Origin of the sequence: Streptosporangium sp. NPDC050855, from assembly GCF_044456585.1 — a bacterium.
GTDB classification, from domain to species: Bacteria; Actinomycetota; Actinomycetes; order Streptosporangiales; family Streptosporangiaceae; genus Streptosporangium; species Streptosporangium longisporum.
On the sequence record NZ_JBITFY010000004.1, the window covers coordinates 113,575 to 171,245 of the forward strand.

Sequence of the window (57,671 nt, forward strand, 5' to 3'; positions counted from 1 at the left end):
GGGAGACCCTGGACGCGGTCGCCCGCCACCGGGGACGGTCCTTCGTGCTCGCGCTGACCAACGCCCCGGACTCACCCGTCACCGAGGGCGCCGACCTGGTGGTGCCGATGCTCGCGGGCGAGGAGCGCGGGGGCGTGTCCTGCCGGACGTTCCAGCACACCCTGGCCCTGCTGCTGGCGCTCGCCGACCGCCTCTCCCCCGCGGACCTCGGCCCCTCCGGCGATCCGGCCGTTCCCGCTGACCCCGTCGCTCCCGGTGATCCGGCCGCTCCCGGCGGTCTCGTCGCCTCCGGCCGGGACGTGCCCGGCCTGCTGCTGCGTACCGCCGAGGCCACCGCGGACCTGCTCGACCGGCGTGACGAGTGGCTGGCACCCGCGGCGGCCCTGCTCGACGGCCCGCACGGCGTCTACACGATCGCCCCGGCCGAACGCCTGTCCTCGGCCGAGCAGTCGGCCCTGATGTTCCGGGAGGGCCCGCGCAGGCCGGCCGACGCGTGCGAGACCGGCGACTGGGCCCACGTGGACGTCTACCTCACCAAGACCCTCGACTACCGCGCCGTCCTGTACCCCGGTTCCCGCTACGACGAGCAGGCCATGGACTGGATCCGGCAGCGCGGCTCCACCGTCCTGGCCGTCGGCGGCGAGGTGCCCGGCGTCGCGGACCGTGTCCGCTACCGGCACGACGACGAGCCCGACGTCGCGCTGCTGACCGAGACGCTGGTGGCCGAGCTCGTCGCGGCCCGCTGGTGGCTGGCCCAGGGCTGACGCCCGCCTCGGCGCCGGCGCTCGGCTCGGCGGCAACGCGCGGCTCGGCGCCGGCGGGCGGTATGGCGCGCGGCTCGGTGCCGGTGGGCGGCCGGTGGGCGGCCGGTGGGCGGCCCGGTGCGCGGCGCCGGTGGCCCGCGCGCCCGTCACAGGCGGTCCAGGCCGTTGAGGACGCGTTCCAGCAGGTCGGGACCGGGCCCGGCCGCGTCGAGCCGGGGACGATGGACCCGTACCAGGCCCTCGGCCTCCATGTCGGAGACCAGGACGCGGGTGACGCCCAGCGGGACGCCCAGCAGCGCGGAGATCTCCGCCACCGAGCGGATGCGCCGGCACAGGTCGCCGATCAGGCGGTACTCCCGCGCGTAGGACAGGCCGAGCCGGACCCCGGCCGAGGTCGAGACCAGCGCCTCCATGGCGAGCGTGGCACTGGGAACGGTGCGCCCGCCGGTCACCGCGTACAGCCGGACCAGCGAGCTCTCCTCCTCGACCGGCTCCCCGTACGCGGGACCGAGGCCGGAGGGGGAACGCTGCCCGGTCCCGTGGACGTCGCCCCACACGGTCACTCCTCCCGGTTCGTGAGCTCGTCGCGGGCCCTGCGCACGCCCCGCTGGAAGCCCGACATCCGCTCGCGCATCCGCTCGGCCGCGACCGGGGCCGCGTCCCGCTCCCGCGGCTGCGCCGGCCGGGCCCCGGGCCCAGGATGTGCGGGCTGTGCGGGCTGTGCGGGCTGTGGCACCGAACCCGGCACCAGGTTGGCCCCGGGAGTGCGCCGGGGCAGGCCGGCCGCGGTCGTACCGTCCCGCACGGGAGCGTTCGCCACCCGGGCCGCCCGCCAGCCGCCGTCACCCGGTGAGGACCAGGGCCGGGGCTCGGCGCGGGGCCCGTCCGGAGCGGCACCCGGACGCGGCGACGGCCCTGTGCCCGGACGGGACGGCGTCCCGGCACCCGGCTCGGACGGCGGGCCGGCCGCGTGATCCCCGGCGGGCGGAGCGACCCGGAACCAGCCCGACTCGACCGCCGCGAAGATCGGAAGGAAGTCGTCCTCCGCCGGTGGGACCCGCACCCTGGGCAACGGCCCGGTGTCCACCGAGTCCGGTCCATCGGCGGGGTCGTACAGGCCCGGGAGAGCACCGAACGGGTCGGCGAGGGGCGCGAACGGGTCCGGCGGCTCCCCGGGTCCGCCGGACGGGCGGAACCGCTCCACCGGCGGGCTCCACACGCTCGGCCCGGCAGACTCGGCGGCCCCGCCCCACGGGGGCATCGGCGGCGTCCGTACGCCGGGGCCGGCGGAGGTCACCGGCGCGGGGAGCGGCGAGCCCGGACCGTACGGGAACGACGGCCCGCCCACCCCCGCCGGGTCCCCGGGGAACGGCCCGGCCGCGTCCACCGGCCGGCCCGGGAACACTCCGGCCACATCCGCGGGATACCCCGGAAAGGGCCCGGCGTCGCCCGGGCCGTCCCCCGCCGGGAGGGCGGTCACCCCCGCAGGCAGGGCCACCGGGGGCCGCGCGGGGTCGTCCGGCAGGGCCGTGGCGGGTGGCTGGACGAGCAGCGACTCCGGGAGCATGACCATCGCGGTCAGGCCGGAGCCCTGGGGACGCAGCTGGACGCGGATGCCGTGCCTGGAGGCGAGGCGGCCGACCACGAACAGGCCCATGTGCCGGGCCACCGAGGCGTCGGCGGTCTGCGGACCGGCCAGGCGGTGGTTGAACCGCGCGATCTCCTCCGGGGTCATGCCGATGCCCTGGTCGGTCACGGAGACCATCACGCCGCCGTCCCCGCCGATCCTGGTGCTGGAGACCGTGACGCGGGTGCCGGCCTGCGAGAACGAGACGGCGTTCTCGACCAGCTCGGCCAGGAGGTGGACCACGTCGCTCACCGCGGGGCCCGCCACGGCCACCTCCGTCCGGACCAGGTTCGTCACCCTGTCGTAGCCCTCGACCTCCGACAGCGCGGCCCTGATCACGTCCATGAGCTCGACCGGCCTCCGCCAGCGCCGCGCCACCTCCTGCCCGGCGAGGACGAGCAGGTTCTCGCTGTTGCGGCGCATCCGGGTGGCGAGGTGGTCGAGCCTGAACAGGTCGGCCAGCCGCTGGTCGTCGCGCTCGCCGCGTTCCAGCCGCTCGACCAGGCTGAGCTGCCGCTCCACCAGTGTCTGGCTCCGCCGGGAGAGGTTGACGAACATCGCGTTCACGGTGTGGCGCAGCCTGGCCTCGTCCCCCGCCAGCCGCACGGCCTGCCGGTGGACCTCGTCGAACGCCCGGGCGACCTCGCCGATCTCGTCACGGCCCGGCACGCCGATCGGCGACACGTCCGCGGCGACCTCGCCGTCGCGCGACTCGCGGACCTTCTGCACGTACGCGGGCAGCCGCTCCCCCGCGACCTCCAGCGCCTCCCTGCGCAGCCGCCGCAGCGGCCCGACCAGGGAGCGCACCACGCCGACGGTGATGGCCAGCACGAGGGCCAGCAGGGCCGCGACGGACCCGGCCACCAGCAGCGCGTGGCTCCGCTCGGCCTCACCGAGGTACCGGCTGCGCGCCACGATCTCCTGGGCGTGCCGTTTCTCCACCTCGCGCATGGTGTCGACGACGGCGCCGGCCGCGTCGTACCACCCCTTGGCGTCGTCCTTCTCCGCGGGGTCCAGCCCTCTCAGGGTGGCCCCCGAGGCCGCGCGGAGCCGGACCAGCCCGCGCAGGCGCTCGGCCCGGTCGGCGACGGGGCCGTCGACGGTCTCGTCGAAGAGGCGACGCTCGCGTGCGGTGGCCTCGGCGGCGAAGGCCGCGCGCTCGTTGCGCTCGGCGGAGACGGCGCCGAGGAACCGTTCCAGCCGATCCTGCTCGAACCGGCCGGCCACGAGCACCACGGTCAGCAGCGCCCGCTGGAACGACAGGGCCTCCTTGGCGCGGGCGAGCGCGTTCAGGGTCAGCGCCTGCCCGAACAGGACGTCGTCGGCGCTGCCCTTGCCGAGCTCGCCGTACACCGAGAGCAGGTCGGTGATGACCGCGGTGTAGGCGGTGATGACCGCGTCGGACCGCATGGGAGCCCGCAGAGTCTGGTCGCGCAGCGTGCGCAGGCCGTCCAGGCGGGTGATCACGGTCTCGATCTCGGCGCGGGTACGGCCGCTGACCTCCTCCGCGAGCAGGACGCCGCTGTCGCGGACGCGTTCGGCCGCGCCGTCGACCAGATCCATCTGCGCCCGTACGTCCTCCAGGCCGCTCGCCGGGCGGTCGAGGGCGACGAACCACGCGGTGCTGCCGCGTTCCTCGGCCAGTTCATGGGTGAGGGTGCCGATATGGCCGCAGAACCGGGCCAGGTCGTTGACGCGCCGGTAGTCGTCGGCGGCGCGCATCGAGGAGATCACCCAGGCGGCACCGAGCAGCGCGGCGGCGATCGTGGGCACGAGGATGAGCGCGACGAGCCGCCGTCGCACCCGCCAGTTCCGCATGCGCAGGCTCTCGCCCACCGCATGGATCGTGTATCCGCTCACCGAACGCTGCCTCTCGGTGGATGAACCTCCTGGCCGAATTCCCTGATTCCGGCAATTCGAGCACATATCAACCTGTGAGGCCAAGCGAACACGAGCCAACAAACACGCATTTTTCTTGAAATGCATACTTCAGCCGATAGGCCCACCCACACCGGAAGTACTAATTCCGGTTGACCCAATTCTCCGATGAGGTGTTTTCGGACCGGGAACCTCTTTCCCTCCTTTCCCGATCGTCACAGGAACACCATCGGCGCACTCCTCTTCGGCGATCACAATGGCGCGGTTCCCGCCATTCCCCCGCGGTGACCGGCGGCGTCCGCCCTGGTCGGGCGCCACCCACCGCACCCGGCCCACGAGGTCACGCCCCCGAGGAGACCGGGACCGCCCCCGGCGGCACCGCCGGGAGGAACGGACCCGCGTCACGCGGGGAAAGGATCGCCGCCCGCGCGGGCCGGACCGGGAACAAGGGCGTCATCGGCGGTACGTCCCCGGCGGGCGGCGCAGGAAAGCCCCGGCGTCACCTCGACGCTTACACCCGTCGCCGGTCACCCACCGCCCGAAAAGAGCGGGCGGGACGAGCCGATTCCTCACCGGAGATCCGCGACGACGAGTTCCCGGCTCGCGATCCCGGCCTCCACGCCGAGGGCGTTCACGGGAACGGCGGGAAAGCACCGGCCGAGGTCACGGAACGCGCTCCGCGCCCCGTCCCGTCACCGGACCCGCCCTCGGACCCGCCACCGGACCACGCCATCGGCACCCGGCCGACGGCCCCCTCCCCGGAAGGCCCGTCCCCGTCCCGGCCCCGGCGTCACGTCCGGTTCCGGGACCTCCTACACCGACGTGCCGTACGCCGTGCGGACCCGCAGGACGTGCTCGACCAGGGTGATCAGGGTGCCCTTGACGGACTCGCGGGAGCGCGCGTCGGTCCGCACGACCGGGACGTGCGGGGCCAGCGTCAGCGCCTCGCGCACCTCGTCCTCGTCGTGGGGGAACTCCCCGTTCCAGCCGTTGATGCCCACGACGAAGGGGAGCCTGGCCTCCTCGAAGTAGTCGATCGCCGGGAAGCCGTCGGCCAGCCGCCGGGTGTCGATCAGGACCACCGCGCCGATCGCGCCGCGCACCAGGTCGTCCCACATGAACCAGAACCGGTGCTGGCCGGGCGTGCCGAACAGGTACAGGATCAGGTCGCGGTCCAGCGACAGTCGGCCGAAGTCCATCGCCACCGTGGTGGTGGTCTTGTGCGGCGTCAGCCCCAGATCGTCGACCCCGGCGCTGGCGTCGGTCATCACGGCCTCGGTGGTCAGCGGCACGATCTCCGACACCGACCCGACGAACGTGGTCTTGCCGACACCGAACCCGCCCGCGACAACGATCTTTGTTGACGTCAGGCCACCCTGGTTAGAGCCTGCGAAGTCCACTGAGCACCCTTTCGAGCATGTTGAGATCCGGCCGCCCCTCGTCGAGGTGCGGCTGGTGGATCCGGACGAAGCCCTCGTCGACCATATCCGCCACCAGTACGCGGGCCACGCCGAGCGGGACCCTCAGCAGCGCCGAGATCTCGGCGACCGACCGGTACGAGCGGCAGAGTCTGATGATCGCATCCTGCTCCGGCGTGAGCAGCGCCAGATCCTCCTCCATGATGAAGGAGGAGGAGACCAGTGTCTCGATCGCCAGATCGAAACGGGGTTCGGACCTGCCACCGGTGACGGCGTACGGGCGGAAGAGGGGCTCCTCGTCCCCGGTGGTGTCACCTCCGAGCACGGTCCCCTCCCGACGGCAGGCCGGACGCGGTCACTACCGGCCCCGGAAGGACTGCAGCTCGGCGCGGAGCGCGGGGGTGAGCACCTGGCCCACCCGCTCGACGAGCAGCGTCATCTGGTACGCCACCAGGCCCATGTCGCAGTCGGACGAGGCCAGCACGGCGAGGCAGGAACCGTCGCTGATGGCCGTCACCAGCAGCAGGCCGCGCTCCATCTCCACCACGGTCTGGGTGACGGCGCCTCCCTCGAACACCCGGGAGGCTCCCACGGTCAGGCTGAGCAGCCCGGCCGCGACCGCGGCGAGCTGGTCGGCCCGGTCCGCGGGGAACCCCTCCGAGCTCGCGATCCTCAGGCCGTCGGCGGAGACGCACACCGCGTGCGCGACGCCGGGCGTGCCACGGACGAACTCGGTGATCAACCAGTCGAACCTGCGCGCCTCATGACTCAGGGGCGTCACGAATCCTCCTCCTTCTCGTCCGGTCGCCCGGTGACGGTCTCGACCACTTCGGCACGGCCCCGCCGTACACCCTGCTGGAAGCTCGACAGGCGGCTGCGCACCCTCTCGGGTGAGAGCGACGGCACGGGGGAGGACGGCGCGACGGCGGCTCCCGGCACCAGGTTCGCCCGGGGGGTGCGCTTGGGCAGGCCCGCCGCGGTGATCCCGCCGAGCGAGGGGTCGCTCGCCGCCTGGGCGGCCCGCCACCCCGCGTCGGCGGGGGTGCTCCAGCCGCCCGGCCCGTCGTCGTCCGCCCGGGCCGCCTCCCGGACCGGCCCGGAATCCGGCGTACCGGCCGAAGGGGTGCCGCCCTCCCCGGCGGCCCCTTCCCCCGCGTGCCGGTCCTCGTCCGGCGCCGTCCCGTTCACCCCGGGCCCGCTCTCCGTCGTCCCGTTCGCCGTCGGACCGGGGAGCGCGTCCCTTCCGCCCTCCGGGCCCGGCCCCTCCGACGGCCGGCCCGGTCCCTCCCCGGCCGCCCGCTCATCCGGCTCGTCGGCCCGTCGGAACCAGGCCGACTCGATCGAGGCGAAGATGGGCAGGTACTCCTCCTGCTCGTTCTCGAACGGGGAGAGCCTCGCCGTAGGCATCGCCTCCGCGCTCCCGTCGTAGGGGAGCAGGTCCGGGCCGGACGGGACGGGAACGGGACCGTTCCCGCCGTCGATCTGGCGCTCGGGAAGGGGCGGACCGCTCACCGGGCCCGCGGGAGCCGCCCAGCCCTGCGGGGTGTGCTCCGCCGGCAGCGGGACCGAGCCGAACGAGGAGGCGTCCGGCAGTGACGCCTGCCCGAACGGATCCCCTCCGAGCGGGTGACGCCCGAACGGGGAATCCCCGGACGAATCGTGCCCGAACGAGGGATGCCCGGACGAGGAGAGCCCCGAAGGCACCTGCCCGGCCGGTGGCCGCCCGTACGGGTCCTGCTCGAACGAGGGGTGCCCTGGGAAGGGCTGCGCCGACGTCCGGGTCGGGAGGTCGTACGAGGCGTCCGGCTCCGCGCCCCAGGAGGGGGTCCGCACCGGCCGGACCTCCTGGATCACGATCTCCGAGGGGAACAGCACCATGGCGACGAGGCCGCCCCCCTCCTGCGGGCGCAGCTGGACCCGGATGCCGTGCCGCAGCGCCAGTCGGCCGACCACGAACAGTCCCATCCGGCGCGACACCGACACGTCCACCACGGGCGGGTCGGCCAGGCGGCGGTTCGTCTCGAAGAGCTCGTCGTGCGACATGCCGATGCCCTGGTCACTGACCGCGAGCAGCGCGCCGCCCCCCTCGATCATGCTGCTGGAGACCGTGATCCCGCCCTGCCGGGGCGAGAACTGGATGGCGTTCTCCACCAGCTCGGCGACCAGGTGCACGACGTCGTTGACCGCGCTGCCCGCGATCGAGATCGTCCGGTGCACCCTGACCTGGACGCGCTCGTACCCCTCGACCTCCGACAGGGAGGCGCGGACGACGTCGATGAGCTCGGCAGGCCGGGTGCGCCTGCGGGCCGGCTCGTGACCGGCGAGGACCAGGAGGTTCTCGGAGTTGCGCCGCATCCGGGTGGCGAGGTGGTCGAGCCTGAACAGGTCGGCCAGGCGTCCGCCGTCCTCCTCGGTCTTCTCCAGGCCGTCGATGAGCGAGATCTGCCGTTCGACCAGGGTCTGCGTGCGGCGCGACAGGTTGACGAACATCGCGTTGATGTTGGAGCGGAGCTCGGACTCCTCCGCGGCCAGCCGGATCGCCTGCCGGTGGACCTCGTCGAACGCCTTGGCGACCTCGCCGATCTCGTCGGTGGTCCCGACGGAGATGGGGGCGATCTCGGGCGCGCGCGCCTCACCGGAGAGCCTCAGGTGACGTACGGCCTCGGGAAGCCTGAAGCCGGCGACCTCCAGCGCCTCGGCCCGCAGCCGGCGCAGCGGCGTCACCATCGACCGGGCGATGACGACCGTCAGGCCGAGGACCAGCAGGAGCAGCAGCAGGATCAGGGCGGACGCGATGATCGTGTTGCGCTGCTCGGTCTCCTCCAGCATGCGGGCCCGCAGGACCACGGAGGCGGCGACCTCGGTCTCGACCTTCCGCATCCGCTCCAGGATCGTGGAGTTGTCCGAGAACCACTGCCTGACCTCGTCGAAGTCCGAGAGCAGCCGCCCGGTGTGGTCGGGATCCCCGGCCAGGACGATCGCCCTGGCCTTGGTCAGCTCGGCCCGGTACACCCGTTCGTCGACCAGCGCGGCGGCCAGGAGCCGGGCGTTGGCCGGGCTCGCCTCGACGCTGAAGTCCGTCCTGTACTCCTCCATCCGGGAACGGGAGGCGATGAACTTCTCGACCTCCTGCGCGTTGACCAGCGCGGGCGCGTAGTACCCGGCCAGCAGGCGGGCGCGCTGCCGGGAGACCTCCTCCTTGGCGTACGCCAGCGCGCTGAGCGCGCGGGTGTCACCGATGATCTCCTCGTCGTCGCTGACCAGCGTGAGCTCCTCGTGGAGCCGGAGCAGCGGGGAGATCATGAAACTGTATCGTTCCAAACGCGTCGTGCCCGGCAGCCGGCGCAGTTCCTCCAGGCCCTTGAGCTGGTAGGTCACGTCCTTTGCCGCATCGACGACCCGGGACCCGTAGGAGTCGTCGATCGTCGCGACGGCGGGCAGCACCTTCGCGACCAGCGCGTCCACGGCCGCGCGCTGCGCGTCGGCGCTCTCCTTCAGGCTCGCGGTGGAGGGCTGGAAGGAGGCCCACGCTCCCTTGTCACGTTCCGATCCGAGGGCCTGGGCGAGATCGCGCAGGGCTCCCGAGTGCTCGGCCGCGACGGCGGTGCGCCGGTATCCGGCCACACCGTCGACGGAGGCCGCCACGCGTGTGCCGGCGAGCACGACGCCCACCGCGGTCGGCACCAGGATCAGGGCCGTGAGACGCGAGCGCACCCGCCAGTTCCTCAGGCCGAAGCGGGCGGCAGGCCGCCTGCCGCCGTCGGACGCCGGGGGCCGGGGGCTCTCGGATGTGGCCGTCGTCACCGCTCTCGCTACTCCTCAATCACGACACAAGTGGACAATATGAGACCACAAGGTCACGCATAAGAATCAGCAAAACCGACATACCGACTTTAATCGTTACGAAGGCGACGAGAAGTGGGCCGTCCCGCTCATCGCAGGGCGGCCAGCACCTGATCTCGCACCTGCGCCCGCTGGACCTCGTCGGTCAGCGGGCGACCGGCTCTGTCGACCACGTAGAAGACGTCAACCGCCTCTGCGCCGAGAGTCTCTACACGGGCAGCCCGTACGTCAAGGCCACATTCACCAAATGCTCTACCTATCCTCCACAAAAGCCCCGGACGGTCATGCGCGCGCACCTCGATGACGGTCGCCGTGTTCGACGCGTCGTCCACCAGGTTCACCCGGGGCGGCGCCACCGGCACCCGGGTCGGGCGCATCGACCTGGTCCTCCTGGCCAGGCGCTGCTCGATGTCGAGCCTGCCGGCCAGGACCAGCCTCAGATCGGCCTCCAACGTCGCCGGATCGGGCGGGGAACCGTACTCGGGGATCACCGAGAACTCGATCACCGCGGTCGTCCCGGCCGACGCGGCCGACGCGGCGCGGACCACCATCCGGTGCGCGGCCAGCACCCCGGCGGCACGCCAGAGCAGCCCGGAACGGTCCGGCGCGACCACGGTGACCGCTCCCCCGTTGACCCGCACGGCGCCGCCACCGTGACGCGCCAGGGACGCCTGCTCCACCGAGAGCGAGGGCGCCGGCCGCAACGGGGTGCCCGCGAGCGCCGAACGGACCCGGCGCACCAGGTCGGCGACCAGGGATGCCTTCCAGGAGTTCCAGGCGGCGGGACCGGTGGCGTGGCCGTCGGCCACGGCCAGGGCCGCCAGCAGTTCGAGGACCTCGCGCGAGCCGACCGCCCCGGCCACCCGGGAGATGGTCACCGGATCGTCCAGGTCACGGCGGGTCGCGGTCTCGGGCAGCAGGAGGTGGTGGCGGACCACGGTCTCCAGGACCTCGACGTCCGCCGAGGACAGGCCCATCCGGGTCCCGATGTCACGGGCGACCACGGCACCGGTGGTGGAGTGGTCCCCGGGATAGCCCTTGCCGATGTCGTGCAGCAGCGCCGAGATGAGCAGCAGGTCCGGCCGGGACACCTCGCGGGTGAACGACGCCGCCCCGGCCGCGGTCTCGATCAGATGCCGGTCGACGGTGTAGCGGTGCACCGGGTTGCGCTGCGGGCGGTGCCGGACCCGCTCCCAGTCGGGCAGCAGGCGGACCAGCATCCCCGCCTGGTCCAGTTCCTCCCAGACCGGCACGGCCGCGCGCCCCGCGCCCAGCAGCGCCACCAGCGCGTCGCGCGCCTCGTCCGGCCAGGGGATGGGCAGCGGCGGTGACTGCGTGGCCAGGGCCGTGACCGTGGCGGGCGCCAGCGGGAGCCCGGCCTCGGCCGCCGCGGCGGCGGCGCGCAGCACCAGGACCGGGTCCTTGCGCGGGCTGACCCCGCGGGCGAGCACGACCTCCCCGCCGTGCTCGACGACCCCGTCGGCCAGCGGACGACGCCCGCGCGGCGTGGGCCCGGCCAGCAACCGGTCGACGGTACGCCAGGTGGCGTCGAAGGAGTGCCCGATCGTCCTGGCCGCCTCGGCGAGCCTGCGCATCAACGCCTCGGCGTCGAGCAGTCCGAGCATCCCGGCCACCGCGTCCTGCTCCTGGAGCACCAGCCGGTCGGCGCCGCGCGCGGTCACCAGGTGCAGGCCGTGCCGGACGTCGAGCAGGATCTCGTACGCCTCGCGGACCCTCGGCCCCGGGGCCGAGGCGACCCAGGCGGCCGCGACCGCCTGCATCGCCTGCACGTCGCGCAGGCCGCCGCGGGAGTCCTTCAGGTCGGGCTCCAGCAGGAACGCCAGCTCCCCGCTGGCCTCGGCCCGCTTGTCCGAGGCGTCGCGCAGCTCGCCCAGGCGGCGCCGGGAGTCGGCCCGCCACTCGGCGAGCACGATCTCGCGGGCCGACCGCGTCAGCTCCGGGTCCCCGGCCACGTGCCGGGCCTGGATCAGCCCGAGGACGGCCTTGAGATCCTCCCGGGCGACCTTGGCCGCCTCGTCCACCGTCCGTACCGAATGGTCCAGGCCCACCCCGGAGTCCCAGATGGGGTACCAGATCCGGTCGGCGATGCGCGCCACGTCGTCCCGCCCGTCGTGCAGCAGGACCAGGTCCAGGTCGCTGCCGGGGGCGAGCTCGGACCGCCCCAGGCTCCCGACCGCGACGAGCGCGACCCCGCCGAGGGCGCCGCGCTCGTCGTTTCTCGTCGTTCCCCCGCCTGCCCCGTACGGTGTGCCGCAGGCGGTCCGGACCAGGTCCGTCAGCCAGCGGTCGATGTCCGCGGCCCGCTCCCTGCGGGCCGCGGCGTACGAGCGAGTGTCGCCTCTCACCGGCTAGAGCGCCTCGGGTCCGCGTTCCCCGGTGCGGACCCGGACCACCGAGTCCACCGGGACGGACCAGACCTTGCCGTCACCGATCTTGCCGGTCTGCGCGGCCTTGACGATGACGTCGATCACGTCGTCGGCGTCCTCCTCCTCGGCGAGCACCTCCAGGCGGACCTTGGGCACCAGGTCGACCTGGTACTCCGCGCCCCGGTAGACCTCGGTGTGCCCGCGCTGGCGGCCGTAGCCGCTGGCCTCGCTGACCGTCATTCCCTTGACCCCGAACTGTTCCAGGGCCGCCTTCACGTCATCGAGCTTGAACGGCTTGATGATCGCGGTGATGAGTCTCATGCGTCCACCTTCTTAGACGCCGGGGTGGGGACCGGTCCGTTGACGGCGGCCACACCCGAGGAGTGGATGGTACCGAGGTCGTAACCGGTCTCGGCGTGGGAGGTGATGTCGACGCCGGTGATCTCTTCCTCGACGCCGATCCTGAAGCCCATCACCTTATCGATGATCTTCGCGATGATCCAGGTGACGATGAAGGAGTACGCGCCGACCGCGACCGGGCCGAGGATCTGCAGGCCCAGCTGCTTCAGGCCACCACCGTAGAACAGGCCCTTGCTCTGCTGGTCGAGGAAGGGGTAGGCCGCGAGGAAGCCCAGGGAGACCGCGCCGACCACACCGCCGACCAGGTGCACGCCGACCACGTCGAGGGAGTCGTCGTAGCCGAAGCGGTACTTCAGGCCCACCGCGAAGGCGCAGGCCGCACCGGCCAGCAGGCCGATGACCAGGGCCGCCCACGGGTCGACGAAACCACAGGCCGGGGTGATGGCGACCAGGCCGGCGACGGCGCCGGAGGCGACGCCGAGGCTGGTGGCGTGCCCGTCGCGGATCTTCTCGACCAGGATCCAGGCACCGGCGGCGACCGCGGCGGCGATCTGGGTGTTCATGAAGGCCAGACCGGCGGTACCGTCGACCGCGAGCTCGGAACCGGCGTTGAAGCCGAACCAGCCGAACCACAGCAGGGCCGCGCCCAGCAGGACCAGGGTCAGGTTGTGCGGCCGCATCGGCTCCTTGCGCCAGCCGGCGCGCTTGCCGATCACGAGCGCGAGGGCCAGTGCCGCGGCTCCCGCGTTGATGTGGACCACGGTGCCACCGGCGAAGTCCTCGATGCCGAGGTTGAACAGCCAGCCGTTGCCCCAGACCCAGTGGGCGACGGGGAAGTAGACGATCGTCGCCCAGACCACGGTGAACAGCACCCAGGCGCCGAACTTGGCGCGGTCGGCGATGGCACCGCTGATCAGCGCGACGGTGATGATCGCGAAGGTGAGCTGGAAGGCCGAGAACACCAGGCTCGGCATGCCGGTGCCGTCATCCTTGGTGGCGGTGTCCACGAGGCTCTGCAGCCCGAGTGCGTCGAAGCCGCCGACGAACTTGTTGACGATCTCGCTGCCGTTGTCCGTGAAGGTCAGCGAGTGCCCGTACAGCACCCAGACGGTGGTCACGGTGATGATGCTGGCGAACGACATCATCATCATGTTCAGGACGCTCTTGGCCCTGGTCATGCCCCCGTAGAAGAACGCAAGACCCGGCGTCATCAGCAACACCAGCGCGGTGGCTGTGAGCATCCAGGCAGTGGTGCCGCTATCGATCTTCATTCGACGCGACCCTCCCTTACAAATGGCGTTTGGCCGGTTTCACAAGTCGCAGTGATCGCTTCCTGGGCTCCATCGACCGGCCGCGCACTGACGTTGCGCCACAGCGTGTTCTTCCACCGTTTCAGGGTGCGACCTTGCGTGTTTCGCATCTGTGAATCTCAGCCCCATGGTGTTTCGGGAGCGTTTCGGACGATACGCGGCTTGACTTTGAGATGACCCGAAGAGCGCCTTGCGAGTGTTCCCTCCAGGTTCCGGCGACCGTGCGCGACCGGTTCCCCGGCAGCGGCCATTCCTTCCCTACCCAGGGGAGCGGCCCGGCGTACCCCTGGTGAGCAGTGGGGATCTCCGAACGGAACGATCACCCGGGAACGGCCGGATGGCTCGTCCCGTCGGTTTCCTTCGGGCATGTTCGGAAACGTCACACGGGGTTTCGGTCCTTGCTGATCCGCGCTCGGTGGTTTCGGTCTGCCGATCACCGTGGTTCGTGGTCGGTGTTCGTGGTCGGTGTTCGTGGTCGGTGTTCGTGGTCGGTGTTCGTGGTCGGTGTTCGTGGTCGGTGTTCGTGGTCGGTGTTCGTGGTCGGTGTTCGTGGCCGCTGCGGTGGGCGGGTGTTCCGGCCGGCCGTTCGGGTGGGGCTCTGGTGGTCTCGGCCTTCGGCCGTTCGGGCGCGGTGGTCGCGGGCTTTTATACGCCGGCCGGAACACCCGCCCACCTCCGCTTCACGGCGTCGGTCGGTGGGGGTGCGGGCCGTAGTGGCTTTCTTTCGGGCCGCCCAGGGGGCCGTGGGTGGCTGAAGCGATCCGTACGGGCCCTTGAGGGTGGGTCGCCGTGGCTGAAGCGCGGGTGCGGAAAGGAGCGCAGGGCCGGGCCGCGTGAGAGCGGGTGCTCCACTGCGCCGCCCTTTCTCGCCGCACGACGCATCCACGAGGTGCAGGGCACCACGGGTGGCAGGGCACACGGATGGCAGGGCACCACGGGTCGCAGGGCTGCAGGGCCTACGGGGCCTACGGGGCCGACGGGACGCGGAACATGGAGAACGGGATGCGGAACGTGGTCTGAGACTTGTTCACGACGGAGGAAGACTCCCCTTCTCGAATTCCGCCGTCCTCGCCCACATCCTCGGCACCGCCGAGGCGATCGATGGGTGGGCCGAGCGTTCACGGGTCGGAGGTGCGATCCGCATGGTCGATCGGTGACATGACGAGGGTGGGGGCTGCGCGCCGCCGCCCGCACCCTTGGATCCATGAAAACCAAAACGGACATCACCGCAGCCGACACGTCGCGCCCCCCGGGCGCCCGCCCCTCCTTCCGGACCTCAGGCCGCTGGCACTTCGCGTGGCACTTCGCCGAGATGGTGATCGCGATGATCGCCGGGATGCTGCTGTTCGGCCAGGTGTGGGAGGTCGTCTCCCCGCTGCTCGGCTGGTCCGACGCGCTCGCACGCGCCGACCTCGCCGCCCTGGTGATGGCCACCGACATGACCCTGGGCATGGCGATCTGGATGCGCGTCCGCGGCCACGACTGGCCGCGCATCGCCGAGATGGGCGCGGCGATGTTCGTCCCGTTCCTCGTGCTGCTCGTCCCGTTCTGGACCGGGGCGCTGTCCGGCGACGGTCTCATGATCGGCGGGCACCTGCTGATGCTCCCCGCCATGCTCGTCGCGATGCTGCTCCGCCGGAAGGAGTACAGCCGGCCGCACCGCCGTCCCGCCTGCCCGGCGCCGCCGGCCGACGCCGGCACCGGCCGGCGGATCACGGCCTGGCTGGTGCACCGGTGGCCGTCGTGGCTGGCCCTGGTGATCACCATCGACAGCTGGGGCTCGTCCTCCGCCCCGCCGCCGTGGATACTCGTGATCCTCGCCGGCGCCTACCTGGTCATCGGCGCCGCCCGGAAGCACCTGCGGGAGCCGGGCGTGCTCGCGCGCCAGCTGGGGGTGTTCGCCGTCTACGTGGCGCTGGCCGCGGTGGCGACGTCGGTGGGCGGAAACCTCTCCCTCTACCTGGTGGCCGCCGGCTGGCTCGCCCACGCGGGGTGGGACATCATCCACTACCGTGCCGACAAGGTCGTCCCGCGAGCGTACGCCGAGGCGTGCATCGTCATCGACACGATCATCGGCCTGACCATCCTCCTCATGCTGTGGTGAGGGCCGCCGCCCCGGCCTCCCCACCGGTCGCCGCCCGCGCCGGTACGGTCCCCGGACCGGCGCGGGGCCGTACCGGACCGAGATGACCGTCCGCACCGGCCCAGGGAAGAACCATGCGACGAACTACAATCACCGGTGTGTTCCAGCAGCGGCTGCGATGGGTCAGGGTGGCGACCCTGGGCTCGCTGGCCACCGCCGTGCTCATGACTCTGATCATGCCGAGCATCGGTCTCGGCAGGGAGACCGATCCGCTGCGGATCGCGCTCGGCGCCACGGGCATCCTCGTCTTCGCCGCGGCGCAGGCCGCGGTCCTGTACGCCGCGGTCACGCCGTCGCTGTCGCAGGCCGTTCACCGCCGGCTGCTGGCGGGGTTCGCGACGGCGGCGGCGCTGTCGATCCCGATGACCGCCCCGCTGGGGGGTGGCGACTGGAGGACGTGGGCGTGGGTGGGCGCCTCGATCGTCGGCACCGCGCCCCTGCTCGGCGGGCGGGCCACGGCGGGCGCGGTCATCGCCGCGGCCGTCGCCGTCTCCGGCGCCGTGAGCTGGTGGAGCGGCGGGTCCCTCGTCGAGTATCTGGTGATAACCGTCGGCTTCGGGATGATGACCGTCGGCGTCACCGGTCTGCACGCCTGGCTGTGGAACATCCTGATCGCCACCCAGGAGGAACACTCCGCGCAGGAGCGGCTGACCGCCGCCCGGGAACGGCTGCGGTTCGGGCGCGACGTACACGACCTGCTCGGCCACACTCTCTCGGTGATCGCCCTGAAGGCCGAGCTGGCCGAGAGGCTCGTCTCCGTCGACGCCGCCCGCGCCGAGCGGGAGGCCGCGGACGTGCGCCTGCTGGCCGCCTCCGCGCTCGCCGACCTCCGGAAGGCGGTGCACGGGTACCGCACGGTCGATCTCCGCGGTGAGCTCGACGAGGTCTCGCGGGTCCTCCGTTCCTCGGGGATACGGTGCACGGTCACCGACCGGACCGGCGACCTGCCGGTCGACGTCGCCGTCCCGCTCAGCATGGTCCTGCGTGAGGCCGGCACCAACGTCCTCAGGCACAGCACGGCGAGCTGGTGCTCGATAGAGCTGTCCCGCCACGATGACGAGGTGCGGATGACCGTGACCAACGACGGGGCCGCCGCCGTGCGGCCCGACCGTCACAGCTCCGGGCTGCGCGGCCTGCGGGAACGCCTCGCCGAGACGGGCGGCACGCTGGACGTCCGCGCCGACGGCGGATTGTTCGTCCTGGAGTCGGCCATGCCGGTGACCTCATGATCAGAGTGCTCCTCGCCGACGACGAGGAGCTGATCAGAACGGCCCTGGCCGCCCTGGTGTCCCTCGAGGCCGACCTGGAGGTGGTGGCCCAGGCCGGCGACGGTCGCGCGGCCGTGGAGGAGGCGCTGGCCCACCGCCCCGACGTCGCCGTGGTCGACCTGCAGATGCCCCGGCTGGACGGCGTCGGCGTCGCCGCCGAGATCTCCAGGGCGCTGCCCACCTGCGCGGTGATCATCCTCACCGGGTACGGCAAGCCCTCGATGCTGAAGCGTGCGCTGGACGCCGGGGCCAAGGGCTTCCTGCCCAAGGGCTCGCCCGGCGGACAGCTCGCCGACGTGATCAGACGGGTCCACCGGGGGAGCCGGTACGTGGACCCGGCGATGGCCGCCGACGCGCTGACCGCGCCCCCGTGCCCGTTGACCCCGCGGGAGCTGGAGGTGCTGCGGCTCGCGGAGCTCGACACCCCGGTGGCGGTGATCGCCCGGCGCACCCACCTGTCCCCCGGAACGGTCCGCAACCACCTGAGCGCCATCGTGACCAAGCTCGGCGCCGCCGGCCGCGCCGACGCCGCCCGGATCGCCGTCGACAACGGCTGGCTCCCCTGACGGCCTCACCACCCGTCGTGATCACCGTCAAGGACCCACCGCCACTGCTCGACGAAGCCCGATGCCCTGCACCTCGTGGATGCGTCGTGCGGCGCGAAAGGGCGGCGCAGTGGAGCACCCGCTCTCACGCGGCCCGGCCCTGCGCTCCTTTCCGCACCCGCGCTTCAGCCACGGCGACCCGCCCTCATGGGCCCGTACGGATCGCTTCAGCCACCCACGGCCCCCTGGGCGGCCCGAAAGAAAGCCACTACGGCCCGCACCCCCATCGACCGACGCCGTGAAGCGGAGGTGGGCGGGTGTTCCGGCCGGCGTATAAAAGCCCGCGACCACCGCGCCCGAACGGCCGAAGGCCGAGACCACCAGAGCCCCACCCGAACGGCCGGCCGGAACACCCGCCCACCGCAGCGGCCACGAACACCGGCCACCCCAAGAGCCGTGAGACAAAAAGATCCGGCACGGTCCACAGGAACCGTGCCGGATCAGGAACCGCTCAGGCGGCCGTGGCCATCTTGCGCAGCCGGGCCAGCGCGTCGCGCTCGATGCGCCGGGCGCGGTCACGGCCGATGCCATAGCGCTCGCCGACCTCGGTGAGCGTGTGCTCGCGACCGTCCATCAGGCCGTACCGCCAGCGGAGCATCTCCCGGGTCTGCCCCTCCAGCCCGGTCAGCCACTCCTCCAGGCGCTCGCGCTCCAGGATGTCCATGGCCTGCTGCTCGGGGTCGGCCCACGTGTCGTCGGCGATCATGTCCCCGAGCTCGGTCTCGTCCTCGTCCCCCACGCCCAGCTGCAGCGAGACGGGGTCGGAGGCCCAGCGCCGAAGCTCGCGCACCCGCTCGATGGGCAGCTCCAGCACCGCCGCGAGGTCGGCGTCGGTCGGCTCCTGGTCGAACTCGGCCAGCATGTCCCGCCGGACCCGCATCAACCTGGTCATCTGCTCCCCGGCGTGGGTGGGCAGGCGCACCGGGCGGGCCTGCTCGTGGATGGCACGCCCCACGGACTGCCGGATCCACCAGGTGGCGTAGGTCGAGAACTTGTAGCCGCGCCGGTAGTCGAACTTCTCGACGGCGCGGACCAGCCCCAGGTTCCCCTCCTGGACCAGATCGATCAGCGGCATTCCCCGGCCGGAATATTTGCGCGCGACGGCCACCACGAGACGTAGATTGGCCTGGATGAATTCGTCCTTGGCCCGTCGCCCGGAAACCGCCAGCCGTTCGAGCTCCTCATCGGCGGCGTCCGCGATCCGCGGCTCCGTCGACCCACCGTCCAGCAACTGCTCCGCGAACAGGCCCGCCTCGATCCGCTTGGCGAGCTCGACCTCCTGCTCCGCGGTGAGCAGGGGCACCCGTCCGATCTCTGCCAGGTAGGTCCCGAGCAGGTCCCGATCCGAGACGTGCTGATCCTGCGTCCGATTCCCCGTCGGCCTTGCCATCCGATGGCACCTCGCTCCGCCTGCTTATGACGTGCCCACCCGCTCGTTCAACGCCCCGTGCGTCAAGACACATCGCTTGTCTTTTCAACGGGCGGATCATGGCAAAGATTCCCTCAAGAAGTACGCCTGGAGAATGGTTTTGGATTTCCTCCTCAGGGAGGATGCCCGCCATACCCCGACACTCCGGGAAAGTCGATCAGACCAGGCGCCGGCCTTCTTTCCACACCTGCGTCACCAGCGGCACTCCCGGCCGGTAGGCGAGGTGGACGTACGTCGGGGCGTCCAGGATCACCAGGTCCCCCCGGGTCCCGACCCGCAGCGTGCCGACGTCGCCGCGGCGCAGCGCCCCGGCTCCGCCGTGGGTGGCGGCCCTGATCGCCTCCACCGGCGTCATGCCCATCTCGCGGACGGCCAGCGCCACGCAGAACGGCATGGAGGAGGTGAAGGAGGAGCCCGGGTTGCAGTCGGTGGCCAGCGCGACCGTCACCCCGGCGTCCAGCAGGCGGCGGGCGTCCGGGTAGGGGGAACGGGTGGAGAACTCGGCACCGGGGAGCAGGGTGGCCACCACGCCCGAGGAGGACAGGATCGAGACGTCGTCGTCGGTCAGGTGGGTGCAGTGGTCGGCCGAGGCGGCGCCCAGCTCTGCGGCGAGGCGCACCCCGGGCCCGGGGCCGAGCTGGTTGGCGTGGACGCGCGGCATCAGTCCCGCCTGCATCCCGGCCCGCAGGATCTCCGCGGACTGGTCGGCGTCGAAGGCGCCGCGCTCGCAGAACACGTCGACCCAGCGGGCGTGCGGCGCGCACGCCTTGAGCATCTCCCCGGTGACGAGGCGGACGTACTCCTCGGCCGAGGGGGCGTCCGGCGGGACGACGTGCGCGCCCAGGTAGGTGGTCTCCGGGGTGAACCCGCTCGCGATCTCCAGACAGCGGCGCTCGTCCTCGACCGTGAGGCCGTACCCGCTCTTGATCTCGACCGTGGTCGTCCCCTGCGCGAGCATCTCGGCGACCAGCGTGGTGGTGCGCGCCACCAGCTCGGCGTCGGAGGCGGCGCGGGTCGCCGACACCGTGGTGCGGATCCCGCCCGCGGTGTAGGGGCGGCCGGTCATGCGGGCGGCGAACTCGGCCGTACGGTCGCCCGCGAAGACGAGGTGGGCGTGGCTGTCGACGAAGCCCGGGATCACGCAGCGGCCGTCCACGTCGATCCGCTCGTCGGCCTCGGGCGCCGATCCGGCGTGCCCGACCCATGCCACGTGGCCGTCCTCGACGACCAGTGCGGCGTCGTGGATCTCCTCCCGCGCGGGGTCGCCCGTGTAGAGCAGCCCGATGCGGTCGAACAGCGTGCTCCCGGACGGCCGTTCCCCGTCTGTGACGCTCCTCATGACGCGCTCTCCTGTCGTGTCGTGGCGATCGCCTCGGCGAGCAGGGCTCCGACGTCGCCCAGGACGTGCCGTCCGTCCGAGACCACGTGACGGCCGCCCGAGACCACGGAGTGCACGTCGGCGGCGGTGGCGGCGAAGACCACGGTCTCGGCGAGGTGCCCGGGGTCGGCGCCGGCCGTGCGGGGCGAGTCCAGGCGTACCGAGACCAGGTCGGCCCAGGCGCCGGGGACGAGCACGCCCGCGCCGGGGAAGCCGAGCGAGTCGTGCCCGGCGGCCGTGGCGGCGTGCAGCAGCTCCGCGGCCGGCCAGTGGCCGCGCCGCTCGCTGGCCAGCCGCTCGTTCAGCTCGACCGCGCGGGCCTCCTCGAACAGGTCGACGACCGCGTGGCTGTCCGAGCCGAGCGTGATCGGCGATCCCGCGTCGAACAGCGTCCTGGCGGGCCCGATGCCGTCGGCGAGGTCGCGCTCGGTCGTCGGGCACATGCACACGCGGGTGCCGGAGCCTGCGAGCAGCGCGATGTCGGCCTCCGACAGGTGCGTGGCGTGCACCGCGGTCGTGCGGGGCCCCAGGGCACCGTGGGTCTCCAGCAGCCGCACCGGGCTCATGCCGTACGCCTCCTCGCAGGCGGTGTTCTCGGCCCGCTGCTCGGAGACGTGGGCGTGCAGCGGTACGGCGTGGCGCCTGGAGACGTCGGCCACCACGTGGATCCGGTCGGCCGGGACGGCGCGGACCGAGTGCACGGCCACCCCGATCTCCACGTCCCGCTCCCCGCGGTGGCGGGACGTGAGCTCCTCCACCCGCGCGGCCCACCGGTCGGCGTCGCCGTCGCCGAACCGGAGCTGGACGCCGCTCAGCGGGACGCCGGCGCCCCCGGTCAGGTAGCAGGCGTCCAGCAGCGCGATGCGCAGCCCGGCCTCGCGCGCAGCCTGGATCAGGGCGTGTCCCATGACGTTCGGGTCGTCGTACGGCCTGCCGCCCGGGGCGTGGTGAAGGTAGTGGAACTCCCCCACGCAGGTGATCCCGGCCAGTGCCATCTCGGCGAAGACCGCCCTGGCGAGGGTGAGGTAGGAGTCGGGGTCGAGCGTCCCGGCCACGGCGTACATGCGCTCGCGCCAGGTCCAAAAGGTGCCCCTCTCGCGCTGCGTCACCCCGCGCAGGGCGCGGTGGAAGGCGTGGGAGTGGGCGTTCGCCAGGCCCGGCAGGGTCAGCCCCGCCAGCCGGACGGCTCCGCGGGGCGGGGACGGCACGCCGGTGTCGATCCGGGTGATCACCGTGTCCCGGACCGCGACGAGCACTCCCGCGACCGCCCGTCCCGGTGGCAGCCAGGCCAGCTCGCACCAGTAGGTCAGTTCCCGCACAGATCCTCCAGGACGGCGGCGAGGACGGTGACCCCGGCGTGGCAGTCCGTCCTCTCGGCGTGTTCTTCCGGAGAGTGGGAGATGCCCGTCGGGTTACGGACGAACACCATCGCGCTGGGCACACCCGCGGACGCGAGGATCCCGGCGTCGTGCCCGGCGCCGGTCGCCAGGACGGGGGCGTCTCCGGCGACGGCGGCGATCCGGTCCCGCAGGGCCGCGTCGAAGTCGACGAGCGGGGTCCAGGACTCGACGGTCACCTCGGCCCCGGAGAACTCGGTGACCTCGGCGACCAGCGCCCTGACCGCGTCCTCGTCGCCGCCCCTGGCGTCCAGCCAGGCGCTCACCAGGCCGGGGACGGCGTTGGCGTTGTTGGGCGACACGCGCGTCCTGCCGAAGGTGGCGACGACGCCGCCGTCGCGCTCGGCGGCCTGGCGGGCGTGCAGCACGGTACGGGCGAAGGGCAGCATCGGGTCGTCGCGGTCGGCCAGGCGGGTGGTGCCCGCGTGGTTGGCCTGGCCGTGGAAGTCGAAGCGCCAGCGGCCGTGCGGCCAGATGGCCGAGGCGACGCCGACCGGCGCGTCCCGGTGGACCAGGTCCCGGCCCTGCTCGACGTGGAGTTCGACGAAGACGCCGATGTGCCGCAGGGTCTCGTCGTCGCGGCCCAGCTCGGCGGGGTCGCGCCCGGCACGGCGCAGCACCTCGGCCAGCGAGTCGCCCTCGTCGTCGGTCAGTGAGCGGGCCCTGTCGGGGTCGAGGACGCCGGTCAGCAGGCGGGAGCCGATGCACGGGACGCCGAAGCGGGCGCCCTCCTCGTCGGTGAAGCAGGCGATCCCCAGCGGGCGGGCGGGCCGGAAACCCTTGGCCCGCAGCAGGTCGAGCGCGGCGAAGGCCGACACCACGCCGAGGGGGCCGTCGAAGGCGCCGCCCTGGCGTACCGAGTCGAGATGGCTGCCGGTGACCACTCCCGGCCGGGCCGACGGGTCGCCCCACCAGGCCCACAGGTTGCCGTTGCGGTCCTGCGCGGTGTCGAGGCCGCGCCTGGCCGCCTCCTGCTCGAACCAGAGGCGGAGCTCCAGATCGGCGGGCGACCACGCGTCCCGCAGGTAGCCCCGGGTCCGGTCGTCACGTCCGAGGTGCTCGATGGCACCCCACATCTCGTCGAACACCCTCCCATTATGTGAATGAACTCATTCATTGGCGAGCCCGCGAGACGTCCGCCCCGGCTCGTCCCGCCCGTACCCGGCCAGGACGAGCCGGGACAGGCCGCGGCGGCCGGGAGCCGCCCTCAGCTCGGCGGGCCCGCGGCGGGACGGACGGTGATCTCGGTGACGTGGGCGTCGGGGGACGCGGTCAGGGCCGCCAGCGCCGCCCGGGCCACCGAGTCCGCGTCCAGGTACTTCTCCGGCTGATAGGGGCCGCCCTCCTGGTCGCGCACCCCGCGCTGCATGTCGGTGTCGACCCGCCCCGGGTAGATCGTCGTCACCCGCAGGCCCGGCTCCTCCAGGCGGAGCACGTCGGCGAAGGCGCGCAGCGCGTACTTGCTGGCCGAGTACGACCCCCAGCCGGGGCTGGTCCGCTGCCCCGACCCGGAGTTGATCAGCACCACGTGACCGCCCGTGGCGCGGAGCGCGGGGAGCAGCAGCCGGGTCAGCTCGGCCACCGCGATCAGGTTGATCTCCATGGTGCGTCGCCACACCTCGGCCGGGGTCTCCTCGACGCGGCCCAGGGTCACCACTCCCGCGCTGTGCACGAGGACGTCGAGCCGGTCGACGTCGGCGACGTCGGCCTCGGTGACGGCGGTGAGCTCCACCGGCCAGGGACGCGCGCCGGGCAGGCCGGAGGCCACCGCGGCCAGCGCCCCGGTGTCGCGGCCGCCGAGCAGCAGGTCGTGGGTGGGGGCCAGGGCGCGGGCGATCGCGGCGCCGACCCCCCGGGAGGCGCCGGTGACCAGCGCGACGGGGCGTTCGGACATGACGATCACCCTACTCGGACCACCGGTCGTCCTCTCCGGCCGCCCGGATCACTCGGGGCGGAACGTCTCGGGCCCCGGGCGCTCCAGCGTCACCGCGAGGACGTTCTCGCGCGGGTACCCGATGTCGTTGGGGCGGACCCTGACCGCGCCGGCCGCCGCCTCGACGATCACACACCGGTACCACTCCCCCTCCTCCAGGAACAGCCAGGGGCGCATCAGCACCTCCAGCCCGGACCGGTGGACCTCCTCCAGCGCGTCGGCCTCCGGACGGGGCTCTCCGAGCGGGTAGCCGAACACGGTCAGGGGCTCCCACCCCTCGCCCGAGGGGCGAATGAAGCCCAGCAGGGCGCCGTCATCGTCACGTCTGATCTCTCGCATGTTGACAGCATACTCAAACTTGAATACAAATTTGAGCATGTCTTCCACCCGGACCCTGTTGCTCGGCGTACTGCTCGACGGCCCGCTGCACGGCTACGAGGTACGGCGCCGCCTCGAACTGTGGGGCGCCGACACCTGGGCCAACGTGGCCTACGGCTCGATCTACCACGGCCTGGCCAAGATGGCCGAGGAAGGACTCCTGGAGGTCGTCGAGCAGGGCAGGGGCGGCAGGACCGTCTACGGCGTCACCGAGGCCGGACGGGCCGACTTCCACCAGCAGCTGATGAACAGCTGGTGGTTCGTGAAGCCGATCGTCGACCCCTTCCAGGTCGCGCTCACCTTCATGGACCGGCTCCCCCCCGCCGACCTGGTCAACGCCATGGAGGCGAGGGTCGAGCAACTGCGGGCGTCCATCGCGATGATGGAACGGGCCCTCGGCGGCAAGCAGGCCTACGGAGCCCCCCGGCACGTCGACGAGTGCCTGCGGCTCAACATCCGCCAGTTCCAGGCGCAGCTCGACTGGATCGAGGAGACCGTCGGCGACGTCAGGTCCGGCAAGCTGCCCTGAGCCCCGCCCGCGCCACACCGGAACGACCGGAAGACCGCCTGCCCGGAGAACCGGCCGGGTCCGCGCGCCCGTTCCCGGGCCCCTCCCACATCCCCCACGACGGAGATTCATGATCATCGAAGCGCACGACCTGCGCAAGACCTTCACCGCTCGACGCGGCAGGGGCGGCACCCAGGAGGTCGAGGCCGTCAAGGGCGTCGACCTGTCCGTCGCCGAGGGCGAGATCTTCGCCTTCCTCGGCCCCAACGGCGCGGGCAAGACCACCACGATCCGGATGCTCGCCACCCTCGTGGCCCCCACCTCCGGCACCGCCCGGGTGGCGGGCCACGACGTGGTCACCGAGGCGGCCCGGGTCCGGGAGAGGATCGGCTACGTCGGCCAGGGAGGCGGCGTGGACGAGAACGCCCCCGGCCGCGAAGGGCTGATCCTCGCGGCCCGGATCGGCGGCATGTCCCGCGCGCGGGCGAAGGCGCGCAGCGAGGAACTCCTGGCCGCCTTCGACCTGGCCGAGCTGGCCGACCGCCCCGTGCGGACGCTGTCCGGCGGCCAGAAGCGCAGGTTCGCCCTCGCCCTCGGCCTGGTCAACCACCCGCCGCTGTTCTTCCTCGACGAGCCCACCACCGGCCTGGACCCGCAGAACCGCGCCCACCTGTGGGACGAGGTGCGCGCCCTGCGCGAACGGGGCACCAGCGTGCTGCTGACCACCCACTACCTGGAGGAGGCCGACGCGCTCTGCGACCGGCTCGTCATCATCGACCACGGCCGCGTCGTCGCGGAGGGCACCCCCGCCGAGCTCAAGAAGGAGGTGGCGGGCGACGTCGTCACCCTGCGCCTCGACCGGGCCCCCGAGGCGCGGGTCCTCCTCGACGCCGAGCCGTACGTCAGGGAGATCCATGAGGAGGACGACGTCCTGCGCGCCTACCTCGACGACGGCGAGCACAACCTGCCCGCCCTGCTCCGCCTCCTGGAGGGCGCCGGGCTGCCGATCCGGTCGATCTCCCTGGACCGGGCCACGCTCGACGACGTGTTCCTGCGTCACACCGGCCGCTTTCTGCGCGACGAGAACTGAACGACGAGGACCCCCCATGTTCCGACACACGATGCTGTTCCTGGGTCATGAGCTCAGGACCACCCTGCGCAATCCGGTCTGGCCGCTGTTCGGCCTGATGCAGCCCGTCCTGTACCTGCTCCTGTTCGCACCGCTGGTGGCCAACACCACCGCGGGCGGCACCATGGCCGACACGCTGCGGATGTTCACCCCCGGCGTGATGATGATGATCGCCCTGTTCGGCTCGCTCTTCGTGGGCTTCGGCATGATCAACGAGATCCGCAACGGCTATCTGGAACGCCTCGCGGTCAGCTCCGCCTGGCGTCCCGCGATCGTGCTCGGCCGCACCCTGCGCGACGTGATCGTGCTGGTGCTCCAGGCCCTGCTGGTGATCGCGCTGGCCACGCTGATGGGCATGCGGGCCAGCCTGCCGGGGCTGGCGCTCATGCTGGTGCTGATGGCCGCCACCGGGCTGCTCGCCTCCGGCCTGTCGTACGGCACGGCGCTGGCGTTGCGCGACGAGAACGGCATGTCGCAGATCATGCAGTTCTTCGCGATGCCGCTGATGCTGCTCACCGGCATCATGCTGCCCATGTCGCTGGCCCCCGACTGGATGCGGGTGGTCGCGCAGTTCAACCCGCTCTACCACGCGGTCGAGGCCGGCCGGGCGCTGTTCGACGGCGACTTCGCCGACGGCTCGATCCCGCTGGCGTTCGGCCTCATCCTGGTCCTGTCCGCGGCCGGCCTGCGCTGGTCGGTCGCCTCGATGAAGCGGCTCGCGGGGTAGCGGCGCGGATCCTCACCGGGACGCGCCGTCAGTCGAGCTGCTCGGTGAAGACCCCGGCCCGATCGGTCATCCGCTCGTACTCCTCCAGCCGGGCCTGCGTGCGCAGCGGCGCGGCGTCGGCCATGGCCTCGACCAGCACCATGGCCAGGGCCAGCGGCGCGGCGTGCGAGTCGAAGACGAGCCGCTCGCCCACCGGGGCGGCCAGGATCACGTCGGCCTCGAAGGGCACGTCCGGCCGGTCGGTGATCACGGCGACCCGCAGGCCCAGGTCACGGGCGTCGCGCAGGGCCTGCACGGCCTCGGCCGGGTAGCGGGGCAGGATCACCGCGAGCAGCCAGCCCGCCCCCGCCCGGCGCGCGGCGTGCAGGCCGTCGGCCAGTTCCGATCCGCCGTGGGTGAGCAGGCGGACGTCGGGATGGATCCTGCGGGCGAAGTAGGCGAACATGGTGGCCAGCCCGCTGGAGACCCGCAGGCCCAGCACGGGCAGGGGCTCGCATCCGGCCAGCCGGGTGCCCAGCTCCACCAGGGCCGAGGGGTCGCCCAGCGTCTCGCGTACGTTCCGCAGGTTGTCGATCTCCGCGTCGATCGCGGCCTGCAGGTCGTTGGCCCGCGACGTGCTCCGCCCTCCCACGACCAGGGGGCGCAGCGCCTGCCTGAGCTCGGGGTAGCCCGCGAAACCGAGCACCATCGCGAACCTGGTCACCGAGGGCTGGCTCACCCCGGCGCGCTCGGCCAGCTCCACGCTGGACAGGAAGATGGCCTCGGACAGGTGGTCGCCCAGGTAGCGCGCGATCCTCCGCTGCGCGGGCGAGAGCCGCCGCCCCTCCAGAAACCGATCGAGTCCGTCCGCCACGCCCCCTCCAACCGCTCGACGCACCACGGGCATTCCCCCGTCCCGCCGTCGTCCGTCCCCGGCCGGGACGCCGGAGGGGCACCGTGTGCCCGGCCCGGGCATGCGGCACCCCGGCAGGACGGTCAGGACTCGCGCATCGGGACGCGCACGCCCCGCTCGGAGGCCACGGTGACGGCCTCGTCGTACCCGGCGTCGACGTGGCGGACGACGCCGGTGCCGGGGTCGTTGGTGAGGACCCGCTCCAGCTTCTCCGCGCCGAGCCGGGTGCCGTCGGCGACGGTGACCTGGCCGGCGTGGATGGAGCGGCCGATGCCGACCCCGCCGCCGTGGTGGATGGAGACCCACGCGGCACCGGAGGCGACGTTGAGCATGGCGTTCAGCAGCGGCCAGTCGGCGATCGCGTCGGAGCCGTCGGCCATGCCCTCGGTCTCCCGGTACGGGCTCGCGACGCTCCCGCAGTCGAGGTGGTCGCGGCCGATGACCAGCGGGGCCTCGATCTCCCCGGAGGCGACCATGTCGTTGAACCGCTCCCCGGCCAGGTGGCGCTCGCCGTAGCCGAGCCAGCAGATGCGGGCGGGCAGGCCCTGGAAGTGCACCTTCTCCCCCGCGAGCCGGATCCACCGGGCGAGCGGCTCGTTGTCGGGGAACAGCTCCAGGATCGCCCGGTCGGTCCTGGCGATGTCGGAGGCCGACCCCGACAGCGCGGCCCAGCGGAACGGCCCCTTGCCCTCGCAGAACAGCGGCCGGATGTAGGCGGGCACGAAGCCGGGGAAGTCGAACGCGCGGGTGCAGCCCGCGAGCCGCGCCTCCCCCCGGATCGAGTTGCCGTAGTCGAAGACCTCGGCCCCGGCGTCCTGGAAGCCGACCATGGCCTCCACGTGCGCGGCCATCGACTCGCGGGCCCGGAGGGTGAAACCGGCCGGGTCCTTGGCGCGCTCTTCGGCCATGTCCTCGAAGGCGACCCCGGCCGGCAGGTACATCAGCGGGTCGTGGGCCGAGGTCTGGTCGGTGACGACGTCGATCTCGGCGCCCCTGCGCAGCAGTTCGGGCACGATCTCGGCCGCGTTGCCCTCCACCCCGATGCTCAGCGGCTCGCGCCGGTCGCGGGCGTCGTACGCCAGGCGCAGCGCCTCGTCCAGGTCGGCGGCGCGGACGTCCAGGTAGCGGTGCTCGATACGCCGGTCGATCGACCGGGGGTCGCAGTCGACGCAGATCACCACGCCGCCGTTCATGGTCACGGCCAGCGGCTGGGCGCCGCCCATGCCGCCCAGCCCGGCGGTCAGCGTGATCGTCCCGGCCAGGCTGCCGCCGAACCGCTTGGCGGCGACGGCGCCGAAGGTCTCGTAGGTGCCCTGCAGGATGCCCTGGGTGCCGATGTAGATCCACGAACCCGCGGTCATCTGCCCGTACATGGTGAGCCCGGCGGCCTCCAGCCGCCGGAACTCCTCCCAGTTCGCCCAGTCGGGCACCAGGTTGGAGTTGGCGATGAGCACCCGCGGGGCCCACTCGTGGGTACGGAACACGCCGACGGGACGGCCGGACTGCACCAGCAGCGTCTCGTCGCCCTCCAAGGTGGTCAGGGTTCGTGTGATCGCGTCGAAGGACCGCCAGTCACGGGCGGCCTTGCCCGAGCCGCCGTAGACGACGAGCTCCTCGGGATGCTCGGCGACCTCGGGGTCCAGGTTGTTCTGGATCATGCGGAGCGCGGCCTCCTGCGGCCACCCCTTGGCGGTGAGCGTGGTACCGCGCGGCGCGCGCACAACCCTGCTGCCGGTCATGCCCGACCTCCCCATCGGAGATGAATGAACGCATTCATACTTGGCCACGCGGGGACCGCGGGTCAACCCGGAGGACGGGGTGCCGCGGGCAGCGCGCCCACGACACCCCTGGTGGTGGCCGTAACGATCGTCACGCCCCGGCTCTCGTCCCGCACGGACGGGGTCGGGAGATCGAATGCGGCGCGCGCCCGATGGGCGCCCCGGTGCGAAGGAGAGGCTTCGCACTGGCGGGATGCCCGATTCACCGGACGGCGAATCAGTCCACCGGGCCCACACGAGCGTTATTCCTTGGGAAGGATATGAATTTGCCCAATCGAGCCGGTGACCGTGCGATGCGTTCACCCGCCGTGGGCGCGGTCAGGTGGGCAGCAGGAACTGGGTGGCGGCCAGCTCGCGGTACAGGGCGTCGTCGGCGAGCAGCTCGTCGTGGGTGCCCACGGCCCGCACCCGGCCCGCCTCCATGACCACGATCCGGCCGGCGCCGGTCACCGTGGAGAGGCGGTGGGCGATCACCAGCACGGTCGTCTCCGCCGCCACCTCCGCGATCACCTCGCGCAGCCGCAGCTCGTTGACCGCGTCGAGCTGGGAGGTGGCCTCGTCCAGCAGGAGCAGCCGGGGGCCGCGCAGCAGGGCCCGGGCGATCGCGACCCGCTGCCGCTCACCGCCGGAGAGCATGATCCCGCGATGCCCGACCCGGGTGTCCAGCCCCTCGGGGAGGCGGGACACCAGGTCCTCCAGGTGGGTGCGGGCGAGCACCCGCCAGATGTCGGCCTCGTCCACGTCCGGCGCGGCGAAGACGAGGTTCTCCCTGAGCGTGCCGTCCAGGACCGGCGCGTCCTGCTCGACGTAGCCGAGGCAGGCGCGCAGCTCGGCCAGCGGCCAGTCGTCGATGTCGCGGCCGTCGATCCTGATCGACCCGGCCTGGCGCTCGTAGAACCTCTCCAGCAGGGAGAAGACCGTGGACTTGCCCGCCCCGGACGGTCCCACCAGGGCGGTCAGGCCGCCCGCGGGCACCTCGAAGGAGACGTCGTCGTGCACGACCGGCCTGTCGTCGCCGTAGCGGAAGGCCACGTTCTCGAAGACGACCCCGGCGGGACTGCCCCCGGCCCGGTAGACGGCACCGTCGGCCACCTCGCCGGGAAGCTCCTCGATCTCGCGGATCCGCTCGGCCGCGGCCAGGCCGTTCTGCAGCTGCGTGACGCCCTGGACGAGCTGACCGATGGGGGCCACCAGGTAGAACAGGTAGAGCAGGAAGGCGATCAGGGAGGAGACCTCCAGCGAGCCGGAGGCTACCCGGGCGCCGCCCACGCCGAGCACGGCCACGAAGGCGAGCTGCGCGGAGACCCACGCCGAGATGCCGGCGATGGAGTTCAGCCAGGCGACGGCGATCCCCCGGTCGCGCGCCTCCCGGGCCGCCACGCCGACCGTGGCGATCTCCCGCGCCTCGGCGCCGCTGGCCTTGACCGTACGGAACGCCTGGAGCACCCGGTCCAGGACCGCGCCCATCTCACCGACCGCGGCCTGCGCCTGGACGGACGCCTCCCGGATACGGGGCATGATCAGGCCGACCATCCCGCCGACCACGACCAGCACGCCGAGCGTGATGAGGAGCAGCATCCCGTCCATGATCGCCATCAGCACGATGGCGCCGACCAGCATGAACACCGAGCTGATCATCTCGACCACGCCGTTGGTGAACACCGCCCGCATCAGCGTGGTGTCGGAGGTCACCCGGGACATCAGGTCCCCCGGCTTGAGCCGGTCGACCTCCGGCACCCGCAGCCGCAGGATCCGGTCGACCAGGCGGCGGCGGGCCGAGAAGACGATGCCCTCGCCCATCCGTTCCATCACGTAGTTGCCCAGCGCGCCGATGGCCGCGCCCGCGAGCACGGCGGCGGTCAGGCCCAGCACCGGGCCGAGCAGGGAGCCCTGCTCGCCGAAGGCGTCGATGACCGCCTTGGCCAGCAGCGGCATCGCGAGCCCGGCCAGCGAGCCGACCAGGGTGAGCGTCCCGCCCAGCAGCAGTGCCCCGCGGTGCGGCCGTACGTAGGCGAACAGCAGCCGCCAGGACGCGGTCGTGGGCAATGCGATCCCCTCCGAAACGACATGATCGGTCTTTGGCCGTTCTTCTTGTCTACCGCGCATGCGCTCACTCCGGGCGTCTCGTCGCTGTCCCGTGATCGGGAATCGATGATGTCAACATAAGTTGACGGAGCGATCGCTGTCAATTTCGGTTGACGGGAGAGGGTGAGAGGAGGCGCGGTGCCCGGTGCTCGTCGGATCAGCACGGATCGGCACGGGTCGACACGGGTCGACACGGATCGACACAGGTTGGCAGAGATCAGCACGGGTCGGCACGGGTCGGGGATGCGGCAGGGCGAGGCGTGCGGGGGCGGTGGTCCGCCGGAACGGCGTGATCCACGAAAGGCCGGGCGTCCGGCGCGGAGGCCAGAGCGGGAGGGGCTCACCGGCCTGACGCCGAAGAAGCCGGGGGCATGGGCGAGGCCGGGCGCGGGAGGGGCCGGGCGGGCTCGGCCGGAACGGCCGGGGCTCGTGGTGGAGAGGCCAGAGCTCGCGGTGGAGGAGGCCGGGGGTCGCGGTTCGTGAGACCGGGGCGGGCCGCCGGTGAGGTCACCGGTGATGTCGGTGGAACCGGGCCCCCGCGGGCCCTGAGCATGACGGTGGCCCGTGGACCGTCGCGGTCCCGTGGGTTCGCGGGTCCCGTGGGCCGTCGCGGCGTCCGGGACACACCCGGGAAAGGCGGGCTCGGGGCGGCCGGGGCTCGTGAAGGACGGGCGGGGCTCGTGAAGGGCGGGCGGGGCTCGTGAAGGGCGGGCGGGCCGGATCACGACCCGGGCCGCCCGGTGGCCGCCTGATGCCGGTGTCCCGCCGACGCGGAGTCGGCTCCGAGGTGAGCCCGTCGGCGGGACACCGGTGGCCGGTGCGGCGGGCGGGGGTCAGCGGCGGCGGGCGCCGTACTCCTTACGCATCTCCGCGACGGTGTCCAGGATCTCGTCCTGGGTCTTCAGAAGCTTCGCCTCGGCCTCTTCGGTCCTCGCCTCGGCCACCAGACGACGGTTCCCCGTCCGGCTGCCCAGCTTCCGCTTGGCCTTGGCCTTCATTTCGCGCAGGTTGAGCTTCTCCATGAGACCCATGATCAGCACTCCTTCGGCAGAGAGGACCTTCGACTGCCCGGAACGGGACCGAGTATGCGTCACACGAACCTTCCCCTCTCACCCGGGTCCCAGAACTCACCGTCGATCCGCCGATCCGCCGATCCGCCGATGCGGTGATGCGGTGACGCGGCGTCCCGGGCCCGCTCCACGCCCCCGGCCGGGGAGCGCGCCTCAGTCCGGGTCGGGAACGTCGTCGTACTCCACGTCGCCCTCCTCGGCGCGGCGCAGGCCGATGTCCTCCACCCAGGCACGGACGAACCGGCGGATCTCGGCGATCCGCTCGCCGTCCACGCCGTAGGCCTCGAAGTCCTCGTCGGCGATGAGGTCGACGAACTCCAGCCGCATCACCAGCTCGGCGATCGAGAACTCCTCGTTGTGCAGCCGGGCGAGGTGCTCCAGCTCGCGGAAGCCGTACAGGTGGGAGACCGAGGCGATGTCGATGACGTCGCGGGCCAGGCTGCGCTCGTGCAGGGCCCGCATCTTCAGGCCGACCGCGTCGTCCAGGGAGACGACGGAGACGTCGCCGACGATCACGGGCTGCTGCTGGAACGCCTCCCTGAGCAGGTCGAACTCGCAGCTCTGCTCGGTCACCGGGTCGCTGACCACGAGGCGGCCCATCCTGGGCGTCACCTCCGTCAGGGTGACCTCCAGCCCGGCCTGCCGGAACGCCTCGGCCATGCCCTCGGCGACCTCGGGAAGCGGCGTCTCGGCGGCGGTGGCGAAGTCGAGGTCGTTGCTCGGCCGTTCGGTGAACCCGTGGGCGTTCATCGCGTAACCGCCTGCCAGGACCAGCCCGAACCGGGCACAGGCGGGGAGCGCGGCCTCCAGCATCCGCTGCTGGAAGGGGGGCAGGATCACCGCGGCCACCCCGGCGCCCCGGTCCCGTACCCCAGGGCGCTGATCTTGGTCTCCCAGGCCCTGCGGTAGCTCGGCCCGATGCCCCGGCGCAGGGTCGGCCAGTCGGCCAGCAGCAGGTCGGCGTTGAGGTAGGACTCGGCGTCGGAACGGCCGCCCCCGGTGATGACCGTGCGATACAGGCTCATCCGCAACAGCGGGTTGACCAGGTCGTACTCCGTCAGCCCGGACCAGCCCAGGTGCCCGGGCAGGGCGACCTTCCCGGTCGCCGGGCCGCGCAGGTCGGCCAGCGATTCGGGGACGCGCTGTTCCACGCCGTCCCAGCGGGAAGGAAGCGTACTCACGTTCCCCAGTATGCCCGTCCTCGGCGCGCGGGTACCGGCAAGCGCGCCGTCCCGCGCCCCCGCGTCCGTGCGCGGTTCAGCGGCGGGAGCGGCGGCGGGTGGAGGGCAGGTCATGGCGGCCGGAGAGGAACTCCTGAAAGGAGATCTTGGCCCGGATCACCGGGCGGCGCCAGCGTTCCTCGCGGCGCTCGGCCCTGGCCATCTTGGCCGGGCGCGGGTGCCGGGCGCCGGGGGCGAGGAACCAGTGGGCCCAGGGCGACCCGGGCCGGGCCAGCCGCACGGCTCCGGGCACCAGCAGGATCGGCACGAACAACCCGGCCAGCCCCGTCCAGAGCTTGCCCTTGAGCAGGGTGATCACGGCGAGCCCGAGATTGACCACGATGAGGCCGGCGGTCAGCCAGGTGTCCGGCGTGGTGCCGTCGGAGTCGCCCCAGCCCAGGGGGCGCAGGCCGACCAGGAGCAGGCCGGTGATCGCGACGGCCATGAACACCGCGTCGACCGAGGCGCGGCCCTCCTCCTCCCAGTAGACGTCGCGCAGGTGCAGGATGAGCGCGAACTCGTCGAGGATCAGGGCGGCCCCGGCGCCGAAGACGGCCGCGGTCACCGCGTACCAGCCGTCGGACACCCCCGAGACGATGAGGCCCGCGACCCCGCCCAGCAGGGTCAGCACCACGCCGAACACCACGTGGTGGATGTGCATCTCGCCGACGCTCACGTTGCGGAACCAGCCGACCCTGGCCCGGATGAGCCGGACGTTGGCCCTGGTGAACAGGAAGACGGCGATCAGCGCGACGAAGAAACAGAACAGCGGCAGCCGTCCTGTGTCCATGATCCTTTCTTGGAACAAATCTCCCACCGACTCATCAGGCTATGCGAGAAACTCTCGCGTCAGGCGAGGAAACCGCGCAGCAGGGCGCCGGTGCCCTCCAGGTGCTCGGCCACGGCCCGGCGCGCGGCCTCGGGGTCCCGGGCCAGGATGGCGGCCACGATCGCCGCGTGCTGGACCCCGGCGTGCTCGATGTTGCGCTGCAGGATCGGGATCGCGTCGAGCAGGTCGGTGATCCGCAGCCGGGCGTCGGCGCAGGAGGCGGTCAGCAGGGCCGAGCCGGTCAGCTCGGCGATGGCCAGGTGGAAGGCCGTGTCGAGGTGGCGGTAGTCGTCGGGGCTGGCCGAGTTGACCGCCTGCAGCCGCTCCCGCAGGGTGTCGCGGCGCTCCCGGGTCAGCTCGGTGGTGGCGAGCACCTGGGCGGCTCCGCACTCCACGGCCATCCTGAAGGTCAGGGCGTCCTCCAGGTCGTCGGTGCCCATGTCCACGACGGCCCGGCGCAGCTCGTCCTCCTGGCGCGGGCGCGGCGGGGCGTAGGTGAGGAACGCGCCGCCGTACCTGCCACGGCGTACGCTGAGATAGCCGGCGTCCTGCAACGCCCGGATGGCCTCGCGCAGGGTGACCCTGCTGATGCCCAGCTGGGCGGCGAGTTCCCGCTCGGGCGGCAGTTTCTCGGTCACCAGACCCAGTTTGATGACCTGGAGCAGCCGCTCCACGGTCTCCTCGAACGCGTTTCCGGCGCGTACCGGCCGAAGCACGGTCACCAGCCGCGACACCTCGTCCAAATCTCACCTCCGGGCCTTGACAAGGCTCCCCCCGCTGCACGTCAATGGTCTAACACTAGCCCAATAAGACTCCGGCGAGGAGGGCGCGTGGACATCGACGAGCTTCACGACGAGGTGCGGGCGGGACGGATCGACACCGTGCTGCTGGCGGTCGCCGACATGCAGGGGCGCCTGCAGGGCAAGCGGCTCTCGGCCCGTTACTTCCTGGAGGAGGTGCTGGGGCACGCCTCGGAGGGGTGCAACTACCTGCTGGCGGTCGACGTGGACATGAACACGGTCGACGGTTACGCGATGTCCTCCTGGGAGCGGGGGTACGGGGACTTCACCATGAAGCCCGACCTGCCCACCCTGCGCCGCGTGCCGTGGCAGGACGGGACGGCCCTGGTGATGGCCGACCTGCTCTGGGAGGACGGCTCCGACGTGACCGCCTCGCCGCGTCAGATCCTGCGCCGCCAGCTCGACCGGCTGGCCGGGCGGGGCTGGGGCGCGTTCGTCGGGACCGAGCTGGAGTTCGTCGTCTTCGCCGACACCTACGAGGACGCCTGGCGCCGCGGGTACCGGGACCTGACCCCCGCCAACCTCTACAACGTCGACTACTCCCTCCTCGGCACCGCCCGCGTCGAGCCGCTGCTGCGCCGGATCAGGCTCGGCATGGAGGGCGCCGGGATGTACGTCGAGTCCGCCAAGGGCGAGTGCAACCTGGGCCAGCACGAGATCGCCTTCCGCTTCGGCGACGCCCTGGCCGCCTGTGACGACCACTCGATCTACAAGAACGGGGCCAAGGAGATCGCCTCCCAGGAGGGCATGTCGATCACCTTCATGGCCAAGCCCAACCACCGCGAGGGCAACTCCTGCCACATCCACATCTCGCTGCGGGACGAGGGCGGGGAGCCGGTCATGGCCGGGTCGGGGCGGCACGGCCTGTCGGCCGTCGGCGAGCACTTCATCGCGGGCCAGCTGGCCCTGATGCGCGAGCTGACCCTGCTGTACGCGCCGAACGTCAACTCCTACAAGCGCTACGTCCCCGGCAGCTTCGCCCCCACCGCGGTCAAGTGGGGGGTGGACAACAGGACCTGCGCGCTCCGCCTGGTCGGCCACGGCCCGTCGCTGCGGATCGAGAACCGGGTGCCCGGCGGCGACGTCAACCCCTACCTGGCCGTCTCGGCGCTGATCGCGGCCGGGCTGCACGGCATCGAGAACGAGTTGCCGCTTGAGGACGCGTTCGAGGGGAACGCCTACTCCTCAGGGGCGGAGACGGTCCCGCACACGCTGCGGGACGCGCTGGGGCTCTGGGAGGGCTCCTCCTTCGCCCGGGACGCCTTCGGGGAGGACGTGGTGTCCCACTACGCGAACAACGCCCGGGTCGAGCTGGCCGCCTTCGACGCGGCCGTGACCGACTGGGAGCTGTTCCGGGGATTCGAACGGATGTGAACGTGAAGATCATCAATCCGGCGACCGAAGAGGTGCTCGCCGACATCGAGCCCGCGGACGCCGCGGAGATCGACAGGGCGGTGGAGCGCGCCGGTCGCGCCTACGCGGACTGGCGGAGGGTCTCCCCCTCCGACCGGGCCCGGCTGCTGCGCCGTTTCGCCGCGCTGGTGCGCGAGCACGCCGAGGAGCTGGCCGGGCTGGAGGTCGCCAACTCCGGGCACACGATCGGCAACGCCCGCTGGGAGGCGGGCAACGTCGCCGACGTGCTCGACTTCTACGCCGGGGCGCCGGAACGCAACCACGGCCTGCAGATCCCGGTGCCCGGCGGGCTGGACGTCACGTTCAGGGAGCCGCTGGGCGTGGTCGGCGTGATCGTGCCGTGGAACTTCCCGATGGTCATCATGACCTGGGGCGTCGCCCCGGCGCTGGCCGCGGGCAACACGGTGATCGTCAAGCCCGCCGAGTGGACGCCGCTGACCGCGCTGCGGGTGGCCGAGCTGGCGCTGGCCGCGGGCCTGCCCGAGGGGGTGCTGCAGGTCCTGCCCGGCGCCGGGGAGGTCGCGGGCGCCCGGCTGGTCGAGCACCCTGGCGTGTCGAAGATCGTGTTCACCGGGTCGACCGAGGTGGGCAAGGAGATCGCCGCCGTCTGCGCCGGTCAGGTCAAGAGGCTCACGCTGGAGATGGGCGGCAAGAGCGCCAACGTGGTCTTCGCCGACGCCGACCTGGAGCGGGCCGCGGCGACCGCGCCGTACGCGGTGTTCGACAACGCAGGCCAGGACTGCTGCGCGCGCTCCCGGATCCTGGTCGAGCGGAGCGCGTACGAGGAGTTCCTGGCCCGGTTCGGCGAGGCGGTGCTGGGCGTGCGGGTCGGCGACCCGCGCGACGAGGGCACCGAGATGGGCCCGCTGATCAGTTCCGAGCACCGCGAGCGGGTCGCCTCCTACGTCACCGAGGAGCCCCACCTGCGGGGCTCCTGCCCCGACGGGCCGGGGTTCTGGTACCCGGCGACCGTCCTGACGCCGCGCTCGACCGGCGACCGGGCGTTCACCGAGGAGATCTTCGGGCCGGTGGTGTCGGTGGTGCCGTTCGACGACGAGGCGGACGCGGTACGGATCGCCAACGACACCCCGTACGGGCTGAGCGGGTCCGTCTGGACCCGTGACGTCGGCCGGGCGCTGCGGGTGGCCAGGGCCGTCGAGGCGGGCAACCTCAGCGTGAACTCGCACTCCAGCGTCCGCTACTGGACGCCGTTCGGTGGCTTCAAGCAGTCGGGGCTCGGCCGTGAGCTGGGGCCGGACGCGCTGGCGGCGTTCACCGAGACCAAGAACGTCTTCATCTCCGAGGAGGAGTAGAACGATGCAGCGTCTGCAGGACCGGGTGACCGTGATCACCGGCGCCGGAAGCGGGATCGGCCTGGCCACCGCGCGCCGGTTCGCCGAGGAGGGCGCCCGCGTCGTCTGCGTGGACCTGGACGAGGAGACCGGCCGGGCCGCCGCCGCCGAGGTCGGCGGGCTGTTCGTGAGGGCCGACGTGACCGACGAGGACGACGTCGCCCGGGTGTTCGCCACCGCGTTCGACACCTACGGCAGCGTGGACGTCGCGTTCAACAACGCGGGCATCTCGCCGCCGGACGACGACTCGATCCTGGAGACCGGCATCGACGCCTGGCGCCGGGTCCAGGAGGTCAACCTCACCTCGGTCTACCTGTGCTGCAAGCACGTCATCCCGTACATGCGGCGCCAGGGCAAGGGCTCGATCGTCAACACCGCGTCGTTCGTGGCCGTGATGGGCTCGGCGACCAGCCAGATCTCCTACACCGCCTCCAAGGGCGGGGTGCTGGCCATGTCGCGCGAGCTGGGCGTGCAGTTCGCCCGCGAGGGCATCCGGGTCAACGCGCTCTGCCCGGGGCCGGTGAACACGCCGCTGCTGCGGGAGCTGTTCGCCAAGGACCCCGAGCGGGCCCAGCGCCGCCTGGTGCACGTCCCGCTGGGGCGCTTCGCCGAGGCGTCGGAGATCGCCGCCGCGGTGGCGTTCCTGGCCTCGGACGACGCCAGCTTCATCACCGGCTCGGAGTTCCTGGTGGACGGAGGCATCTCCGGCGCGTACGTCACCCCGCTGTAGGGGAGTCCCGGCCGGGCCCGCGGCCACCGGGCCCGGCCCCGTGAGAGCAAGGCAAGGCAAGGCAAGGCAAGAGATCATGTCCCGTCCCGTCATCGGCATCACCTGCTACGTCGAGCCCGCCCGGTTCACCGTCTGGGAGGTGACGACGGCGCTGCTGCCCTACGACTACGTCGACCATGTGGCCCGCGCGGGCGGGCAGCCGGTGATCGTGCCCCCGGCCGGTGACCCCGCGCCGCTGGTGGAGCGGCTGGACGGGCTGATCCTGGCCGGTGGCGGTGACGTCGGCCCGGAGCGGTACGGGCAGGAGCCGCACGCGAGGACCGGATACGTGCGGCCGTTCCGCGACGACGCCGAGCTGGGCCTGGTCCGGGCGGCGCTGGAGCGGGGACTGCCCTTCCTGGGGGTCTGCCGGGGCATGCAGATCCTCAACGTCGCCCTGGGCGGCACCCTGCACCAGCACCTGCCCGACGTGGTCGGTCACTCCGGGCACGCCCCGGCCCCCGGCAGCCACGGCAGGATGCCGGTGCGCCTGGCCCCCGGCAGCCGGACCTCGAAGATCTTCGGCACCGAGACCGTGGACGTGGCCCACTACCACCACCAGGCCCTGGACCGGCCGGGCGAGGGCCTGACCGTGACCGCCCACGCCGGGGACGGCACGATCGAGGCCGTGGAGCTGGACGAGCACCCGTTCGCCGTCGCCGTCCAGTGGCACCCCGAGGCCGACGACGAGTCGGCCCTGTTCGAGGCCCTGGTCCGGCACACCGCCTGACCGGCCTTCGAGCCGGGCCCACCGGCGAGGGCGGCGGGGGATTCCGCTCGGCCGGTGCGGGCGGTTAGGCTGGCGGTGACACCGATGAATCCCGTGCGGGAGAGCGTCCTGACATCCAGGCCAGGACCCCTGAAGGAGCAAGCCCTCCCCGCGAACCTCTCAAGGCAAAGGACCGTGCGGGTAGGTGCTCTCTGGAAAGCAGGCCCCGTGGCCTCGCCGAAGGTGAAAGTCCGGCAAAAACCGGATGAAACTCTCAGGCACCCATGACAGAGGGGGAGGATGATCTCATCTGTCCCCTGCCTGAGGTGCGCACATGTCCCGACCTACGCCGTTGCGCGGCGTCCACGAGGCCCTCGGCGCGACGCTGACCGACTTCGCGGGCTGGCTGATGCCGCTCCGCTACGGCAGTGAGTCCACCGAGCACAACGCGGTCCGCCGGGCGGCCGGCCTGTTCGACCTCTCCCACATGGGCGAGATCTTCGTGACCGGCCCGCAGGCCGCCGAGGCCCTCGACTACGCGCTGGTCGGCCACCTGTCCGCGCTGGAGCCCGGCCGTGCCCGCTACACGATGATCGTCGACGCCGGGGGCGGCGTGCTGGACGACCTGATCGTCTACCGGCTGGCCCCCGCCGAGTTCATGGTCGTCGCCAACGCGTCCAACTACCCGCGGGTGGCCGCCGAGCTGACCGGCCGCGCCAAGGGCTTCGACGCCGCGGTCGACGACCGTTCCGAACGGTACGCGCTGGTCGCGATCCAGGGCCCGCGCTCGGCGGAGATCCTGGCCGGTCTCACCGAGGCCGACCTGGACGGGCTGAAGTACTACGCGGGCCTGCCCGCCGTGGTCGCGGGCCACGAGGCCCTCATCGCCCGTACCGGGTACACCGGCGAGGACGGGTTCGAGCTGTTCGTCGCGGCCGAGGACGCCGAGGCGATCTGGTGCGCCCTCAGCGAGGCGGGCGCGCCGCACGGGCTGGTCCCGGCGGGCCTGTCCGCGCGCGACACCCTCCGGCTGGAGGCGGGCATGCCGCTCTACGGCAACGAGCTGTCGGCCGAGCTGACTCCGTTCGACGCCGGGCTGGGCCGTGTGGTGAGGTTTGACAAGCCGGGCGACTTCGTCGGCCGGGCCGCCCTCGAACCCCTCAGGGACGTCCCGCCGGGCCGCCGCCTGGTCGGCCTGGTCACGAGCGGCCGCAGGGTGCCCCGGCACGGGTACCCGGTGGTGGTCGCCGCCGACGGCACGGTCGTCGGGGAGGTCACCAGCGGGGCCCCCTCGCAGTCGCTGGGCAGGCCCATCGCCATGGCCTACGTGGACAACGGCCTGGCGTCGGGACTGGCCGTCGACATCCGGGGCAGCCGCGAACCGGTCGAGGTCGTCGCACTGCCTTTCTACAGGAGGACAAAATGAGCAGCATTCCCGAGGACCTGCACTACACCAAGGAACACGAGTGGGTCTCCGGAGTGGATGACGGCCTGACCCTCACCGTGGGGATCACCGCCTACGCGGCCGAGGCGCTGGGGGACGTGGTCTACGTGCAGATCCTCCCCGAGGTCGGCAGCACGGTCACCGCCGGTGACACCGTCGGCGAGGTGGAGTCGACCAAGTCGGTGAGCGACATCTTCGCGCCGGTCGGCGGTGAGGTCGTCGAGGTCAACCAGGCCGTCGTGGACGACCCCTCGCTGGTCAACGGCGACCCCTACGGGGAGGGATGGCTGTTCCGCATCCGACTGGAGGGCTCCGCCGACGACCTGCTGTCGCCGGAGGAGTACACCTCGCTCACCTCGGGTGAGTCCTGAGCCTCCGGCTCACCGGTACCCGGGCCACGCGCGTCCCCGGGCGCGCGTGGCCGCCCTCGCTGGGAGGATTCAGATGACGATCAGCGTCTTCGATCTCTTCAAGATCGGAATCGGCCCGTCCAGCTCGCACACGGGCGGCCCGATGGCCGCGGCCCACAGGTTCGCCCGCGGCCTGCACCGTGACGGCCTCCTGGAGAAGACCGCCCGGGTGAGCGCCGTCCTGTACGGCTCGCTCGGGCTGACCGGCAAGGGACACGGCAGCGACAAGGCCGTGCTGCTCGGCCTGTCCGGCGAGAAGCCCGAGCTGGTCGACATCGACACCGTGGACGAGCGGCTGGCCGCCATGCGCGAGTCCGGCACGGTCTCGCTCTACGGCTCCCGCGAGATCCCGTTCGTCATCGGCGAGGACCTCGTCTTCGAACGCAAGATCTCCCTGCCCGGCCATCCGAACGGCATGCGCTTCACCGCCCTGGCGGAGTCCGGCGAGACGCTGCGCGAGCGGGTCTACTACTCGGTGGGCGGCGGCTTCGTGGTCGACGAGAACGCCACCGGCGCCGACCGGATCAAGCCCGACGACACGGTCGTCCCGTACCCGTTCGGCACGGCCGCCGAGCTGCTCGCCCAGTGCGCCGAGACCGGGCTGTCGATCTCGGGGCTGATGCTGGAGAACGAGCAGGCCTTCGGCCGCAGCGAGGCCGAGATCCGCGAGCGGCTGCTCGTGCTGTGGCGGGTCATGACCGAGTGCGTGAACCGGGGCATCGGCAAGGAGGGCGTGCTGCCCGGCGGCCTGAAGGTGCGCCGCCGCGCCCACCAGCTCCACCGGCAGCTGCGGAGCGAGACGCAGGAGAAGGACTCGCTGCAGACCATGGACTGGGTCTCGCTGTTCGCGCTGGCCGTCAACGAGGAGAACGCCGCGGGCGGCCGGATCGTCACCGCCCCCACCAACGGCGCCGCCGGCATCATCCCCGCGGTCCTCACCTACTACGACCGCTTCACGCCCGACGCCGACGACGAGGGCGTGATCCGCTTCCTGCTGACCGCGGGGGCGGTCGGCGTACTGTTCAAGGAGAACGCCTCGATCTCCGGCGCCGAGGTCGGCTGCCAGGGCGAGGTCGGCTCGGCCTGCTCGATGGCCGCCGCCGGGCTCACCGAGGTGATGGGCGGCACCCCCGAACAGGTGGAGAACGCCGCCGAGATCGGCATCGAGCACAACCTGGGGCTGACCTGCGACCCGATCGGCGGGCTGGTGCAGATCCCGTGCATCGAGCGCAACGCGCTGGCCTCGATCAAGGCCATCGCCGCGGCCCGGATGGCGCTGCGCGGCGACGGCCGCCACTTCGTCTCGCTGGACAAGGCCATCAAGACGATGCGCGACACCGGCCGCGACATGCTCGACAAGTACAAGGAGACCAGCCGCGGCGGGCTCGCGGTGAACGTCATCGAGTGCTGAACCCGGGCCGCCCCACCGTCTCCGTGCTCCCCCGTCGTCCCCACCGCCTCCACCGCCTCCACCGGCGGGGGCGGCGGCGCGTCCGGTGACGCCTCGGCCGGGGGCGGTCGTCGCCCCGCGTCCCGGCCGCGACATATGGCCCGATCGACACCAAATCTCGTATCCCGGACGGGATGCCGTGATCCCGCGCCTATGCTGGGTGGCCTCAGCCGCAGGACTCGGGAGGTCGTGGTGGGGACGGGAACGCACGCGGTGAGCCCTTCCCGCCGTCCCGGCCCGGCCGCCCCCTCCCGTGGCCGGCGGGCGCTGCGCCTCCTGGCCTCGCACTGGGTCTTCGCGCTCGCCCTGCTGGCCGGTGGCGGGCTGCGCGCGCTGGCCGTGCTCGGCTACCGCCCGGCCCTGTGGTTCTGGGCCGACTCCTTCGTCTACCTGAACGCCGGGCTCTCCCCGCGTCCCCTGGAGTCGCGCCCCGCCGGGTACGCGCTGTTCCTGTGGATCCTCAAGCCGCTCTCCAGCGTCCAGGCCGTGGTCGTCGTCCAGCACCTCCTCGGGCTGGCCGTGGCGGTCTGTGTCTACCTGCTGCTGCGCAGGCTGGGCGGGCTGCCGGGGTGGGGGGCGACGCTGGCCGCGCTGCCCGCGCTGCTGGACGTCCACCAGGTCCAGCTCGAACACCTCGTCATGGCCGACCTGCTCTTCCAGTTCCTGGCGGTGCTGGCGGTGACGCTGCTGCTGTGGCGGCGGCGCCCGGCGACATGGGTCGCGGCGCTGGCCGGCGCGCTGCTGGCAGCGGCGACCGTCACCCGGACCGTCGGGCTGCCCCTGATCGCCGTCGTCCTGGTCTGCCTGCTGGTCCGCCGCGCCGGGTGGCGGGCGGTCGTCGCGGCCACGCTGACCGCCGCGATCGGCCTGGGCGGGTACGCGGCCTGGTTCGCGTCCGAGCACGGCACCTACGGGCTGACCCGGGGGAACGCGTTCCTGTGGGCGCGGACGATGACCTTCGCCGACTGCTCCGTCATCCGGCCTCCCGGCCCCGAGGCCGCCCTGTGCCCGGTCGAGCCCGCGGGGGCGCGCAAGGCACCGCCGGTCTACATCTGGGACGGCGACTCGCCGCTGAACAGGATCAAGGGGAGCTGGGCCGAGCGCGACGCCCTCGCCGGGGCCTTCGCGACCCGGGCCATCACGGCCCAGCCGGTGGACTTCCTGCGGACCGGCCTGCAGGACGTGGCCCACATCTTCGACTGGACGCGGCGCGTCTACCCGACCCCCGGGCCGCAGAGCGCCTATGTCTTCCCCGACACCGCCCGCCCCTTCCCCGCCGGGACCGCCTCGCAGGGCAGGACCGCAGAGGAGCTGACCACGGCCTACCAGGGCGCCTCCGGGGCGCCCGTCCTGGTCGAGCCGTACGCGGGGCTGCTGCGCGGCTACCAGGAGTACGGCTACGTGCGGGGGCCCTACCTCGCGGTCATCTGCCTGATCGGGCTGATCGGCGTGCTGATGCGGCTGCGCCGGTTCGGTGGCGCGGTGCTGCTGCCGTGGGCGGCCGGGACCGTGCTGCTGGTGCTGCCCCCCTTCATCGCGGCCTTCGACCACCGCTACGTCGTCCCCGCCCTCCCGCTGGTCTGCCTGGCCGCCGGGCTCGCCTTCGGCTCCCGGCGGCACGAGGAGCGCGTCCTGGGCGAGGTGCGCCCCGGGGACGGCGGTCCCGCCGACGACCCCGCGGACGACCCAGCGAACGGCCCGGTGGACGACCCGGCGGACGATCACGGCCGGGACCCCCACGGGGAGCCGCCGTACGGGGAGAGCGAGGAGGACCACCGCTGGGCGTCCGGGCGGCCGGTGTACGCCAGCCCCGTCCCCGACCCCCGGGACCGTGCGCCGCGTCACGACGACGCGGTCGGGATGCCGCTCTTCGGGCGGCAGGGCCACGGCGGGTCAGCGACGCCGGACGTGCAGCCGCACCAGCACGCCGAGTTCTACCTCCCCGAGCGCCCGTCGGACCTTCCCCACGGCGTCCCGGTTGAGCCGCGCCACCAGCTTGCCGACATCGGTCCCTGGGGCGCAGACCACCGTGACGCGCAGCCGCTCGTCCCGTACATGCCTGACCCCGACCCGGGTGAGCCCTTCGACTTCTTTAAGGGCAACGGCGAGCACGGCCGTCCCCGTCCCGGCCCGCCTGCCGCACCGCCCCCGTCCCAGGGCGTGTAGCAGCCACCGCACCGCCAGGACCGCCAGCACCGTCAGGACCAGCGCGGCCGTCCAGCCCTGCCAGGGATGCTCGGCCAGCCACCCCGGAAGGCCGCGGTGCACGAGCCGGGCGCCCGGCCGGTGACCGGGGAGGTCGCCGCGTCCCCGCAGGAAGGCGTACAGCCCGGTGCAGCCGAGCACGGTGCCGGTGACGGCCAGGCCGATCCGGTTCCCCGTGTACGGCCTCACCGGCCCCTCCGCCTGCACAGGCGCACCATGACGTCGCCGCCGTACATCGAGCCCAGGCCCGCCAGGCGGTCGCCCACCGCGGTGCCCACCCGGCGCAGGACCGGCCCGGTCCGCTCGGCGTCGGTGAAGACCGTGACCTCGACGACCCGCGAGGCGAGCCGGACCCGCGCCCGGTTCACCTCCTCCACCGACTCGGCGGCCTCGCGCAGCGTACGGCGGAGCCCGGAGCGGGTGATGCCGATGACCAGGTGCGGATCGCCGGGCTCCAGCGGGACCAGCCGGGGCCGTCCCGGCAGGGCGGCGAGCGCGACCATCGTCGCGCCCGCCAGCATGGCGAGCGCCGCGACCGCGAAGACGGCGGGATCGGACCATCTCCACGAGCCCACGCCGTCGACGAGCAGGCGGTAGGGCTCGCGCGCGACCGGTGACTCCATCAGCAGGCCCACCGTCGTCGAGGCCGCGGCCGACAGCAGCACGGACACCGCCAGGGCCACCGGGACGCCCGCCGGGGTCCTGCCCGGCCGCAGCAGCCGCAGCGACCTGCGGCGGACCTCCTGGAACTGCTCGCCCGCGGCCTTGCCCGGCGAACCGCCGCCTCCCGAACCGCCGCTCCCCGAGCCGCCACCGCTTCCCGAGCCCGCCAGGATGTCCTGGAGAGTAGTCGTCATTCGTTCAGGTGTACGCGTCCCCGGGATCCCGGACGGGGCCTCCCCCGCCCACTTGCCCGATCTTGTGCTGTCACCGGCGGGAGCGTTGACCGTCCTCCGAAGCAATGTGAATATGGCTCATATTCGATGCGACCGGGTTATCCTGCGGACATGGACGACCGCCAGCGCTACGACCGGGCCACCGCCCACCTCGATCCCCCCTTCGCCGTCGTCGACCTGCCCGCCCTGCGCGCCAACGCGGCGGCGATGGTCCGGAGGGCCGCGGGCAAGCCGATCAGGGTCGCCAGCAAGTCCGTCCGTTCCCGGGCCCTGCTCGAACGGATCCTCGCCATGGACGGCTTCGACGGGATCATGGCCTTCACCCTTCCCGAGGCCCTCTGGCTGGTCTCCGGCGGGATGCGGGACGTCCTGGTCGCCTACCCCACCGCCGACCGCGCCGCGCTCGCCGAGCTGGCCGCCACCCCCCGCGCCGCCCAGGAGATCACCGTCATGGTGGACCGGGCCGAGCAGCTGGACCTCGTCGAGTCCGCCGTCGCCGGTGTCCGCGACCGCCAGGAGATCCGCCTCTGCCTGGACGTCGACGCGGGCTACCTCGCCTTCGGCGGCCGGTTCCGGGCGGGCGTCCGCCGCTCCCCCGTCCGGGACGCCGTCCAGGCCGCCGACCTGGCCACCGAGATCGCGAAACGGCCGGGCTTCCGCCTGGTGGGCCTGATGGCGTACGAGGCGCAGATCGCCGGGGTCGGGGACGACCTTCCCGGCAGGTCGGTCCGCACCCGGGCCGTCCGCTGGATGCAGGCCCGCTCCCGGCGCGAGCTGATCACGCGCAGGGGGCGGATCGTCCAGGCCGTACGGCAGATCAGCGACCTGGAGTTCGTCAACGGCGGCGGCACCGGCAGCATCGAGAAGACCACCCGGGAACGGGCCGTCACCGAGATCGCCGCGGGCTCCGGCTTCTTCCATCCCCGGCTGTTCGACTTCTACCGGGGCTTCACCGGCCGGCCCGCCGCGCTGTTCGCCCTGCCGGTGGTGCGCCGCCCGTCCCCGGGGGTGGTCACCGTCCTCGGCGGCGGCTACACCGCCTCCGGTCCCCCCGGCGCCGACCGCCTGCCCCAGCCCTACCTGCCGTGCGGGCTGCGCTACGACCCGGACGAGGGGGCGGGCGAGGTGCAGACCCCCCTGATCGGCCAGGCCGCCGAGGACCTGCGCCCCGGCGACCGGGTGTGGTTCCGGCACGCCAAGGCCGGCGAGCTCTGCGAGCGCTTCACCAGCCTGCACCTGATCGAGGGGGACGAGGTCGTGGACGAGGTCCCCACCTACCGGGGCGAGGGTCACGCCTTTCTCTGACCTGCGGGCCCCGGCCTCCCGCGCCGGGACCACGACCAGGCCTTGGCCGGTGGCGCCTTGCCGGGACGCCTCAGGCTCCCTACCGCGACGCCTGCCGGGACGCCCTACCGCGACGCCTTAGTGCCTTATCGGGACGCCTTACCGGTGGCGCCCTACCGGTGGCGCCGCCTCCACAGCATGACCATCGCGCCGAGCGCCAGCACCGCCCCCACGCCGATCAGGACCGGCGCCAGGTCCGGCCGGTCGTCCTCCCACAGGTCGTCCGGCTCACCGGCGGCCCGCACCGGCTTCGGCCCGGCGACACCGCCCACCAGGTCGCCGACCTGGGCGACCAGGTGCTCCGCGTTCGCCTTGACCTTGGCCACGCCACGCTCCGCGACCCGCTTCGGGCTCACCCGGTCCGCGATGGCGTCCACCGTCTGGGCCAACTCCGCGCGCGTGCGCTCGATCTGCCGTTCCAATTCCGCGGGATCGGTGTCCGCCATGGCTATCCTCCCCTACACCTCGATGTCGATCAGTCTGTCAGGTCCGGTCCACCCGCGGCACTTCGGGCAGGCCGGTAAGTTGACCCGGGAACCATTCCTCGGAGGAACACCATGAAACTCGAGCCGGGCGACGCCGCCCCGGACTTCACGCTTCCCGCCGCCGACGGCACCACCGTGTCGCTGGAGACCTACCGCGGCAGGCGCGTGATCCTCTACTTCTACCCCGCCGCGATGACCCCGGGCTGCACCAAGCAGGCCTGCGACTTCCGCGACAGCCTCGACTCCCTGACCTCGGCCGGGGTCGCCGTCCTCGGCGTGTCGAAGGACACCCCGGCCAAGCTCGCGAAGTTCGCCGAGCACGACGCCCTGACCTTCCCGCTCCTGTCGGACCCCGGCCTGGAGGTGCACAGGGCCTACGACGTCTACGGCGAGAAGACGATGTACGGGAAGACCACCATGGGGGTCATCCGCTCCACCTTCGTCATCGACGCCGACGGCAAGATCGAGAAGGCCCTCTACAACGTGAAGGCGACCGGCCACGTGGCCCGCCTGCGCCGCGAGCTCGGCCTCGACTGAGGGCTCCCGCGGCCGTTCGCCGGGACACGGACGCAGGAAACGCGGGCGCGGGAACACGGGCGCGGGAACACGGGCGGGGAAACGCGCGCACGGGAACACGGCGGGGAAAACGCGGTCGCGGGAACACGCCGGGGAAACGCGGGCGTGCCCCGGGAGTCGCCGCGCGTTTCCTTTCCCGGGCGTGCCGGGCGCATGGGAACGCATCCAGGAAACGCCCGCGAAGGCGGGCGTCCTCTCTCCCGCGTCGTCCGCGTCCCGTGCCGCCCTGGCGTCGTCGGCACGGGTGGCGCCCATTGTCCTCATCGGACGCCCGCCGAAGCTTTCCGGAATGACATGTCCCGCTTTCGCGCGCCGTCCCCGTCCGGTGAAACCCCCGTCGCGACGCCGTCGCCCGGAAGGGGTTCCCGGGATACGTCCCGAAGGTGGCCTCTTCCGGTTTCCGGGCAGCTCAGAGGGGCCCTGATCACAATCGGGATGCCGTACGTCCGGCCGGGATGTAGGATCGGGGACGTCCGGCGGGGCCGGGCATCGGTATCGCACGGCGGTCACGTCAATGGCGACCGGCTCGACAACAGAAAAGAAGACCCGCGTTTCGTCCACCCGGTCCGTCGTTCATGGGAACGGGGATTCCGCGGGAGCGTCAAGGGGCCGTAGTCCAATGGCAGAGACACACGGTTTAGGTCCGTGCCAGTTCGGGTTCGAATCCCGACGGCCCTACAGAAGAATCACGTTCATTCCGCCGAGGCGGATTCGACCGGCGCGGGTGTGACGATGCCGTCCCGGAATCCGTTCTTCACAGAACATTTCCAAAGGGGAAGAACGAAAGGTCGCGCGGCCCGTCCTCATGGCCGCGCGACCTGTCGCCGTTGTGACTGATCACCACAAACTGCTCCCTTTACTCACCCCGGAAGGTGCTCCCGGAAACCATCGTGCCGTAGCGGCCGTAAGGCCGGTGTAAGCGGTGCCGGGTCTGCGACCTGGGTCGTACGCCGGGTTCCCCCCTCAGGGGGAAGGGCGGGGACCGGGCCGTACGTATCGTGGTGGTGTGTTCGGCAGACTACGCGCCTGGAGCGGGCGCCATCCCAGGATCACCGACGCCCTCTGGCTGGTCCCGTTCCTGCTGTTCTCCCTGCAGAACGTGATGTCCGCGGGCGTCGGGAGCACCGCCTGGGAGGCGGCGGGCCTGGACGTGTGGTGGTTCGCGGGGCTGGGGGTCCTGCTGTTCGCGCCGCTGTTCTGGCTGCGCGAGCGCCCGCTCACGGTCTTCACGATCATCTCGATGACCTGCTTCCTGCAGTGGCTGCTCGGGGTGCAGCCGCTGTTCTTCAACGTCTCGGTGCTCATCGCCCTGTACGGGGTGGCGTCACGGCGTTCGTTGCGCTGGGCGGTCGGGGCGGGCCTGGTGGTGGAGCTGGGGCTGCTCCTGGCGTTCCTCCAGTCGCCGCCCTCGGAGGCCGGGTTCGGAGCCGCCTTCGCCTCCGCGTCGGCGTTCTCGGGCACGGTCTGGATGGGAGGGATCTACGCCAACACCCGGCGCCGCTACCTGGAAGGGCTGGAGGAGCGGGCCGAGCGGGCCGAGCGGGAACGTGACCAGCAGGCCAGGCTGGCCGCGGCGGCGGAGCGGGCCAGGATCGCCCGCGAGCTGCACGACGTGGTCGCGCACAACGTGAGCGTGATGATCGTTCAGGCCGACGGGGCCGACCATGTGATCGGCCACGACGCCGAGCAGGCGCGCCAGGCGATGCAGGCGGTCTCGGCCACCGGGCGCAGGGCGCTGGCGGAGATGCGCCGGATGGTGGGGGTGCTGCGGGACGACGGCGTGCAGGGGGAGTACGCGCCGCAGCCGAGCCTGTCGCAGCTCGACGAGCTGGTGGCGCAGGTACGGGCGTCCGGCCTGCCGGTGGATCTGCGGGTCTCCGGCGTCCCCAGGGAGCTTCCCGAGGGGGAACAGCTCACGGTCTACCGGATCGTCCAGGAGGCGCTGACCAATACCCTCAAGCACGGCGGCCCGTCCAGCAGGGCCTGGGTCGAGATGGAGTACGGCGTGCGGGAGCTGCTGCTGCGGGTGACCGACGACGGCCGCGGCGCCTCCGCGCCCGAACGCGAGGGCGGGCACGGCCTGGTGGGGATGCGCGAGCGGGTGGCGATGTTCGGCGGGAGCCTGGAGGCCCGGCCCGAGACGGGCGGCGGGTTCCGGGTGGTGGCGCGGCTGCCGATCGGAGCCGGGGCGGAGCGGGCGGCATGAGGGAGCACGGCGCGGACGGGGCCGGCGGCGCGGGAGAGCACGGCCGGGGCGACGGCCCGGGTCGCCGTCCGGCGGGCGGGCCGGATCGCCCGCGGGGTGGCGGCGCGGGTGGCGGGCGGTGAGCGACCAGGTGATCCGGGTCATGCTGGTCGACGACCAGGAACTGCTCCGTACAGGGTTCCGGATGGTGCTCGGTTCCCACCCCGACGTCGAGATCGTCGCGGAGGCCGGCAACGGCGCGGAGGCGGTGGAGGCCGCGCGGAGGGTCGCGGTCGACGTGGTGCTGATGGACGTGCGGATGCCGGTCATGGACGGGGTGGAGGCCACGCGCCTGATCTGCTCGGTGCCCGCAGGGCCCCGGGTGCTGATCTTGACCACGTTCGACCTGGACGAGTACGCGTTCGCGGCGCTGAAGGCGGGCGCGTCGGGGTTCCTGCTCAAGGACGTGCCCCCCTCGGACCTGGTGAGCGCGATCCGCTCGGTGCACAGCGGGGACGCGGTGGTGGCTCCCAGCACGACGCGGCGGTTGCTGGAGCGTTTCGTCGTGCACCTTCCGGCGTCGGGCCCGGCGGGAACGGCGGAACCGACGGCGCTGGCCGGGGTGACCGCGCGGGAGCGGGAGGTGATGGTGCTGGTGGCCAGGGGGCTGTCGAACACGGAGATCGCCGGTCGACTGCAGCTGGCGGAGGCGACGGTCAAGACGCACCTGGGCCGGGTGCTGGCCAAGCTGAACCTGCGGGACCGGGCGCAGGTGATCGTGTACGCCTACGAGTCCGGCCTGGTGACGCCCCACTCGGCCGACTGACCCCCGCTCCGGCCCTGCCCTGTCCGTCCCGATCGCCTCGGCCGTTCCGATCGTCCCGGTCCCGGTCCCGACCTGCCCTGCCCGCCCCGATCGCCTCGCGCGCCTCGGCCGAACGGCCGAGGCCGCGGTACGACGAAAGTGGCGCCGCTCCTCCCCCGGGTGCTCTCCGCACGACCGCAGGTCGGGCCTAATGCCTGATGGATCCGTTCTTCCAGGTCAATAGCGTCTTCCGTGTCGTGACGTCGTACGTTGTCGAGGAGAACTGACATGACCATCACCGGAGAGGCCGGCGCGCGGGGCACCCGAAGAGGCGTGACACCGGCCGTGACGGCCAGGGGGCTGACCAAGGTGTACGGCCGGGGGGACACCGCCGTGCACGCGCTTCGGGGTGTGGACGTCACGTTCTCCACGGGCGCCTTCACCGCCATCATGGGGCCGTCGGGGTCGGGCAAGTCCACGCTGATGCACTGCCTGGCCGGGCTGGACACGGTGAGCGGCGGGCAGGTGTGCATCGGGGACGTGGAGCTCACCGGGCTCGACGACAAGAAGCTCACCCTGCTCCGCCGCGAGCGGATCGGCTTCATCTTCCAGGCGTTCAACCTGCTGCCGACGCTCACGGCCGAGCAGAACATCCGGCTGCCGCTGGACATCGCCGGGCGGCTCGCCGACCCCGCCCTGTTCGACCAGGTGGTGGACACCGTGGGCCTGCGCGACCGGCTGGGGCACCGGCCGTCGGAGCTCTCGGGCGGGCAGCAGCAGCGCGTCGCGGTCGCCCGCGCCCTGATCAGCGCGCCACAGGTCATCTTCGCCGACGAGCCCACGGGCAACCTCGACTCGCGCAGCGGCGCCGAGGTGCTGTCGTTCCTGCGCACGTCGGTACGCGAACTCGACCAGACGATCGTGATGGTCACCCACGACCCGGTGGCCGCCTCCTACGCCGACCGGGTGATCTTCCTGCGGGACGGCCTGCTGGTCGACGAGCTGGCCGGGCCGACGCCGCAGTCGGTGCTGGACACGCTGATGAAGCTGGAGGCGTGAGGTGCTGAGGACCACGCTGGCCGGACTGCGCGCGCACCGGCTGCGCCTGGCGCTGACGGCACTGGCGATCGCGCTGGGCGTGGGGTTCATCGCCGGCACGTTCGTGCTGACCGACACCATCGACGCGGGCTACACCCAGAGGTTCTCGGCGGCGGCCGACCGGCTGGACGTCGCCGTCCTCCCCGCGAGCGCCAAGGGCGACGAGGAGGCGCTCGTCTCCGACGCGACCCTGAGGAGGATCCGCGCCGTGGACGGCGTCGCCGACGCCCAGGGACTGGTGCGGGGGACGTCCGCCCTGATCGGCAAGGACGGCAAGGCCGCCGGCGACTACCCGACGCTGGGGATCTCGCTCCCCGAGGGGACGCTGAACCGTACCGTCGTCGTCGAGGGGCGGGTCCCTCGCAACGGGCGGGAGGCCGTGCTCGACGAGGGCACCGCCAGGAAGCGGGGGTTCCGGGTCGGCGACACCGTCACCGTGCTGGACGCCGGTGACAGGCGGCACACGTTCGCCCTGGTGGGACTGTTCGACGGCGGCCTGGACCAGGAGATCGGGTACATGGGGGCGGTGGGCTACACCACCGCCACGGCCCGCGAGATGACCGGGACGCGGGGATTCACCGAGGTCGACGTCGCCGCCGCCGAGGGGGTCTCCCAGGAGACGCTGCGCGCCTCGGTCGCCGCGGCGGCCGGGAAGGGCCACCTGGTCAAGACCGGTGAGACGTACGCCGCGGACCTGGCCAGGGTCAACGGCGGCGACAACGAGATCATCGGCGTGGGGCTGCTGATGTTCGGCGTGGTGGCGATGTTCGTGGCCGCGCTGGTCATCTACAACACCTTCACCATCCTGGTGGTGCAGCGGACCCGGGAGATGGCGCTGCTGCGGTGCATCGGCGCCACCCGCGGCCAGGTCTTCGGCTCGATCCTGCTGGAGTCGGCCGTGGTCGGCCTGCTCTCGTCGGTGATGGGCCTGCTGCTCGGCTACGGCCTGGGCACCGGAGCACTGGCCGTGCTCGCCGCGCTCGACGCGCCACTGCCCATGGCGAGCGCCTCGCTGGCGCCGCGCACGATCGTGCTGGGCCTGGTCGTCGGCCTGGTCGTGACGGTCGGCGCGGCCCTGCTGCCGGCCCGGACGGCGACGCGGGTGGCGCCGGTCGCCGCACTGGGCGCCCAGGTGGAGGAGCCCGCCTTCCGGGCCGGTGTGCTGCGGACGGTCTCCGCGACGCTGCTGCTGGTCGCGGGGGCGGCGGTGATGACGCTGGCGGTGACGATGGACCCGGGCCAGACCGCGCTCCTCGTGGTCATGGTGGGCGCCTCGCTGGTGTTCCTGGGCGTGCTGGTCCTGGGCCCGGTGATCGTCAGGCCGCTCTCCACCTTCGCCGGGTGGGTCCCCGCCAGGCTCTTCGGCGTGCCCGGCAGGCTCGCCCTGGACAACTCCCGGCGCAACCCGAAGCGGTCGGCCACCACCACGGTGGCGCTCACCGTGGGCGTGACGCTGATGACGGTCATCTCGGTCGTCACCGGCACCGTGCGGGCGACGTACACCCAGCAGCTCGACGAGCAGTTCCCCGTCGACTACATGGTGCAGAGCCAGGGACGCGATTCGGTCCTGCCCCGCTCGATCGCCGACGAGCTGCGCGTCCGGCCGGAGTTCGCCTCGGTCGTCGCGTTCCGCTCGACCACCGCCCCCCTGGAGTCCGGGGACGGCACGTACCAGGTGGGTACGTTCACCCCGGCCCCGGGGTTCGCCCCGAAGCTCGACGCGGGCTCGATCGACCGGCTCACGCCGGGGACCGCGCTCGTCGCCGAGCACCTCGCCGAGCGCCTCAAGGTGGGCGTCGGGGGCCGGATCACCGTACGGACGAAGGAGGCCGGTCCGGTCGCCCTGACGATCGCGGGCGTGTCCGGCGCGGAGTCGAACCTGTTCGACGTGACGGTGCCGGCCGGGGAGTTCGACCGCTACTTCCCGGGGGTGGACGACTCCCGGGTGATGGTCAACTACCGGGACGGTGTGAACCCCGACAAGGCGCTCGCGGTGGTCGAGGGGGCGACCCAGGCGTACCCGACGGCGAAGGTGATCAGCTCGACCGAGGTCCGGGGCGAGTTCGACGAGACGCTCGACATGATGTTGATGATCATCACGGGCCTGCTGGGCCTGGCGGTGCTCATCTCCCTGCTGGGCATCGCGAACACGCTCTCGCTCTCGGTGCACGAGCGCACCCGCGAGTCGGCGCTGCTGCGGGCGCTCGGCCTGACCCGGCCGCAGCTGCGGCGGATGCTCTCGGTCGAGGCGCTGGTCCTGGGCCTGATCGGGGCGCTGGTGGGCGTGGCGCTGGGCGTCGTGTTCGGCTGGGCCGCGGCGCAGACGATGACCACGAACGTCCTGTTCCGGCTGCCGGTGGGGCAGATCCTGGCGTTCGTGGCGCTGTCCGGGCTGGCCGGGGTGGTGGCCGCGGTGCTGCCCGCCCGGCGCGCGGCCCGCGCCTCGGTGACGGGCTCGCTCGCGAGCGGCTGACCCCGAACCGGTCCGGCACGTCCCGGCACGTCCCGGCAGAGCCGGACGGGAGCCGGAGGACCGGCGGGCGGGGTGACGGGCGGGTACGGCCGGGACGTCTCCTATCGGGGGCGGCGTCCCGGCCACTGCTCGGCCACGGTCTCGGGGTTGAGCAGCGGCCGGATGACGATCTCTCCGGTGGCCTTGTCGATGACCACGCACCCGGCGCCCACGGTGTCGGGCAGCACGCCGGGATCGTCCGGCTCCGGCTCGTTCGCCCAGGCGACATAGCCCTCTTTGAAGGCATAAATACGGATGTCGGAGTTGGCGCCCGTGCCGCGGACCCCGCTGAAGTACTCCTCCGCCACCGCCCTGGCCTGCTCCGGGTTCACAGCCGCCGCCCCTCCCTGTCGATCACGACGCAGAACACGCCGGTCACCGATTCGTACGGCGGCTCCACCGCCATGTGCCCCCGCTGCGCGTCGATCCAGATCACCTCGCCGTCGAAGTTGACCGCGTTCCACGCGTGGCTGCCCCCGGCCGGCCAGCGGTTGACGATCAGCGCGGCCGAGCCGTGCCCCCCGGCCAGCAGCGCCTGCGCGATCGGGATGTAGGAGTGCCTGCCCTGCCCCACGTACTGGAAGCGCTGCCCCAGCCAGCGTTCCGCCCTGGCCACTCCCCCGGCCTCCCCGCTGAGCAGCGGCTTGCCGACCCGGTCGTACTCGGGTCTCCTGGGCGCGGCCACCGCCGGGACGCCGTACCAGGTGGAGAGCACCGACAGCGCGCAGTCGATCGCGTTGGTGGCGCGGAACGGGTCGTCACCGGACCCGCTCCCGTTGATCAGCCTGATCCACATGCCGCGCGGGTCGGGGAAGCGGCGCGGGGTGCCCTGATCGGTGACCGGGACCGCCTTGAGCATGTCCTCCTCGGTCTGCGGGTCCGGCCTGGCCAGCCCGCCCGCCAGCCCGTACGGCCGGCACTGGTCCAGCCGCGCCGGCCCCCAGCGCATCGGCTCGCGTTCGCGCGGCGCCGCCACCACGGCCGACACCTGGACCTCCAGCTCGAAGTCCCGCCACCGCTGCCCGTCCGCGGTCACCACGGGGTTGTAGACCCCCGCGGGCACACTCCACTCGTTCACGGCTCCCCCGTCACCCGTCACCTGCGAGCCAGATCGTAGGACGGGGCTCACCGGGGCGACGAGGAGTTGACCATTTACAGGCCCCGCCTCCGGCATGGCGTGGGACAACGGCCGGTACCCCGCCGGTGTCTCGGTCAGGCGGTCAGGTGACCTCCACCCGGACGGTGTGCCGGCCGGTGGCGCCGTCCGGGGCGATGGGGGCCCGGTCGGCGGTCTGGGTGTAGCCGGTGGCGTCGGTGGCGCGGACCTCGATGGTGTGGCTGCCGGGGGTGGCGTCCCAGTCGTCGAGGACCCACTGGCGCCAGGTGTCGGCGGTGGGGGCCTCGGCGAGGCGGGCCTGGCGCCACGGCCCTGCGTCGATGCGGACCTCGACGGCGTCCACGCCCTTGTGCTGGGCCCAGGCGACGCCCGCGACGGCGGTCCGGCCGGCCGGGACGGACGAGCCGGCCGCGGGCAGGTCGATGCGGGACTGGGTCTTGATCGGCCCCCGCGCGGACCAGCCCCGGGGCGTCCAGTAGCCCTCGTCCCGGTCGAAGCGGGTGACCTTGATCTCGGTGACCCACTTGGTGGCCGAGACGTAGCCGTACAGGCCCGGGACCACCTGACGGACCGGGAAGCCGTGGTCGACCGGGAGCGCCTCACCGTTCATGGCGAAGGCCAGCAGGGCGTCGCGGCCGTCCATCACGACGTCGGCCGGCGTCCCGGCGGTCCAGCCGTCGGCCGACGTGCTGAGCAGCATGTCCGCCCCTCTCTGGACGCCCGCGTCGCGCAGCACCCCGGCGAGGCCGACGCCCAGCCAGCGGGCGTTGCCGATGTAGGGGCCGCCGATCTCGTTGGAGACGCAGCAGAGCGTGACGTCGGCCTCGGTGACGGCGCGCTTCATCAGGTCGGCGAAGGTGAGCTCGACGGGCCGGTCGACCAGGCCGTGGATCGTGAGGGTCCAGTCCCGCGGGTCCACCTGGGGGACGACCAGGGCGGTGTCCACCCGGTAGAAGTCGTTGTTCGGGGTGACGAACGGCGACAGGCCCTTGATCCTGAGGTCGGCGCCCGCCGGGAGCGGGGCCAGGGGCTTGGCGGGCCTGGGCAGCGCGATGCCGCTGCGCGCCGCGGTCACCTCGGCCCGGCCGGAGAACAGGCGTCCGGCGGCCCCTGCCGCCCCGGCGACGGCGACACCGCCGAGGACGCCGGTCAGCAGCCCGCGGCGGTCGAACGCGCGCAGGTCGTTCCCGGCCCGCATAACCGGCGGGACGGACGGGCCCGCGTCCTGCGGGACGGACGCGCCCGCGACCGGAGGCGCAAAGGCGCCCGTGTCCTGCGAGGTGGGGACGCCGGGCCGGTCACCGGTCCAGGGCACGGTCCCCGTGGCGGAGACCGGCGTGGTCCCCGCCGGGACGGTCCGCAGGGCCGGGGAGGGCTCCGGGCGGGGCGCGGGCGGGCTCTCCCGCAGGGTGTGGTGGAGATCGTCGGCGGGCACCAGGGCGCGGCGGAGAAGCCGGTGCAGGGCGAGCATGCCGGCGCCGACACCGAGCACCGTCGGCAGCAGGTCGGTCACGCCCGCGCCGGGACGGGTCAGCACGGCGACGACCCCGAGCAGGCCGAACGCGGCCAGGCCCGCCAGGCCGTACCGGACGTCGCGGGCGGCGGCGAGTCCCAGCAGGGCGGCGAGGAGCGCCATCACCACCAGGATCCCGCCGATCAGGACGACCTTGTCGTTCTCGCCGAACGTGCGGATCGCCCATTCCTTGAGCGGCGCCGGGGTGAGGTCGACGGCGGAGTCGCCGACC

At 72.6% G+C, this 57,671-nt stretch carries 49 protein-coding genes, 1 tRNA gene and 2 riboswitches (2 of these 52 only partly in view); of the genes, 22 read left to right on the forward strand and 28 right to left on the reverse strand.

From position 1 onward, the window contains the following. A protein-coding gene (locus tag ACIBCT_RS11285) for an SIS domain-containing protein (RefSeq protein WP_399187304.1) crosses the window boundary here: on the forward strand, positions 1-764 show its 3' portion. It extends 283 nt beyond the left edge of the window; only the last 764 of its 1,047 coding nucleotides appear in the window; its start codon lies off the left edge, out of view; it ends in the stop codon at positions 762-764. 146 nt (positions 765-910) lie between these two features. On the opposite strand, the gene ACIBCT_RS11290 is transcribed toward ACIBCT_RS11285, so the two are convergent. The 9 genes from ACIBCT_RS11290 to ACIBCT_RS11330 form a co-directional block, all read right to left on the reverse strand. Then, the gene (locus tag ACIBCT_RS11290; RefSeq protein WP_399187306.1) at positions 911-1,321 is read right to left on the reverse strand and encodes a DUF742 domain-containing protein; all 411 of its coding nucleotides are present in this window, start codon (positions 1,319-1,321) and stop codon (positions 911-913) included. A 2-nt stretch (positions 1,322-1,323) separates the two neighbouring features. Then, positions 1,324-4,251: a nitrate- and nitrite sensing domain-containing protein gene (locus ACIBCT_RS11295; RefSeq protein ID WP_399187308.1), complete on the reverse strand. Its 2,928-nt coding sequence runs from the start codon at positions 4,249-4,251 to the stop codon at positions 1,324-1,326. An 830-nt stretch (positions 4,252-5,081) separates the two neighbouring features. After that, the gene (locus ACIBCT_RS11300; RefSeq protein ID WP_399187310.1) at positions 5,082-5,669 is read right to left on the reverse strand and encodes a GTP-binding protein; all 588 of its coding nucleotides are present in this window, start codon (positions 5,667-5,669) and stop codon (positions 5,082-5,084) included. Continuing rightward, positions 5,650-6,012, reverse strand: a complete 363-nt coding sequence (locus ACIBCT_RS11305) for a DUF742 domain-containing protein (RefSeq protein ID WP_399187312.1) — start codon at positions 6,010-6,012, stop codon at positions 5,650-5,652. The genes ACIBCT_RS11300 and ACIBCT_RS11305 overlap by 20 nt, the downstream gene beginning before the upstream one ends. Positions 6,013-6,045: 33 nt before the next feature. Next, entirely contained in the window at positions 6,046-6,468 is a 423-nt protein-coding gene (locus tag ACIBCT_RS11310; RefSeq protein ID WP_399187314.1) for a roadblock/LC7 domain-containing protein, read from the reverse strand. Beyond that, a complete protein-coding gene (locus ACIBCT_RS11315; RefSeq protein ID WP_399187316.1) occupies positions 6,465-9,491 on the reverse strand; it encodes a nitrate- and nitrite sensing domain-containing protein in 3,027 nt (1,008 codons plus the stop codon). Before ACIBCT_RS11315 ends, ACIBCT_RS11310 begins: the two co-directional genes overlap by 4 nt. Before the next feature lie 128 nt (positions 9,492-9,619). After that, positions 9,620-11,896, reverse strand: coding sequence for a [protein-PII] uridylyltransferase (locus ACIBCT_RS11320; protein WP_399187317.1), 2,277 nt, complete (start codon positions 11,894-11,896; stop codon positions 9,620-9,622). Between the two features lie 3 nt (positions 11,897-11,899). Then, positions 11,900-12,238 carry a P-II family nitrogen regulator gene (locus ACIBCT_RS11325; protein ID WP_399187319.1) on the reverse strand — a complete coding sequence of 113 codons (339 nt, stop codon included), beginning with the start codon at positions 12,236-12,238 and terminating at the stop codon, positions 11,900-11,902. Then, positions 12,235-13,548 carry an ammonium transporter gene (locus ACIBCT_RS11330; RefSeq protein WP_399187321.1) on the reverse strand — a complete coding sequence of 438 codons (1,314 nt, stop codon included), beginning with the start codon at positions 13,546-13,548 and terminating at the stop codon, positions 12,235-12,237. The genes ACIBCT_RS11325 and ACIBCT_RS11330 overlap by 4 nt, the downstream gene beginning before the upstream one ends. Before the next feature lie 1,243 nt (positions 13,549-14,791). Here ACIBCT_RS11330 and ACIBCT_RS11335 point away from each other — a divergent pair. The 3 genes from ACIBCT_RS11335 (at position 14,792) to ACIBCT_RS11345 (ending at position 17,564) form a co-directional block, all read left to right on the forward strand. After that, positions 14,792-15,691, forward strand: a complete 900-nt coding sequence (locus ACIBCT_RS11335; protein WP_399187323.1) for a DUF6010 family protein — start codon at positions 14,792-14,794, stop codon at positions 15,689-15,691. A 113-nt stretch (positions 15,692-15,804) separates the two neighbouring features. Then, complete coding sequence (locus tag ACIBCT_RS11340; protein ID WP_399187325.1) at positions 15,805-16,959, forward strand: sensor histidine kinase; 1,155 nt, start codon at positions 15,805-15,807, stop codon at positions 16,957-16,959. Then, the gene (locus ACIBCT_RS11345; protein WP_344888188.1) at positions 16,956-17,564 is read left to right on the forward strand and encodes a response regulator transcription factor; all 609 of its coding nucleotides are present in this window, start codon (positions 16,956-16,958) and stop codon (positions 17,562-17,564) included. Before ACIBCT_RS11340 ends, ACIBCT_RS11345 begins: the two co-directional genes overlap by 4 nt. A gap of 490 nt (positions 17,565-18,054) precedes the next feature. Here the strand turns inward: ACIBCT_RS11345 and ACIBCT_RS11350 are convergent, their stop codons facing one another. The 6 genes from ACIBCT_RS11350 to ACIBCT_RS11375 all read right to left on the reverse strand — a co-directional run bounded on the left by ACIBCT_RS11350 (position 18,055) and on the right by ACIBCT_RS11375 (position 24,079). Beyond that, positions 18,055-18,993, reverse strand: coding sequence for a sigma-70 family RNA polymerase sigma factor (locus ACIBCT_RS11350; RefSeq protein WP_344888185.1), 939 nt, complete (start codon positions 18,991-18,993; stop codon positions 18,055-18,057). 196 nt (positions 18,994-19,189) lie between these two features. Next, a complete protein-coding gene (gene hutI / locus ACIBCT_RS11355; RefSeq protein ID WP_399187327.1) occupies positions 19,190-20,371 on the reverse strand; it encodes an imidazolonepropionase in 1,182 nt (393 codons plus the stop codon). Next, a complete protein-coding gene (locus tag ACIBCT_RS11360; protein WP_399187329.1) occupies positions 20,368-21,729 on the reverse strand; it encodes a formimidoylglutamate deiminase in 1,362 nt (453 codons plus the stop codon). Before ACIBCT_RS11360 ends, hutI begins: the two co-directional genes overlap by 4 nt. Continuing rightward, positions 21,717-22,883 carry an allantoate amidohydrolase gene (locus tag ACIBCT_RS11365; protein ID WP_399187762.1) on the reverse strand — a complete coding sequence of 389 codons (1,167 nt, stop codon included), beginning with the start codon at positions 22,881-22,883 and terminating at the stop codon, positions 21,717-21,719. The genes ACIBCT_RS11360 and ACIBCT_RS11365 overlap by 13 nt, the downstream gene beginning before the upstream one ends. Before the next feature lie 131 nt (positions 22,884-23,014). Further along, positions 23,015-23,701 (reverse strand): SDR family oxidoreductase, encoded by a 687-nt coding sequence (locus ACIBCT_RS11370; RefSeq protein WP_399187331.1) that lies wholly within the window; start codon positions 23,699-23,701, stop codon positions 23,015-23,017. 48 nt (positions 23,702-23,749) lie between these two features. Next, positions 23,750-24,079, reverse strand: a complete 330-nt coding sequence (locus ACIBCT_RS11375; protein WP_399187333.1) for a hypothetical protein — start codon at positions 24,077-24,079, stop codon at positions 23,750-23,752. Positions 24,080-24,116: 37 nt separating this feature from the next. On the opposite strand from ACIBCT_RS11375, the gene ACIBCT_RS11380 reads away from it, so the two are divergent. The 3 genes from ACIBCT_RS11380 to ACIBCT_RS11390 all read left to right on the forward strand — a co-directional run bounded on the left by ACIBCT_RS11380 (position 24,117) and on the right by ACIBCT_RS11390 (position 26,482). Continuing rightward, a complete protein-coding gene (locus ACIBCT_RS11380) occupies positions 24,117-24,647 on the forward strand; it encodes a PadR family transcriptional regulator (protein ID WP_399187335.1) in 531 nt (176 codons plus the stop codon). Between the two features lie 109 nt (positions 24,648-24,756). Continuing rightward, on the forward strand, positions 24,757-25,716 hold the full coding sequence (locus tag ACIBCT_RS11385; protein WP_399187337.1) for an ATP-binding cassette domain-containing protein: 960 nt from the start codon (positions 24,757-24,759) through the stop codon (positions 25,714-25,716). 16 nt (positions 25,717-25,732) lie between these two features. Further along, positions 25,733-26,482: an ABC transporter permease gene (locus tag ACIBCT_RS11390; protein WP_399187339.1), complete on the forward strand. Its 750-nt coding sequence runs from the start codon at positions 25,733-25,735 to the stop codon at positions 26,480-26,482. 28 nt (positions 26,483-26,510) lie between these two features. On the opposite strand, the gene ACIBCT_RS11395 is transcribed toward ACIBCT_RS11390, so the two are convergent. From ACIBCT_RS11395 to ACIBCT_RS11430, 8 genes are all read right to left on the reverse strand, one after another. Beyond that, positions 26,511-27,335, reverse strand: coding sequence for a MurR/RpiR family transcriptional regulator (locus ACIBCT_RS11395; protein ID WP_399187341.1), 825 nt, complete (start codon positions 27,333-27,335; stop codon positions 26,511-26,513). A 122-nt stretch (positions 27,336-27,457) separates the two neighbouring features. Then, on the reverse strand, positions 27,458-29,113 hold the full coding sequence (gene hutU / locus ACIBCT_RS11400; protein WP_399187343.1) for a urocanate hydratase: 1,656 nt from the start codon (positions 29,111-29,113) through the stop codon (positions 27,458-27,460). A 357-nt stretch (positions 29,114-29,470) separates the two neighbouring features. Continuing rightward, positions 29,471-31,258, reverse strand: coding sequence for an ABC transporter ATP-binding protein (locus ACIBCT_RS11405; protein ID WP_399187345.1), 1,788 nt, complete (start codon positions 31,256-31,258; stop codon positions 29,471-29,473). A gap of 812 nt (positions 31,259-32,070) precedes the next feature. Then, complete coding sequence (locus tag ACIBCT_RS11410) at positions 32,071-32,259, reverse strand: hypothetical protein (protein ID WP_399187347.1); 189 nt, start codon at positions 32,257-32,259, stop codon at positions 32,071-32,073. Positions 32,260-32,460: 201 nt separating this feature from the next. After that, the gene (locus ACIBCT_RS11415; protein ID WP_399187349.1) at positions 32,461-33,147 is read right to left on the reverse strand and encodes a nucleotidyl transferase AbiEii/AbiGii toxin family protein; all 687 of its coding nucleotides are present in this window, start codon (positions 33,145-33,147) and stop codon (positions 32,461-32,463) included. Further along, positions 33,144-33,488, reverse strand: coding sequence for a hypothetical protein (locus ACIBCT_RS11420; RefSeq protein ID WP_399187351.1), 345 nt, complete (start codon positions 33,486-33,488; stop codon positions 33,144-33,146). Before ACIBCT_RS11420 ends, ACIBCT_RS11415 begins: the two co-directional genes overlap by 4 nt. A gap of 76 nt (positions 33,489-33,564) precedes the next feature. Beyond that, complete coding sequence (locus ACIBCT_RS11425) at positions 33,565-34,317, reverse strand: hypothetical protein (RefSeq protein WP_399187353.1); 753 nt, start codon at positions 34,315-34,317, stop codon at positions 33,565-33,567. A gap of 59 nt (positions 34,318-34,376) precedes the next feature. Next, positions 34,377-35,099 carry a FadR/GntR family transcriptional regulator gene (locus ACIBCT_RS11430; RefSeq protein ID WP_399187355.1) on the reverse strand — a complete coding sequence of 241 codons (723 nt, stop codon included), beginning with the start codon at positions 35,097-35,099 and terminating at the stop codon, positions 34,377-34,379. 87 nt (positions 35,100-35,186) lie between these two features. On the opposite strand from ACIBCT_RS11430, the gene ACIBCT_RS11435 reads away from it, so the two are divergent. The 8 genes from ACIBCT_RS11435 to ACIBCT_RS11470 all read left to right on the forward strand — a co-directional run bounded on the left by ACIBCT_RS11435 (position 35,187) and on the right by ACIBCT_RS11470 (position 44,869). Beyond that, on the forward strand, positions 35,187-36,530 hold the full coding sequence (locus ACIBCT_RS11435; protein WP_399187357.1) for a glutamine synthetase family protein: 1,344 nt from the start codon (positions 35,187-35,189) through the stop codon (positions 36,528-36,530). A gap of 2 nt (positions 36,531-36,532) precedes the next feature. Further along, entirely contained in the window at positions 36,533-37,882 is a 1,350-nt protein-coding gene (locus tag ACIBCT_RS11440; RefSeq protein WP_399187359.1) for an aldehyde dehydrogenase family protein, read from the forward strand. A gap of 4 nt (positions 37,883-37,886) precedes the next feature. Then, complete coding sequence (locus tag ACIBCT_RS11445) at positions 37,887-38,651, forward strand: 3-oxoacyl-ACP reductase (protein WP_344888134.1); 765 nt, start codon at positions 37,887-37,889, stop codon at positions 38,649-38,651. Between the two features lie 76 nt (positions 38,652-38,727). Next, a complete protein-coding gene (locus ACIBCT_RS11450; RefSeq protein WP_399187361.1) occupies positions 38,728-39,420 on the forward strand; it encodes a gamma-glutamyl-gamma-aminobutyrate hydrolase family protein in 693 nt (230 codons plus the stop codon). Between the two features lie 86 nt (positions 39,421-39,506). Next, positions 39,507-39,605: riboswitch (glycine riboswitch) on the forward strand. After that, a riboswitch (glycine riboswitch) is annotated at positions 39,606-39,700 on the forward strand. Between the two features lie 33 nt (positions 39,701-39,733). After that, complete coding sequence (gene gcvT / locus ACIBCT_RS11455; RefSeq protein ID WP_399187363.1) at positions 39,734-40,825, forward strand: glycine cleavage system aminomethyltransferase GcvT; 1,092 nt, start codon at positions 39,734-39,736, stop codon at positions 40,823-40,825. Next, positions 40,822-41,214 (forward strand): glycine cleavage system protein GcvH, encoded by a 393-nt coding sequence (gcvH, locus tag ACIBCT_RS11460; RefSeq protein ID WP_399187364.1) that lies wholly within the window; start codon positions 40,822-40,824, stop codon positions 41,212-41,214. The genes gcvT and gcvH overlap by 4 nt, the downstream gene beginning before the upstream one ends. A gap of 73 nt (positions 41,215-41,287) precedes the next feature. Continuing rightward, positions 41,288-42,664 carry an L-serine ammonia-lyase gene (locus ACIBCT_RS11465; RefSeq protein ID WP_399187367.1) on the forward strand — a complete coding sequence of 459 codons (1,377 nt, stop codon included), beginning with the start codon at positions 41,288-41,290 and terminating at the stop codon, positions 42,662-42,664. Between the two features lie 231 nt (positions 42,665-42,895). Then, a complete protein-coding gene (locus ACIBCT_RS11470; protein ID WP_399187369.1) occupies positions 42,896-44,869 on the forward strand; it encodes a hypothetical protein in 1,974 nt (657 codons plus the stop codon). 224 nt (positions 44,870-45,093) lie between these two features. Here the strand turns inward: ACIBCT_RS11470 and ACIBCT_RS11475 are convergent, their stop codons facing one another. Further along, a complete protein-coding gene (locus ACIBCT_RS11475) occupies positions 45,094-45,765 on the reverse strand; it encodes a DUF6286 domain-containing protein (RefSeq protein WP_399187371.1) in 672 nt (223 codons plus the stop codon). Between the two features lie 150 nt (positions 45,766-45,915). Between ACIBCT_RS11475 and ACIBCT_RS11480 the strand changes: the two genes are divergently transcribed. After that, complete coding sequence (locus ACIBCT_RS11480) at positions 45,916-47,109, forward strand: amino acid deaminase/aldolase (protein ID WP_399187373.1); 1,194 nt, start codon at positions 45,916-45,918, stop codon at positions 47,107-47,109. 152 nt (positions 47,110-47,261) lie between these two features. Here ACIBCT_RS11480 and ACIBCT_RS11485 read toward each other — a convergent pair whose 3' ends face one another. Beyond that, positions 47,262-47,594 (reverse strand): DUF3618 domain-containing protein, encoded by a 333-nt coding sequence (locus ACIBCT_RS11485; protein WP_399187375.1) that lies wholly within the window; start codon positions 47,592-47,594, stop codon positions 47,262-47,264. A gap of 111 nt (positions 47,595-47,705) precedes the next feature. Between ACIBCT_RS11485 and bcp the strand changes: the two genes are divergently transcribed. The 6 genes from bcp to ACIBCT_RS11515 all read left to right on the forward strand — a co-directional run bounded on the left by bcp (position 47,706) and on the right by ACIBCT_RS11515 (position 54,770). Then, entirely contained in the window at positions 47,706-48,170 is a 465-nt protein-coding gene (gene bcp, locus ACIBCT_RS11490; protein ID WP_399187377.1) for a thioredoxin-dependent thiol peroxidase, read from the forward strand. Between the two features lie 644 nt (positions 48,171-48,814). Further along, positions 48,815-48,887 (forward strand) — tRNA-Leu (locus ACIBCT_RS11495). 328 nt (positions 48,888-49,215) lie between these two features. Then, positions 49,216-50,415 (forward strand): sensor histidine kinase, encoded by a 1,200-nt coding sequence (locus ACIBCT_RS11500; protein WP_399187379.1) that lies wholly within the window; start codon positions 49,216-49,218, stop codon positions 50,413-50,415. Positions 50,416-50,545: 130 nt separating this feature from the next. Next, complete coding sequence (locus tag ACIBCT_RS11505; RefSeq protein WP_399187764.1) at positions 50,546-51,220, forward strand: response regulator; 675 nt, start codon at positions 50,546-50,548, stop codon at positions 51,218-51,220. A gap of 267 nt (positions 51,221-51,487) precedes the next feature. Continuing rightward, positions 51,488-52,258: an ABC transporter ATP-binding protein gene (locus ACIBCT_RS11510; RefSeq protein WP_399187381.1), complete on the forward strand. Its 771-nt coding sequence runs from the start codon at positions 51,488-51,490 to the stop codon at positions 52,256-52,258. A gap of 1 nt (position 52,259) precedes the next feature. Next, positions 52,260-54,770, forward strand: a complete 2,511-nt coding sequence (locus tag ACIBCT_RS11515) for an ABC transporter permease (protein ID WP_399187383.1) — start codon at positions 52,260-52,262, stop codon at positions 54,768-54,770. 101 nt (positions 54,771-54,871) lie between these two features. Here the strand turns inward: ACIBCT_RS11515 and ACIBCT_RS11520 are convergent, their stop codons facing one another. The 3 genes from ACIBCT_RS11520 to ACIBCT_RS11530 form a co-directional block, all read right to left on the reverse strand. Further along, the gene (locus tag ACIBCT_RS11520; RefSeq protein WP_344888091.1) at positions 54,872-55,141 is read right to left on the reverse strand and encodes a hypothetical protein; all 270 of its coding nucleotides are present in this window, start codon (positions 55,139-55,141) and stop codon (positions 54,872-54,874) included. After that, positions 55,138-55,887, reverse strand: a complete 750-nt coding sequence (locus tag ACIBCT_RS11525) for a toxin glutamine deamidase domain-containing protein (protein ID WP_344888088.1) — start codon at positions 55,885-55,887, stop codon at positions 55,138-55,140. The genes ACIBCT_RS11520 and ACIBCT_RS11525 overlap by 4 nt, the downstream gene beginning before the upstream one ends. A 142-nt stretch (positions 55,888-56,029) precedes the next feature. Next, positions 56,030-57,671, reverse strand: the 3' portion of a protein-coding gene (locus ACIBCT_RS11530) for a molybdopterin-dependent oxidoreductase (protein ID WP_399187386.1). It continues 128 nt past the right edge of the window; 1,642 of the gene's 1,770 nt are visible here — the last part of the coding sequence; the start codon falls outside the window, past its right edge; its stop codon occupies positions 56,030-56,032.

Bases quoted from the DNA above. Each gene is read 5' to 3' on its own strand.
- ACIBCT_RS11325 (WP_399187319.1), bottom strand. From the start codon at position 12,238: ATGAGACTCATCACCGCGATCATCAAGCCGTTCAAGCTCGATGACGTG.
- bcp (WP_399187377.1), top strand. From the start codon at position 47,706: ATGAAACTCGAGCCGGGCGACGCCGCCCCGGACTTCACGCTTCCCGCC.
- ACIBCT_RS11385 (WP_399187337.1), top strand. From the start codon at position 24,757: ATGATCATCGAAGCGCACGACCTGCGCAAGACCTTCACCGCTCGACGC.
- ACIBCT_RS11375 (WP_399187333.1), bottom strand. From the start codon at position 24,079: ATGCGAGAGATCAGACGTGACGATGACGGCGCCCTGCTGGGCTTCATT.
- ACIBCT_RS11445 (WP_344888134.1), top strand. From the start codon at position 37,887: ATGCAGCGTCTGCAGGACCGGGTGACCGTGATCACCGGCGCCGGAAGC.
- hutU (WP_399187343.1), bottom strand. From the start codon at position 29,113: ATGACCGGCAGCAGGGTTGTGCGCGCGCCGCGCGGTACCACGCTCACC.
- ACIBCT_RS11330 (WP_399187321.1), bottom strand. From the start codon at position 13,548: ATGAAGATCGATAGCGGCACCACTGCCTGGATGCTCACAGCCACCGCG.
- ACIBCT_RS11345 (WP_344888188.1), top strand. From the start codon at position 16,956: ATGATCAGAGTGCTCCTCGCCGACGACGAGGAGCTGATCAGAACGGCC.
- ACIBCT_RS11390 (WP_399187339.1), top strand. From the start codon at position 25,733: ATGTTCCGACACACGATGCTGTTCCTGGGTCATGAGCTCAGGACCACC.
- ACIBCT_RS11370 (WP_399187331.1), bottom strand. From the start codon at position 23,701: ATGTCCGAACGCCCCGTCGCGCTGGTCACCGGCGCCTCCCGGGGGGTC.
- ACIBCT_RS11450 (WP_399187361.1), top strand. From the start codon at position 38,728: ATGTCCCGTCCCGTCATCGGCATCACCTGCTACGTCGAGCCCGCCCGG.
- ACIBCT_RS11365 (WP_399187762.1), bottom strand. From the start codon at position 22,883: ATGTGGGGTGCCATCGAGCACCTCGGACGTGACGACCGGACCCGGGGC.
- ACIBCT_RS11425 (WP_399187353.1), bottom strand. From the start codon at position 34,317: ATGGACACAGGACGGCTGCCGCTGTTCTGTTTCTTCGTCGCGCTGATC.
- ACIBCT_RS11380 (WP_399187335.1), top strand. From the start codon at position 24,117: ATGTCTTCCACCCGGACCCTGTTGCTCGGCGTACTGCTCGACGGCCCG.
- gcvT (WP_399187363.1), top strand. From the start codon at position 39,734: ATGTCCCGACCTACGCCGTTGCGCGGCGTCCACGAGGCCCTCGGCGCG.
- ACIBCT_RS11350 (WP_344888185.1), bottom strand. From the start codon at position 18,993: ATGGCAAGGCCGACGGGGAATCGGACGCAGGATCAGCACGTCTCGGAT.
- ACIBCT_RS11480 (WP_399187373.1), top strand. From the start codon at position 45,916: ATGGACGACCGCCAGCGCTACGACCGGGCCACCGCCCACCTCGATCCC.
- ACIBCT_RS11340 (WP_399187325.1), top strand. From the start codon at position 15,805: ATGCGACGAACTACAATCACCGGTGTGTTCCAGCAGCGGCTGCGATGG.
- ACIBCT_RS11335 (WP_399187323.1), top strand. From the start codon at position 14,792: ATGAAAACCAAAACGGACATCACCGCAGCCGACACGTCGCGCCCCCCG.
- ACIBCT_RS11405 (WP_399187345.1), bottom strand. From the start codon at position 31,258: ATGCGCGGTAGACAAGAAGAACGGCCAAAGACCGATCATGTCGTTTCG.
- hutI (WP_399187327.1), bottom strand. From the start codon at position 20,371: ATGAGGAGCGTCACAGACGGGGAACGGCCGTCCGGGAGCACGCTGTTC.
- ACIBCT_RS11410 (WP_399187347.1), bottom strand. From the start codon at position 32,259: ATGGAGAAGCTCAACCTGCGCGAAATGAAGGCCAAGGCCAAGCGGAAG.
- ACIBCT_RS11475 (WP_399187371.1), bottom strand. From the start codon at position 45,765: ATGACGACTACTCTCCAGGACATCCTGGCGGGCTCGGGAAGCGGTGGC.
- ACIBCT_RS11510 (WP_399187381.1), top strand. From the start codon at position 51,488: ATGACCATCACCGGAGAGGCCGGCGCGCGGGGCACCCGAAGAGGCGTG.
- ACIBCT_RS11465 (WP_399187367.1), top strand. From the start codon at position 41,288: ATGACGATCAGCGTCTTCGATCTCTTCAAGATCGGAATCGGCCCGTCC.
- ACIBCT_RS11485 (WP_399187375.1), bottom strand. From the start codon at position 47,594: ATGGCGGACACCGATCCCGCGGAATTGGAACGGCAGATCGAGCGCACG.
- gcvH (WP_399187364.1), top strand. From the start codon at position 40,822: ATGAGCAGCATTCCCGAGGACCTGCACTACACCAAGGAACACGAGTGG.